Genomic DNA, 57,671 nt, shown 5'->3' with positions numbered 1-57,671 from the left:
GTGCTGTCCACCAATGGTGACACCTTCCTCGGTGGCGAGGACTTCGACAACCGCTTGATCGACTTCCTGGCTGACGAGTTCAAGAAGGAAAACGGCCTGGACCTGCGCAACGACCTGCTGGCCAAGCAGCGCCTGAAGGAAGCGGCAGAAAAAGCCAAGATCGAGTTGTCCTCCAGCCAGCAGACTGAAGTCAACCTGCCTTACATCACGGCAGATGCCAGCGGCCCTAAGCACCTGGTGGTAAAGATTACCCGTGCCAAGCTGGAGAGCCTGGTAGATGACCTGATTGAACGCACAATCACACCTTGCTCTACCGCATTAAAAGATGCTGGCGTGAAGGCTTCCGACATCAGCGATGTCATCTTGGTAGGCGGCCAGAGCCGTATGCCCAAGGTGCAGGAAAAAGTGAAGGAAATCTTTGGCCGTGAGCCGCGCAAGGACGTCAATCCTGATGAGGCAGTTGCTGTTGGCGCTTCCATCCAGGGCGGCGTGCTGAAGGGCGACGTCAAGGACGTGCTGTTGCTGGACGTGACTCCGTTGTCCCTGGGCATTGAAACCCTGGGCGGCGTGATGACCAAGCTGATCAAGAAAAACACCACGATCCCTACCAAGGCATCGCAAGTGTTCTCAACCGCTGAAGATAACCAGTCTGCCGTGACCATCCATGTCCTGCAAGGCGAGCGTGAAGTAGCCAGTGGCAACAAGAGCCTGGGCCAGTTCAACCTGTCCGACATTCCGCCAGCAGCACGCGGCCTGCCGCAGATTGAAGTGACTTTCGACATCGATGCCAACGGTATCCTGCACGTGTCTGCCAAGGACAAGGCCACCAACAAGGAAAACAAGATCACGATCAAGGCCAACTCCGGCTTGTCGGATGAAGAAATCCAGCGCATGGAAGAAGATGCAGCCAAGTATGCGGATGAAGACAAGAAAGTACGCGAACTGGTTGAAGCCCGCAACAGTGCCGATGGCGCCATCCACAGCGTGAAGAAATCCCTCTCTGAACATGGCGACAAGCTGGATGCAGGCGAGAAGGAAAGCATAGAAAACGCTGTCAAGGAGCTGGAGGACGTGATCAAGGGCGACGACAAGGAAGCCATTGAAAGCAAGACCAACGCCTTGATTGAAGCCTCGCAGAAACTGGGCGAGAAGGTCTATGCTGCAAGCCAGGCTGAAAACAGCGTTGAAACCAACCCGGACCAGCCACAGGAAAAAACCGTGGACGCCGAAGTGGTGGACGCCGAGTTTGAAGAAGTCAAAAGCGACAAGAAATAAGGCCTTCTCCATGTAACCAACATGAGGCGCACAGGGGATCCCTGCTGTGCCTCATGCACTTTTAGCAGAAGACTATGGCAAAAAGAGATTATTACGAGATACTTGGCGTCAACCGTGATGCTTCGGATGATGATATCAAGAAGGCTTACCGCAAGCTGGCAATGAAGTATCACCCTGACCGCAACCCGGACAACCCCAAGGCAGAGGAAAGCTTCAAGGAGGCCAAAGAGGCTTACGAGATCCTTTCTGACGACCAGAAGCGCGGCGCATACGACCAATACGGCCATGCCGGTGTTGACCCCAGTGCCGGTGCTGGCCCCGGAGGCGCTGGTTTTGGCAATTTCGCCGATGCGTTTGGCGACATTTTCGGCGACATTTTCGGCGGTGGAGGTGGCGGCGGTGGTCGCCGATCCAACGTTTACCGTGGTGCAGACCTGCGCTACAACATGGAAATATCGCTGGAAGATGCGGCACGCGGCACTGAGACCAAGATCCGCATCCCGGTCATGGATGAATGTGAAACCTGCCACGGCTCTGGAGCACGTCCAGGCACGCAGCCTGTCACCTGCACTACCTGTGGCGGCCATGGCCAAGTCCGCATGCAGCAGGGATTCTTCTCTGTACAGCAGACCTGCCCCAAATGCCACGGCTCAGGCAAGATGGTCAAGGACCCCTGCCCCACCTGCCACGGCGGCGGCCGCGTCAAGCAGCACAAGACGCTTTCGGTCAAGATTCCCGCAGGCGTGGATGAAGGCGATCGCATCCGCCTGTCCGGCGAGGGAGAAGCTGGAGTCAATGGCGGACCCTCAGGCGACTTGTATGTCGTCGTGCACCTTAAGCAGCACGACATTTTCCAGCGCGATGGGGCAAACCTCCACTGCGAGATGCCGATCAGCTTTACGGTGGCGGCACTGGGCGGCGAGATCGAGATTCCCACACTGGATGGCCATGCCAAGATGAAAATCCCGGCGGAAACCCAGACCGGCGCAGTATTCCGCCTGCGAGGCAAAGGCATCAAGCCCCTGCGCAGCAGCGATGTAGGCGACCTGATGTGCCATGTGGTGGTGGAGACCCCGGTCAAGCTGACTGACCGCCAAAAGGAACTGCTGCGAGAAATGGAGGACATCAACCAGCTGGACTCCGGCAAGCATAGTCCACGGGCAAAATCCTGGATGACCAAGGTCAAGGATTTCTTTCAGTAAATCCTGAGGCTTGCATGAAAAAAGGCACGGTTTTCGCCGTGCCTTTTTGTTTTATTCGTCAGAGATACGATGAAATTCCAGTTGGCTATTGCGCCGCCCTTACGCTTGCATTCCGCTATCATCCGTCGCATAAGCATGGAAACGGCAGCTTAATCGAGAGTCTACTTTTTACGGGCAAGATCACAGTCGAAACAAGGTTAGCTCACACTCTTACGCCAACAACTCACTTGGCAGCCAACACCCTTCAACCTCAATTCTGACCTCGCGAGATCTGAACTTTTTAAATGAGCCTAGGGCAAAGCTCAGAGCTCGACAGAGATTTTCCTAAAAGCTGAAGCAGTAGAGCTAGTGTTTGTAGATCTTGTTTGTTTGCAGATTTAGCCTCAGTGTGCCTTTTGTTTGCTCTCGGCCACGACATTAGCCTGTGTCTGACGCTTCCTGTCTTCCGCTGCCTGCGCGGCACGTATTTCGCGCACCACCGAGCCCACGTCGGCACTTTGCCGTGCAGCGCGGAATTTGCCACTTAAGTTGGATTCCGGGGTGAGCGAGCCGTGTTCGTATAAATCCCAGATCTCATCACCATACTGGCTTTGTAACAATTGCGGTGCGAACCGACCAAAATAAGTTGCCAGGTTGGTCACATCCCGCCCCAGCATGGCTTTGGCATTATTATTGGCCGCAGCATCCACTGCCTGCGGCAGGTCGATAATGACCGGGCCTTGCTCGCTCAACAGGATATTAAACTCGGAAAGGTCACCGTGTATCACGCCTGCGCACAGCATCTTCACCACTTCTGCAATCAGCTGAGCATGATATTCCAGCGCCTGTGCCTCGGAGAGCTCGACATCATTCAGGCGCGGTGCAGCGTTGCCATCGCTGCCGGTCACCAGCTCCATCAGCAGCACGCCTTCGTAAAAATTGTAGGGTTGCGGCACACGCACGCCGACAGCGGCCAGCTTGTGCAAGGTATCCACTTCATGGCTTTGCCAGGCCTGCTCCTGCTGCTGGCGCCCATACTTGCTGCCTTTGGCCATGGCACGTGCCTGGCGGCTATTCTTGGTGCGACGACCTTCCTGGTACAGGGCATTGTTCTGGAAGCTGCGCTGTTCAGCCTCTTTGTACACTTTGGCACAACGCACGTCGTCGCCGCAGCGCACCACGAACACCACGGCTTCCTTGCCGCTCATCAACTGGCGGATGACCTCGTCGACCAGTCCATCTTCAACCAGCGGCGCTAGCCGTTTCGGGATTTTCATGGCTTACAGCTTTAAAAAGGCCTTGGCCCTGCGCAGCATCTGGCCAAAGGCGGAGCCTTCCAGCTTATAGTGCTTGTGCAGTGGCTGCTTGACTTCCCAGCTGGCCTTGATGCCACTGGGAAATGTAACCAGGTCGCCCTTGCCGAACTTAACCGGGCTGCCGCCTTCAGGCGTGATGACACATTCACCCTCCAGGATGTAGGCAATTTCCTGCTCGTGAAAGGTCCACGGAAACACGGAAACTTCCTTGCGCCAAGTAGGCCATTTGCTAACGCCAAGTGCTTCCAGGTTGGAAGTGGAGGGTTTATGTTCAACAATAATCTTGCTCATGTGCTGTTTTTTCCGAAATTGTATGACGGCAGCTGTTGACAGCTACTGCATGGTTAACTGGGTGGGCTCAGATTCAATCTGGCCGGGCACGCTATGGTATCAGGTACGGATGCAGATTTATTACAGGTGACACTATTATGATCAATGTGCTGTTTACTATAGTGGTCGATATGGCGATCAACAGCATGTGCGCATCGCGTTGCTCGGGTGTATCACGTCACTGCCGGTGACTATTGCCCTTGATTGCAAGTTTCGCAGCACACGGCCTCCCTATTTACCGCTCCACCGCTCCGGTTTCTGAACAGCACGCGTCGGGCAAGTCGAAGCGTAATCTACCCAGCCCTCACCCACAATATGCGGCAGGGCCTAATCGCCTTACTCGCTCAGGTATGCTAAGACTTTCCCCGTGACAAAGCTCGATCCTATTAAGAGGGAAAATCAAACCCGAACTTGGCATCACTGTGCCCCACTCCTAGGATGGATTATCATAAATTCCCTAAATCAAGCATTCCAAAGATTTCCGCCGCATCAACTTTATTTATCTTCCTATCCTGTGCAACCTCAAGCCCACGCTGTAGTATGAAACCTTAACAGCTTCTCCATTTTCCATGTCAAATAACAACCAGCACTCCTCCTCCAGCATCTCACTCTTGAGCGGCTGGCTATTACTGCTAGGCGCCCTGACCGGGCTGGCGCCGCTGTCCATCGACATGTACCTGCCAGGCTTTCCTGCCATAGAAAAGAGTCTGCTTGCACGCGCAGGAAGTGCAGAACTGACACTGGCCAGCTACTTTATTGGCTTGGCATTGGGCCAGTTATTCTATGGTCCGTTCAGCGACCGGTTCGGGCGCCGCAGGCCATTGATGGTGGGCCTGGTGATTTATATTGCCGCTTCGGTTGGCTGTGCTTTCGCGGGAAGCATCCCCGAACTTATCTTCTGGCGCTTTCTGCAGGCACTTGGCGGATGTGCGGGCATGGTCGTCACCATGGCGATCATCCGTGACCGATGTAGTGCCAACGATGCAGCGCGGGCACTATCCATGCTGATACTGATTATGGGAATAGCGCCTATCCTTGCGCCGCTGGTCGGCGGCTGGATCGTGACCACTTTGGATTGGCGCGCCCTGTTTATCACCCTGGCGGTCGCCGGGACGCTAGGCCTGCTTGCCGTTTATTTCCGGCTGGAAGAAACGCATGACACAAGCAAAGAGCCACCGCTGGTGTTCTCCCAGGTATTGCTGAACTATGGCAGGCTGCTGGTGGACCGGAAATTCATCGGCTACACCTTGAGTGGAGGCCTTGCCCGCGCTGGCATGTTTGCCTATATCGCCGGTTCGCCATTTGTCTTTATCGAGTACTACCAGATTCCAGCCCAGCACTACGGCTGGATCTTCGGCAGCAACGCCGCCGGGCTTATCCTGTTCAGCCAGATCAATGCATGGCGCCTGAAAAACCATGATGTCACCGTGCTACTTTCACGTGCCTTATGGCTGCCCGCCGCCATAGGCGTGTTGTTATTGATATCCTCGCTCACAGGCCACATTACCCTGCCCTTGCTACTAGTGGGCATCTTCTGCTTTGTAGCCAGCATAGGATACATCGGCCCCAACTCCAGTGCAGCCACCCTGGCCACTCATGGACAAAATGCAGGCACCGCCTCTGCCTTGATGGGCTCATTGCAATTCTGCCTCGCAACTATCGCAGGCTTTATGGTCAACCTGCTGCATGATGGCACCACCTTTCCCATGGCCATGGTAATGGCTGGATGTGGTATAGGAGCATGGGGAATGCACAGATGGCTGATTGTGAAGAAGATTGCAACATCCAAGAGTTAATACCACTTCCAAACACGTCAAAGGAGCGGGCATAGCAATATCTCGTCCCAAACTCCCCCAACTGGGCCGGGGCACACAAACCAAAATTCTGAGGCTTTGTTGCGCTCACCTCACAACAAAAAGCCCATGACTATCGCCATGGGCTTTTTTAATACATCCTGCAGTTATTTGAAGAATGTCCTTTGTTGCTCGTTATCCAATCGAGCATACACACGATTGATGCCGCTGATCACGGCCAATAATGAAGCTGTCACCAGGTTAGGGTCAATCCCTGCTCCATAGACCGTTCCCGGCTCTCCCTCATAGCCCAGCTCGGCAAATGCTACCGCTTTCGCATTAGCCCCCGCGCCCATGGCACGCTCTTCATAATCATGAATGGATATCTTGCTGCCAAAGGCATTCACCAACGCGTCTATCGGGCCGTTGCCATAACCTTCCAGCGTCTTTTCAATGCCATGAATCCTCGCACTGAGCTTGATATGCTGTTGCTCGCCCTGTTCATCCAGCTCATGATCCACGTAGTGTAGCGGCTCAACCGCGTCTATGTATTCCCGGTTGAACAGGCCCCAGATGCCATCGGCAGACACCTCCTGGCCCGTGGTATCGGTCAGGCGCTGCACAGCTCCACTGAACTCCACCTGCATACGCCTGGGCATCGCAAGTCCGTAGCCGGTTTCCAGCAGATAGGCAATACCGCCTTTGCCGGACTGGCTGTTGACCCGGATGATGGAGTCGTAGGTACGGCCCACATCATGCGGATCTATTGGCAAATAAGGCACTTCCCACAGGCCGTTCGGATCCTGCACGGCAAAACCCTTCTTGATGGCGTCCTGGTGTGAACCGGAGAAGGCGGTGAATACAAGGTCGCCAGCATAGGGATGACGCGGATGTACAGGCAGTTGTGTACAGTCTTCCACAGTTCGGGCAATCGCATTGATATTGGAGAAATCCAGTCCAGGATCCACGCCCTGGGTATAAAGATTGAGCGCAAGGCTCACCAGATCAACGTTCCCGGTACGCTCGCCGTGGCCGAACAAACAACCCTCTATGCGGTCTGCGCCCGCCATCACTGCAAGCTCGGCGGCAGCCACGGCAGTTCCCCTGTCATTATGGGGGTGTACACTCAGGATAATGCTGTCGCGACGCGCGAGGTTGGTGTGCATCCATTCGATCTGGTCGGCATAGTAGTTGGGCGTACCGATTTCAACGGTGGCGGGCAGGTTGAGAATAATCTTGCGGTCGGGCGTGGCTTGCCATATGTCCGTCACGGCATCACAGATATCCTTGGCAAAATTCAACTCAGTCGCCGTAAAGGTTTCCGGGCTGTACTGGAATACCCATTCAGTTTCGGGGCGCTCATCCGTCAGCTGCTTGATGAGGCGTGCACTATCGGTTGCAATCCTCTTGACCCCGGCCTGGTCGGTCTTGAACACAATCTTGCGGAACTCCGGCGCTGTGGCATTGTAAACATGGACAATGGCACGGCGGGCGCCCTTCAAGGCTTCAAAAGTACGACGTATCAGGTCTTCTCGCGCCTGGGTCAACACTTCGATGGTTACATCTTCCGGAATGTGGCCGTTTTCTATCAGGTTGCGCACAAAATCAAAATCGGTCTGCGAAGCCGACGGAAATGCCACTTCGATTTCCTTGAAACCGATTTCAACCAACATCTTGAACATGCGCATCTTGCGCTCTGCATTCATGGGCTCAAACAAGGCCTGGTTGCCATCTCGCAGATCGGTGCTCATCCAGATCGGGGCCTTGTCTATGATCCTGGCTGGCCAGGCACGTTCAGGCAAGTTTATCGGGGTAAACGAGCGGTATTTATTGTGGGGTTGTTTTAACATTGGGCTCTCTCAGTTTAAGGACAGGATGACGGCAAGGTTAGGCTGGCAGGCTACCGCACACGCAAGGCCTGGCAACCGCAACGCAGTCGAAACTGGCTAAAAAAGGCATTCATCATTTGATACTCGCACACAAAACTACATACAGGGGAGTGTGTCCTTGAAGCTTCAAGGGCACAGAAAAACTAGCAGGAGGAAGATGGGATTAGATGCGCGCCAGGCGCAGCAGCAGACCTAGGCCGAGCAGGGCCTGAATGGTGGAAACAATAAATGTCTGCTGGATATTCATGAATGGCAATCATAAACAGAAGACCATACCCATGTCAATCTACAGCACAGCAGCGGTCTGGTCGGAGCGGTGCTGTAGATGAGGAGAAAAGTGGAAGTTATAAGCTTACATACTTCCTGATTTCGTTTGCCGCCTGCAAGATGGCGGCCTTTGCCTGGGGGGTACTTGCCAGAGGGTTCAGCAAGCCGAAATCATGAATCGCCCCCAGATACCGCGTACTGGTGACCTCGACTCCCGCGTCAATGAGCAAGTGGGCATAGGCTTCACCTTCATCGCGCAATACATCAAACTCAGCAGTCTGGATCAGCGCCGGCGGGAGATCGGATAACTGCTCTATGCTTGCATTGATGGGAGAAGCGTAGATATCGCGTCGACTTTCCTCATTTTCAAGGTAACTGTCCCAAAACCACTTCATCATGTTGCGCGTCAGGAAATATCCGGTTTCAAAATGCTGGTAGGACTCCGTATTGGATCGTGCATCAGTCACTGGCCAGAACAGGGTCTGATGGCGGATCAGCGGCGTATTCTTTTCCTTGGCCATCATGCAGACGACCGTGGCAATATTGCCGCCCGCGCTGTTGCCCGCCACCGTCAGGCGAGAACCATCGACCCCTATCTGGTCACCATTTTCAGTCACCCACTTGGTCGCAAGATAGCATTCAATAACCGCGGTAGGGTAAGCTGCCTCTGGAGAACGTGTGTAATCGACAAAAACCACAGCACAGTTGGAAGCGACACACAGATCATGCACCAAGCGCTGGTGTGTTTGAAAATCACCCAATACCCAGCCTCCGCCATGGAAAAACATGATGACGGGTGGATGCACGGCAATGTCGGGAGGACGGACAATGGTAAGACTGATGAAGTGGTTCTCGGCCTGTACTTCGCGTTGCTCGACTTCCAAATACCCTACATCTACATCCACGCTTTTTTGCAGATCAACCAGGACCTTCCGGGCTTCTTCCGGAGCAAGCTCTTCAATTGGCTTACTATCCTCCTCAGCCAGCTTTTCCAGGAAGGCACGAGTTGTCGGCTCAACTCCGCTATATTGATCGATAGGCTGAGAAAATGTATTCAGGATGGGGCTGAGAATATTCATGAGTGTCCTCCGGCTTGGCTGATTGGATTGATCCAGCTAGCGCTGGCTGGATGTCCAATTCTGTACCAGCATTCCTGAAAAGTATGTCAGCACTTCCCTGATAGCCTTGTAGGAATGTTTGCCTTATCTTCTATGCACGGACTCCTACTGGGGCAAGCCTTCCCATCCGCCCCCCAGTGCAGAGATCAACTGTACGCTACTGATCAAACGGCTTTGCTGCAAAGTCAGCAAGGTACGTTCATTGTTTAGGGCCGTTGTCTGTGCTGTCACCATCTCGAGGAAGCTGATCAAGCCCACGCGATACTGGTTGGTGTACTGCTTGAGAGACTGCCGGGCAGCCTGTGTCGCCTGCTCCCGCAATACCGACTCTTCACCTAAGGTATGCAGAGTCACTAGGTAATCCTCCACCTCGCGGAACGCATCCAGAACAATCTGGCGATAACCAGCTACAGACGCGTCATAACTCGCTTCAGCCTGAACCACGGCATATTTGTTCTGGCCGGCATTGAACAAGTTCATTGCAAACTGTGGCCCGATGGACCAGTAGCGGTTAGGCAATGTCAGCCAATCGGAAAAGGTGCTGCTTCTGTAACCACCCGTGGCAGATAATGTCAGGCTGGGGTAATAGGCAGATTTGGCTACGCCTATGCTGGCGTTGGCCGAAATCACAGAGCGTTCCGCTGCGGCCACATCAGGCCTGCGCTCCAGCAACTGGCTAGGCACACTGGCTGGGATGCCGGGCAACAACGGCACCTTGCCGCTATCTGCCAGGGAAAAATTGGCAGGAACTTCGCCAATCAGCACAGCAATGGCATTTTCCAGCTGTGCTCGCTGCCATACCAGGTCTACCAAGTCGGCCTCGGCACTTTTGAGCTGTGTCTGTGCAGCAGCCACATCAGCGCCGGAGACAATGCCGCGTTTGTGCTGGCTTTCCGTCATCTGCATTACGCGCTTATAGGTATCCACCGTCTCAGTCAGCAGGCGTTTCTGCTGATCCATCACACGTAATTGCAGGTAATTCTGTACCAGCTCCGATTGCATGCTGAGACGCATGGCAGCCAAGGTTGCCAGGCTGGCATCGGCGTTCGCGGTATTGGCCTCCAGCGTTCGGCGCAAGCGCCCCCAGATGTCGACCTCCCAACTGGCATTGAGGGCGGCGTTGTAGGTGGTGCGTATCCCAGTGACCTGTACTGTCTGGCTTGAGGTGGAGCTGCCTGTTCCCTGACCTGCGCGAGTCTTGCCTGCAGTGAGGTTGAGTTGCGGCCACAAGGCACCACGCGCACTCTGCGCCAGGGCAAACGCCTGGCGATACTGCGCCTCATATTGGGCCACGGTCTGGTTGCTGTTGTTGAGCCGCTCAATCAGTTGGTTCAGTTCTTCATCGCCATACCGTTTCCACCATTCTCCCTTGGGAGCTTCATCCGCCGGAGCGGCTTGGCTCCAGCCTTCCACATGCTTGAATTGTGCGGGCACCACGGTATCCGGCCGGTGATAATCCGGGCCTACCATGCACGCCGACAAGAAAACCGACAGGCCGACAATACTGGCCTTGGCAAATCTGCTCATTACTTATTCTCCAACATTGCGCGACTTTGCGTACCACGCTTGCGCATAGCCCAGTGCCGCAAACGATCCAGATAAAGATAGATGACTGGTGTGGTGTATAGGGTCAACAATTGGCTGACCAGCAAACCACCCACAATCGCCACGCCCAGAGGCCTGCGCAACGGCGCATCCCCATCAGTGCCGAATATCAGCGGCAAGGCTCCAAGCAATGCCGCCATGGTGGTCATCAGGATGGGGCGCAGCCTTTGCATGCATGCCTCCAGGATCGCCTCGCGTGGCGCCATGCCTTGCTCTCTCTCAGCTACCAGGGCAAAGTCGATCATTAGGATGGCATTCTTCTTCACGATGCCGATCAGCAGAATGATGCCGATCAAGGCAATCAGCGTCAGCGGAGTATCAAACAGGATCAATGCCAACAAGGCTCCTACCCCGGCAGACGGCAATGTGGAGAGAATGGTCAGGGGATGGATATAACTTTCATAAAGCATGCCCAACACGATATAGACTGAGATTAGCGCAGCCAGGATCAGCCACGGCATCTGTGCCAGCACTTTTTCCATGGCACCAGCCGTGCCGGAAAAAGTTGCCTGCACATTCAAGGGCATCTTGAGGTCGCTCAATGCACTGCGTATCTGTTGCTTGGCATGGTCTAGGTTACCGCCTTCAGGCAGGTTGAAAGAAAAAGTGACCGAGGCAAACTGCCCTTCGTGCTGTACCGAGGATGGAGATGTGTTGTATCCCAACGTCACCAGATTGGATAACGGGACACGTGCACCACTGCTGGTCACGACATAAAGGCTGGACAGGATGTCAGGGCTCTGCATGTATTTGTCTGCCACGCCCATCACCACTCGGTACTGATTCTGTTCCTGGTAGATAGTGGAAATCTGGCGCTGGGCGTAGGAGTTATTGAGCAGGGTAATGATCATCTGCACATCTACCCCCAGGCGCTGGGCTGCGGCACGGTCTATATGCAGGTAGACCTGCACGCTCTTGCTGCGCCCACCGCCACTGACATCTGTAATTTCCGGCACTGACTGCATGGCTTCCAGCACCTTGGGTTCCCAGGTCCTCAAGGCCTTGATGTCATCGCTTTTCAGGGTCATTTGATAGGACGAATCGCTGGAGCGTCCGCCTATGCGCAGATCCTGCATGTTCACCAGAAAAATGGATGCCCCCGGCACTTCGCCCAGCTTAGGCCTCAGTCTCGCGATAATCGACTCTACCGGCTCACGCTCCTTGATATTTTTCAGGATGATGATGAAGTTGCCAGAGTTGGTGGATGCGCCGGGGCCACGGCCACTGCCCGACATGCCCATTACCTGGTCAATGGCAGGGTCAGCCAGCAGAATATTGCGAAAAGCTTCCAGCTTGCGTTGCAGTTCATTGAAGGAAACGCCCTGGTCAGCCCTCGCATTGCCGAACATGCGGCCGTTATCCTGATCGGGGAACATGCCTTTGGGAATCACGACATAGAGATAGACATTCACCGCTATGGTGAACAACAGGATTACCAGCGTCATGGCGGAATGATCCAGCGTCCAGGACAAGCTCTTGCGATAGCCATTCAAAAGCCGCTGGAAGAAGCCTTGGCGTTGCTGATCTGGTGCAGTGTCTGGCTCAATTGCCTTGGCATCCTTGCGCCGCAATAGGTAGGCGCAGAGCATGGGGGTGAGTGTGAGGGAAACGAAAAGGGAAATCAGGATTGCCACCGACAAGGTAATGGCAAACTCGCGAAACAGGCGGCCGGTAATCTCACCCATGAATAGCAAGGGGATAAACACGGCCACCAATGACACGCTCATGGCCACCACGGTAAAACCCACCTCGCGTGCGCCCCGTAACGAGGCGCGCAGTGGCGGCTCCCCATGCTCTATGCGCTTGCTAATATGCTCGACTACGACAATCGCATCATCCACCACAAAACCAGTGGAAATAATCAACGCCATCAACGATAAGTTGTTCAGCGAGAAACCGCATAGATACATGGCGGCAAATGTGGCAATCAGCGATACCGGCACGGCCAGTGCCGGAATGAGTGTTGCCCTGCCATTCTTGAGGAATAGGTATACGACCAGGATCACCAGGGCCACAGAAATCATGAGGGTAAATTCAGCCTCATGCAGAGAGCCACGGATATTGGGACTCCTATCCTCCACCACGGTCAACTTGATATCGTCGCCCAGGCTGCCTTGTATGCTGGGCAGCTGAGTACGTATCTCGTCTATCATCTCAATGATATTGGCGCCGGATTCACGGCTCACCATCAGCAGGATGGCACGCTGGTTGTTATGGAAACCAACATTGCGGATATCCTCGACTGAGTCGTAGACACTGGCGACGTCACTCAGGCGGGTAACCGCCCCATTGCGGTTTGCAATGATGAGATTGCGATAATCCTTGGCACTCAACAACCGGTCATTGGCATCAATTTGCCAGCTATATTCAGCCCCCTGCAAAAACCCCTTCGGACCGCTGCCATTGGCTGCATTAATGACCGTACGCACATCATCCAGTGCCAATCCTTGCTGGCTCAGCGCATCCGGGTTGATATCCACGCGCACGGCAGGCAGTGAGCTGCCCGCCACATTGACTTGGCTGACCCCTTGCACCTGGGATATCTTGCGGCCAACCATATTGGTTGCAAGATCATAAAGCTCCCCCATGCTCCTGGTCTTGGATGTCATGGTCAGCACCATGCTGGGCATATCAGCCGGATTCATCTTGCGATAACTGGGGCGCGTGGGCATTCCACTCGGCAGCATGCTAGCTGCGGCATTGATTGCCGCCTGTACCTCGCGTGCGGCAACATTGATATCCTTATCCAACGCAAACTGCAACGTGACGGAAGTGCTGCCTTGTGAACTGGACGAGGTCATTTCCGTGATGCCGGAAATCCGCCCCAGACTGCGCTCCAGCGGCGTTGCCACGGAAGATGCCATGGTTTCCGGGCTGGCCCCGGCCAGCGAAGCTGTCACCGAAATAGTGGGGAAATCCACCTGCGGCAACGGCGCCACGGGCAGGAACCCAAAGGCCAGCCAGCCAGCCAGTAACAAACCGAGCGAAACCAGCAACGTCATCACCGGACGCAGGATGAAAAGTGCAGCCGGGCTACGCTCGGTTGATTTCAGCTCAGCCTGGGCCAGTACGCGCTTTACCATTTACCCATCCGTTTCATCAAGCCAACTCCTCATCGGCATCTGTAATGGAGGCGTGTACTGTTTTATGCCGGCGGCGTGCCAAGCGGTCGAACATGAGGTAGATCACCGGGGTTGTGAAGATGGTGAGCAACTGCGACAACAATAGGCCGCCTACCATGGTGATGCCCAGTGGCTGACGCAACTCCGCACCGGCACCAGTGGCAAACATCAGGGGCAAGGCGCCAAACAAGGCTGCCATGGTCGTCATGAGGATAGGCCGGAAACGCAGCAGGCAAGCCTGGTAAATGGCTTCCACCGGAGTCATCCCCTGCTCGCGCTCAGCCGCCAAGGCAAAATCTATCATCATGATGGCATTTTTCTTCACGATACCGATCAGCAGAATAATGCCGATAATGGCAACCATGCCTATCTCCTGGCCATATATCCATAGCGCCAGCAAGGCGCCCACTGCCGCGGAAGGCAGCGTGGAAAGAATGGTCACCGGATGGATAAAGCTTTCGTAGAGAATCCCCAATACGATATACATGCAAAACAAGGCTGCCAGTATCAACAGCAAGGTATTGGATAATGAGGCCTCAAATGCCATGGCCGCTCCCTGGAACCGTGTCTGGATGCTGCTTGGCAACTGTAGTTCCTCCACCGCCTGGCGGATGGCACTGACGGCGTCGCCCAGAGCAATACCGTTGGCGAGATTAAAGGAAACCGTCGCCGCCGGGAATTGACCGATATGATTGATCGTCAGTAGCGTATTGCGCTGATCCACCCGCACCAGCGAGTTGAGCGGCACCTGGGTGCTCACTACCGCACCGCTGCTGTCCGTGATGCTGCCGGGCACATAGAGATTGGATAGCGACTCCAGCCCGCTACGGTAATTGGGTGGCACATCAAGCACCACGCGATACTGACTGGCCTGGGTATAGATGGTCGAAACCAGGCGCTGGCCAAACGCATTGTAAAGCGCCGCATTGATGCTGCTCACCGTTACGCCCAATCTAGCCGCATTGTCCCGGTCGATTACCAGATACGCCTGCAGGCCCTGGTCCTGCAGGTCGCTGGCAACATCCGACAGTTGAGGCAGCTGCCGCAGCTTTTCCATGACCTTGGGCATGACCGACTGCAAGACATGGATATCCGGGTCTGTCAGCAGGAAGCGGTATTGCGTACGGCTGGATTTGTCTTCGATGGTCAAGTCCTGCACCGGCTGCAGGTAAAGCTTGATATCGCCGATATTCGCAGTTGCCTGTTTCAGGCGCTTGATCACATCGGTGGCAGAGTCACTCCGTTCGGCATGGGGCTTGAGGTTGATGAGCATACGCCCGGTATTCAATGCCTCATTGGTGCCATCAACGCCGATATAGGAAGACAATCCATCCACCGCCGGGTCCCGCTTGATGATGCGGGCCAATTCCTCCTGTTTCTTCGCCATGGCAGCAAACGAGACAGACTGCGGCGCTTCACTGATGCCTTGTATCAGGCCGGTATCCTGCGTCGGGAAAAACCCTTTGGGCAGATAGATATAAAGCATTGCCGTCACCAACAGGGTCAGCAAGGCAGTCATCAATGTCAGGCCCTGATGCGCCAGCACCCACTTCAGCGCCTTGCCATAATGACCTATCAGGCCTTGCATGATGCTGGCCCCCCGCCGGGCAAAACGGCTTTTCTTGGATTCTGGCACATGATGCAGCCACAGCGCGCACAGCATCGGCGTCAAGGTGAGGGAAATAAACATGGATACGAGGATGGCAATCGCCAACGTCAGCGCAAACTCACGGAACAGGCGTCCGGCAATATCGCTCATGAACAACAACGGGATCAGCACGGCGATGAGCGAAATAGTCAGGGAAATAATGGTGAAGCTGATCTGCTTGGAGCCTTTAAGCGCCGCCTGCAATGGGGAGTCGCCCTGCTCTATGTAGCGCTCTATGTTCTCCAGCATGACGATTGCATCGTCGATCACGAATCCGGTAGCAATCGTCAACGCCATCAAGGTCAGGTTGTTAATGGAGAAACCGGCGATGTACATGACACCGAACGTGCCTATGAGCGACAGTGGCACGGCTACGGAAGGAATCAATGTTGCACGCCCATCCTGCAGAAACAGGAAGGTCACCAGCACCACCAGGCCAACCGCCAGCATAAGCTCGAACTGGGTATCCTTGACCGACGCCTGGATCGTGTTACTGCGATCGCTGAGGACTGCGACTTCAACGTTTTCCGGCAGGCTTTCCTCGAGGTCTGGCAGCATTTCGCGTATGCGCTTGACCACCTCAATCACGTTGGCTCCTGGCTGGCGCTGGATGTTCATGATCACGGCAGGCTTGTCATTGGCCCATGCCGCCAGGTATTCGTTTTCTGCGCCATCATAGGCTTGTGCCACATCACGCAAGCGCACCGGCGCGCCATTGCGGTAACTCAGTATCAGGTCGCGGTACTCGTCCGCACTGCGCATTTGGTCATTGGCATCAATAGTGGTAGAACGTGTCGACCCGTTGAAACTGCCCTTGGAACCATTCAGGTTGTTGGAGGCAATGGCGGTGCGCACGCTTTCCAGGCTCAGCCCATAAGACGCCAATGCCGTTGAATTGGCGCTGATACGCACCGCCGGCTTTTGCCCGCCGCTGATGCTGACCAGGCCCACCCCGGAAATCTGCGCTATTTTCTGCGCCAGGCGCGTATCCACCAGGTCCTGCACCTTGGGCAAGGCCAGGCCATCGGACGTCACCGCCAGCGTGAGAATCGCGACATCGGCAGGATTCACCTTGCTATATACCGGCTGGCTCGGCAGGTCCGAAGGCAGCAAGTTTGAAGCGGTGTTGATGGCCGCCTGCACGCCTTGCTCCGCAATTCCCAAATCCGACGCAAGATTGAAACGCAGCGTAATGACGGAAGCGCCGCCCGCACTGCTGGAAGACATTTCATCCAGGCCGGCAATCTTGCCCAGCTGGCTTTCAAGCGGGGCCGTGATCATCGAGTTGATCACCTCGGGACTAGCGCCCGGATACAGGGTTTTAACCTGGATGGTGGGATACTCGACTTCCGGCAATGAAGCCACCGGCAAGATGCGGTAGGCCAGAATGCCAGAAATCAGCAGCGCCAGCATCAGTAACGTAGTGGCAACTGGCCGCTCGATGAATATCCTTGAAGGATTCATGAACCCTGGCCTCTGCCTTGCGCTGGTTGCTTGCCTGTGGCTGGTTGGCCCTCGCCCTGCTGGCGCCATTGCCCGTGCCGCCCCTCTCCCGCACCCGGCGTGCGGCGTGGGCGGCTATCCTCCGGATCTCCAGCCACTCTCACGGTCATACCCTCAGCCAGCCTGTCCACGCCCTCGGTGACAATGCGCTGGCCTTCGACCAGGCCCTGGCGTACCTCCACCTGCTCAGCCTGGCTCACACCCACCACTACGCGCAGCTTTGACACCTTCTTCTCAGCATCTATACCGTAAACATAGGTGCCTTCATCATCCCGCTGCAATGCCCCGCTTGGAATCATCAAGGCATTTTCCACTTCAGAAGCATTCAGGCGCACATTCACAAACTGGTTGGGATACAGGCTATCGTCGGCATTGGCAAAGCTGGCGCGCAACTTGAAGGTGCCTGTCGTCGTATCGATCTGGTTGTCCAGGCTGATGACCTTGCCGCGGGCAATACGGCTTGCCCGTTGGCGGTCAAGCGCATCGACTATCAGTTTGTCAGGATTGCGCTTGAACTGCTGGCGCACGGTATTGAGCTGCTGCTCGGGCAGGCTGAACACCACGCTGATCGGCCGAGTCTGCGTCAGTACCGTGATCGGTGTGGTTGCATTGGCCGTCACCTGGTTGCCGACATCGATCTGGCGCAAACCTATGCGGCCGCTGATCGGCGCACGCACCTTAGTGAAATCCAGGTTGAGCCTGGCGGCCTCCAGCTGGCCTTCGGCATTTTCCAGGTTGCCCCTATATTGGCGCACCAGTGCGTTCTGGGTATCAATGGTCTGGATTGCAATCGAGTCCTCTTCCCGCAGTTCCTGGTAGCGTGCCAGGTCGATCTCGGCATTTCTCAGTTGCGCCGTGTATTGGCTGACTATGCCTTCCGCCTGCTTCAGTGCTGCCAGGTAAGGCCGGGGATCTATCTCGGCCAGCACATCACCCTGTTTCACTTCCTGGCCTTCAACAAACAGGATCTTGCTCAATTGGCCGTCCACGCGCGCGTTAACATTTACGGTATTGAGGGACGTCACTGTGCCTACTGCTTCCAGCTGCACTGAGAGCGGTGCTTTTTTCACGGTGTCGACACTCACCAGCATGCTATCGCCAAACATGCCGCGGCGGCCTCCCCCGGGAAAGCCAGCACCTGGACCGCCGCCCCTGCCAGCGCCTGGTCCTCCCGCACCAGGAGGGCCAGCCATCCCGGGAGGGCCCTGGCGCCCCTGGCTGGAGGAATCAGGCAGGAACTTCCATAATGAATATCCCACGGCACCCAGGATAAGTAGCAGGATCAGCCAAGGACGTAGTGTTTTTAAAATTGGGCTAGGCATAATGATAGGGTCAATGCATAAACTGGAACATGAAAATTGCGGTACCGCATTGGCACATTGCCAACTGGATCCGACTCTTGATGCGACCAATATTAATTGGCACACACAAACTGCGGCAAACTAATTTACACAACCCTACATCTGTCTGGTTTTGCTCACATTGAATGGTCGCAATTTAAGGCTGTGAAAAAAATCCGAACCTTTTAACCGCCTGAATGAAATATATTCAAAATTAATTGGTTATAAAACAAAAATGCCATCATATCAGCCTTGTTTTGCAGAAACATGGTAAGAAACAACCTTTCTTGCCTTACAAAGCCTTACATTGCAATTCTGGCAAGATGATAATTCAGGCGTCGCTAATCTTCCCCAGCCGTATTTCTGGAAAACCGCATAAAAAAAGCAAACCCCGTTTCACTGAGGTTTGCTCAAGATAGTGCATGTTGGCTGTCAGCACATCAAGCACTCAAGCGGCATGGTGCGCCGCTGTTATTATCGCTCAACTGATTTTGAGCCGACCCCCTGTGCGCCAAAAATTGGGCAGGTATATCCCGAGTATGCACAGGAATGCCAGGCCGTAATAAATCCAGGTCAGTGAATAAATGGACAGTATCCTGGCCGCAGGTTTCTGCTTCTGTACAAACGCCAGGAACTCGTCGCTGTCACTGCCTTCGATATACTGGCCGTCAATTTCCCTGGCAACTTCCTGCAAATGCTCAGCATCCAGGCTGGACAAATAACGGTCATATTCAGCAGAAGCGACAACGGGGTCCGGGTCATCCTTGCTGGCATCTGCATAGTTGCCACCGCCGCCGCCTTCCTCCTTGGAGTCTATCCCCCAATAACCTACCCACTTGTTGTTGGCGTTGTAGCGAGGAATGGGCACAGCTTCTTTACCGCCAATGCCGACAAACATTACGCGCTTTCCAATGCGCACATCACTCAAATCAAGCTTGTTGATGCCATTGGCTTTCGGCGCCTCGTCCCCATCGGTAAAAAACAGCATCTTGGCGGGGGTGTCCAGATAGTCCAATACTTCTTCTGCCGCCTTGACGCCGAAGGTAATGCGGCTGTTCCCGCTCCACGCCATTCTCCACTCCAGCTGGGAAATAGAGTCCATGATCTCGTCATAATTGGCACAGACCTCCAGCGGCATGAACAGCAAGGCCACATTTTCAGCGGAATACGCCCCCAGGCTGATATAAGTACCGCACGAGGATGTTTCCACGATGCGTTTCATCAGGTGCTGGGTATACTCCATGCGGCTGACCGTCTTGTTTTTCAGTTTCAGGTCCTGGGCATTCATGCTCTGGGATACGTCCGCCAGCAACAGGAAGTTATGCACCTCCTGCTTGAGCATTACTTGAGGCTTCACCAATGAGGCAGCCAGCAGCAACATTGCCAGCCCAATCAGCAAGGTTTCATAGTGGCTTCTGGCCCAGTCCAAGGCCTTGTGAACAGGGTACTTCATGGCAACCCGATCGGCAGGTTACTCAACTCCATCCCGGACTGCTCACGCTTGCTGATTTGCATATTGTGCGGAATGACTGCATGCAACAGGCTCAGGTTGAATTTGGCATGGGACAGGCCCGGCGCCAACCTGAGTGCCTGTTCATATGCCACCATGGCCTGGGCATAGGCGTACTTGGCATCATCCTGCAAGGATCCATCAGGGTTCACCATGCGTATCAGGCCTGAACGGAACAGATTGTTGCCGATGTTGAAGTAAATCCTGGAGCGTACCTCACTGCTGACGTTGCCTTTCTTCTCCGCAGCCTCAAGCAACTGGCTGTAGTTCTGTACCGCATGTTTATAGTTTTTTGAAACGCCCTGGAAATAAGCCTCGGCAAATTTCCGCTGAAAGGCATAATTCTCATCAGTAATCTCCTCGCCGGTCAGCAGGGCCTGGTTCACTTTCTCGGCAATCTTGATTTTATAGGCCATGACTGATGCCCCCACCAAACCTATGAGCAGGATCAATCCAGCCACTGCATTCTTGATCGTTACGTGTTTTTCCATGAATAAATCCTCAGGTTTTTGAACATCAGCACCAATGCCCCCAATATCAACGCTAAAAAAGCAAAGTCTTTTGAAAAGTTCCGGCCAGGGATGGTGATGGGATACTGGATAGTCTTGTTTTCGCGGCTGCCTATATCCTGGATGGCAGACTGCAGGGTGGCAGGGTTATCCGCCTCGTACGCATGGTATTTGATGTTCAGGGACTGGAAGTACCGGTCCAGTGCCACGGCGGTCGGCACCCTGTCCTCCTCGTAGACATTCTTTGAGAAAATACTCACATCATCAGGCTGCCTTAAGACAATCCAGTACAACGCCAGGTTGTTTTTCTTCAAGGTGGCTTGCAAGGTAGCCTTCACCCTGGGGCTCAATTTTCCTGCGCCATCAGACAACAGGATGATGGCGCGCGAGCCAGTACTTTCAATGCTGTCAAACAGGGTCACTGCCTTGGTCAGGCCAGAACCTATATTGGTCTGGTTGATGGAGGGACTGGTGGCCGCATTGATCGCCGCATGAATGGCATCCCTGTTGTTGGTGATCTTGATGCCATACAGTGCAGAATTGGAGAATCCCACCACCCCCATCATGTCATCAGGCCTGGAGTCAATGAACTTGGTGATCAGCCGGCGTGCAGCAGTGGACTTGATTTCCGCAGCGCTGCCAGAAGTCACATCGCCCGCAAACGGATGATCCATGCTGACACTGCGGTCAATCACCATAACCGTCTGCGCACCCTTGCCAATCCGCTGCACGACCTTCTCCGGGCCATACGGGTGCGCAAGTGCCAGCAATACCGCCAGCAGCAACAGGGTCATCAAGCCTTTCAGCCCGTTATCCATCAGCCTGGACAACCTGTCCTCAGGCAGAATCGTCACCCATGAGTACAACCGCCCCTGGCGGCTTTTTAGCCAGAACGGCATGAAACAGACCGGCAACAGTATCAATAGCCAAGGATATTGAAAACTCACGCCACACCTCGCTCACAATTGCGGAATTTCTTGCTGAGCAGTTTCAGCTCCCTGATGATTTCGGATGCATCCTTGATATGTCCAAAGAACAGGTGATCATTCGAGCTTTCAAAAAACCGGGCGATATCCTCCCTGGATTTACCAAAGCGTGGATTCTGCTGCACAAAGGTATCGATATCCTGGGCGAAGCAATTGCCGCCGTACCAGTGATTGAAGGCGGCATGCATATGATAAAAAGCTTCTTTGGTCGATCCTGGAGTTGCCTTCAGGCGCTTGATTTTTCTGTGGGCATCCGCAAATGCGCCGCCCATGAACGGCAACCATTTCTTGTCGGCGTTGATGTAAAGCAAGCCCAATGATCCAACCGCGATCAAGAATGCAAATGCACCCAGCCAGAAATGCAGCCTCCCCAGTTCAATTGCCGGTGGTCTGAACTGGGCCTGCATGTTGATACCTGCCTTGCCGGAACTGCTGACCACCATGGGAGAAAACCAGAATGGCCACTGAGGGATGGCCAGCACCGTCTCCTGTCCATCCTTGGCTGCCACCTTGATGCCGGATTGTGGCAGGAGCATCACCACTGGCTTGGCACTGCTTGCAAACACCTGATAATCAAGCCGCACGCTATAGTGCCGCCCGTCTCCGTTGGTGCTTTCGCTGATCGCGACATCCACCAGCTCAATGCCATCAGCCTTGCTGCCTTTTAGCGGCAGGCCGCCTTTAGGAATGGTGCTGCCAGCCGGCAAGTCCAGCTCTATCTTGCGCGACAGCACATCGCCAATCTGTACGCCATAGCTCTTGGAAGGGTTGGTGATGATCAGGCCAGGTTGCGTACCTGCAGCCGATGCTGCAGGAAGGTAGCCCAACATAGCCATCAAACAGCCAATCAATCGAATCATGTTTTTCATAGGGTAAGGTATTGCTCAAAGTAATGGGTCATCAGGTCAGGGTGGTAATCGTCGGAAATATAGAGTGCCGGACTATCAAACTTGAGAAACAGCTGTTGCAGCACTTGCCGGCGATCTGCATAAATACCTTCAATCCGCCGCCTCAGCGAGGAGGTAAAAAACATCATGCGGCTCACGCCGGACTCAGGGTCGATCATGTTGCTGAACCCCAGCCTGGGTAACTTCCTGACTTCATGATCATCCCAGATCACCACTGGAACCACCTGGTGGGCAGACATGGCCGTCAGGGCAAGTTCTATGTGCTTGAACGGCATATGAAAATCCGACAGCCAGAACACCAGGCTTTTTTTCTGTCCAAGGTATTGAGGCACTTGCAATATTCCATTGCCATTACGTCCCATATCCCGATATTCAGAAATCAGGCATAACCGCGCCAGCAGTTCATTGACGCGATTGCCCAGCGGCAGCAGGGTGTCTTCAAGCACCTCTTCGTGATAGCCAATCAAGCTGAATACGTCTCCGGCATGGGCCACGGCACTGCCGATTGACGCGGCGATACTGACTGCCTGGTCCAGCTTGCGGACTTGTCCCTTGAACTGCATGGAACTGGACATATCGCACAGGATATAAACCGGGGTCGGGCTCTCCTGGTTGAACAGCCTGACCTGGATCTGCTCAAAGGGGTCGCGCAGGCTCCGGCTAAGATCCATACGCCTGGCATCAGGATGGTCTATCAGCGACACATTTCCGCGGTACTCAAATCCCAGGCCGCGTTGTGCGCCGGGATGATCGCCCAGATGCATGTTGTCCGACTTCCACGGAATACTGTAGATGAATGATTTTTCCGGTATCGCAATCATGGTGTTGCTCAGTGCTTGCCAGGAACCACAACCGTGTTGATGATCTGTGCCGTCAACTCACGCGCCAGCGCGGTACGCTTGGAGTCGTACATGGGATTGAATACCAGTCGATGGGCAATGATCTCGTGGAATACGGCATGTATATCTTCCGGCAGCAAATTGTCACGTCCATTCAGCCACGCATTCACCCGCGCCGCCTTCATCAGCATGCCCATGCCACGTGGACTCGCCCCGCTCTGGACCAGCCGCCCGATTTCCACACCCTCAAGGCTGACACCGAACTTGGCCGGATCCTGCGTGGCTTCCCACAGATCCAGCGCATACTCTTCCATCACCGGACTGGACTGGATATGGCGTTGTATCGTATCGGAGAACTGGTTCAACTGGTCAAACTGCAAAATATGGTCTTCAACCTGCTGTGTCAGGGCTTCCGCATGCTGGAACCTGGTGTCGAAAATCAGCGATTTCCTGTGCTCGCGGCTGGCCGGGATATTGATCGGGATTTCCATCATGAACCTGTCCCGTGCTGCGGATGGAATTTCAAATGTTTCGTTTTTCTCAACCTGGTTGCGGTCGGCAAACACCACCATATGCGGCAATCGGTAATCCTTCTTGAAAGCCTGCACATGCTTTTCCGCCATCACGCGCAACATCAGGGCATGGACCTGGGGCCGTGCACGATTGATTTCGTTGAAGAAAAATACGGACAGGTTTTCACCGGCTCTCAGCAAGGGACCCTCATCAATTTGCGGACGCCCTTCGGAGTTGAGGTACGTGTGGTAAACAATATCATTGGGCATCAGATCCACGGTGCCCTCAATACGCTCGTAAGCGCCGCCAATGCCGCGTGCAATCGATTGCAGTAATGTGGTTTTACCCACGCCCACCCCGCCTTCAAGCAGCACATGGCCACGAGCAAAAATCGCCGTGGTCATCAAGCGGATGGCCCTTGTCTGCCCGACGATCACCTTTTCAATTTCAGCTTCTAGTTTCAGGGCCTTGGTGCGCCAGTCGGCCAGTTCTATGTCATTGGAAACCGTGTTCATACTTCTCCTCACTCGCCTTCATTGCGGCATGATTTAAATTAACTTCATGTTTTTAAAATGATTTTCAAATTATTATATTAAGTGTTACCAATTGTAATAATTTGTTACTGGTATACATAAGTGCCAGAAAATTTATAATGCATGGTCCAGAATGAACTTTTCATGGGTTAAGTCATTAACATTTCCAATGACCCTCCTTGGAAAACCGCGCATACCGTATTGAGGAAAACATGATGAAACGTGCCAGGCTGTGGGACTTCAAGTTTGAACTGGCCCCAGGGTCCAGGCTGCCAGTATTCATGCAGATCGTTCAGAAGATTATTGAGGAAATCCAGGCGGGCAGGCTGGCACCGTCGTCGCCCATGCCCAGTACCCGTCAGTTGGCCGCTGATCTGGCGGTTAACCGGAAAACTGTCATCATGGCTTATGAAGAACTGATTGCGCAGGGCTGGCTGTCATCTGCAATGCGGAGCCAGACCTTTGTTTCCCCCAACCTGCCTTCCTCCTCCATCAGTCACCATATCTCCGCGTCCAGAAAAGCATTGGCTGGATCATCAGCGCTGGATGCGCCCAGGTTCGCGACACAAAAGGAAGATGTCATTTATTTCAGCGACGGCATGCCTGATACGCGATTGATTCCAGGCAATATTATCGCGCGTGCTTTTCGCCACAGCCTGCTCCACTCAGCCAAGAACAACTGCCTGGCTTACGGCGACCCAAAAGGGATTTATGCCTTGAGAAACTCCATCTCGGAAATGCTCAATATGGAACGGGGGCTATATGTGACGACGGACAATATCTGTATCGTCAGGGGCAGCCAGATGGGAATATTCCTTGCTGCCAAGGTATTGGTGAAGCCTGGGGATAATGTAGTAGTGGAGAAGCTGACTTACCCGCCAGCACGCGATGCCTTCAAGTCCTGCGGCGCCAATATCCTGACCGTTGGCCTGGATGAGTCTGGCCTGCGGGTCGATGAGCTCGAGGAGATATGCAAGAAGACTGCCGTTCGTGCTATTTATGTGACCCCCCACCACCAGTTCCCAACCACGGTCACCATGACTGCGGAACGCCGGCTGACGCTTCTGATGCTGGCTGAAAAATATGATTTCCATATCATTGAGGATGACTACGACCATGAGTTTCACTTCACCAACCACCCAATCCTCCCGCTCGCCAGCAATGACAAACAACATCGCGTGATCTACGTCGGCTCCCTTTCGAAGGTCCTGGCGCCTGCTTTAAGGGTAGGCTACCTCGTGGCATCAAGTGCCTTTATAGAACGCTGCAGCCAGGAAATCCTCCTGATAGACAGGCAAGGCAACTCCGTCACTGAACAAACGGTTTCCGAACTGATCAATACCGGGGAGCTCAGGCACCATATCCGCAAAACATTCAAAATCTACTCCGAACGCCGGGCCAGCCTGGAGGGTTTGATCAATCAACACCTTGCCGGGCATGTCGATTTCAAGATGCCGGTTGGCGGATTGGCGTTCTGGGTATTGCTGAAAGACGGAACCAGGATGGAGAGCCTGCTCGATCACGCCGCCATGGAAAGGATTGACTTGCTGCCAGCGGACAACTTTGCCTCAACAAAACAAAACCTGGCAGCTTTCAGGCTGGGCTTTGGCAATTTAAACCTTGATGAAATTTCAGAAGGGGTAATCCGCCTGAAAAAAGCTTTCAAGGCTGCGGCCCACACCACGCCTTGATATGACAATCGCCATCGGTCACCAGCGATGTCATCACGGAACCCCATCCCAAAGGCAGCTCATTAATGATCAGATATAACACAGCGGGATTTAGGCGCCCAAAGCTCTTTAGTGAAAACTGAATCCCGGTAGCGGCATCCGCAAAGCGTAATATCCAAAAAAAACCGGTTACATATGACTCACCGGGAATCATGGGCATTAATGACCGCCTGCGCATGCCGTGCCGCCATCCACTCCTCATTGGTCAGTACAACGACAACGGTTACGCAGCTTTCCGCGGCTGATATCACCATGGCGTCCCCTCGATTGGCGGCCATATCCACCTGCAGGCCGAGGAAGGCCAAATCCCGGCAGATGCGCTCCCGTATGTCAGCATTATGCTCGCCTATGCCGGCAGTAAATACCAGCATATCCAGCCCGCCCAGGGCGGCAACCATGGCCCCTATCTCACGGACTATGCGGCGTATATAAAGCGCGAGGGCCAGCCTGGCACGCGGCTCTTTTTCCTCTTGCTGCAACAAGATACGTGGATCGGAAGCTATTCCTGAAACGCCGAGCAAGCCGGATTCGTGATAGAGCATCCGGCCCACCTGGGCAGGCGTCAGGTGTTCCACTTCCATCATATGCAGCAATACGCCCGGATCCAGCGCCCCACAGCGCGTGCCCATCATCAGCCCATCCAGCGCGGAAAACCCCATTGTTGTGGCAACGCTCCGCAAATCCTGCATACCACAGAGGCTGGCACCGCTGCCAAGGTGGGCAACGATGATGCGCCCGCGCGCAAGCTCGCCAAAGCACTCCTGCAGCGCCACCGTCATATACTCATAGGACAACCCATGGAAACCGTAACGGCGTATGCCGCGTTCAAAAACGCTGTAAGGCAAGGGCAACACCTGCTCCACCTCAGGCAGCGTGTGGTGAAATGCGGTATCGACGCAAGCCACCTGCGGCAGATGCGGATGGGAATCCAGGAGCCGCTCGACCGCCTCCAATGCAAACGGCTGGTGCAATGGTGCCAGAGGGATATAACTACGCAGGTCACGCAAGACTTCAGCATCTACCAGCACCGGATGAAAATACTTGCTGCCGCCATGCACGACGCGATGGGCGACCGCCAGCAGTTGATGGCCCTGTACTTCCTGACTGGTCCTGCTGGCAATATGGTCCAGTGCCGTGGCATAAGGATGCTCCCGTCCCAGATCAATTGCGGCAGGTGGAGTGTGGCTATCGCCATAGGTCGGGCTGGGGCCGAGTATACTGTCGACCTTGCCGTTCCATAGCGGCTTGCGAGGCACTGGCTCAATGCTGACATCGAACAAGCCGAACTTGATGCTGGAGGAGCCGCAGTTAAGCACCAGTATCAGCTTGCTCACGGCGGACTTTCTCGGTAATGGTCGGCCAGGATCACGGCCACAGCACAAGAGGCCAGGCGGCTGGCCTGGGGATCGGCGCGGCTGGTGAGCACCACCGGCACCTTGGCGCCCAGCACGATGCCCGCACTGCTGGCATTGCCCAGGTATTCGAGCTGCTTGGCCAGCATATTGGCGCTCTCCAGGTCAGGCGCCACCAGAATATCAGCCAGCCCCGCCACCGCAGACTTGATGCCCTTGATATTGGCGGCCTCCGCTGAAATCGCGTTATCAAATGCCAGCGGACCATCCAGCAAGCCGCCCTCGATCTGGCCTCGGTCCGCCATTTTGCAGAGTACTGCCGCGTCCAGCGTGGCCTGCATATGCGGTGAGACTGTCTCCACGGCTGCCAGCAACGCCACCTTGGGCTGCACCACGCCCAGCACCTGTGCCAGCTCTATGGCATTGCGCACGATATCAGCCTTGGCCATCAAGTCCGGGGCAATATTGATGGCAGCATCGGTGATAATGAAAGGGCGCGGGTAGGTAGGGACCTGCATCAGGAAGCAGTGGCTGACCCGACGCTTGGTACGCAGGTTGGCGCTGGAAGGCAATATGGCAGACATCAGTTCATCGGTATGCAGGCTGCCCTTCATGATTGCCTGGACTTCGCCCTGTGCCGCCAGTTCCGCGGCCCGTGCGGCAGCGGCATGGCTGTGAGGCACATCAATGATAGGTATGCCGCTGATGTCGAGCTTTTCTGTTGCCGCCACTGACTCAATCCGGCCGCGCGGCGCCACTAGCACAGGCTTGATCAACCCGAGCCTGGCCGCTTCCAGCGCAGATGAGAGGCTGACCGCATCGCACGGGTGCACCACCGCAATGGTAACTGGCGCCAAGGATTGCGCGCAAGCAATCAGGTTCTGCAACAAGTCAGAGGATGCTTGCAGCTCTCCCAGGGGTAATGCCTTGCTCATGCTTTGCTCCTTTGCTTGCGGAATGCTACCACTTTGAAAATAAGCAGGCGGCAGGTTTCATGATAATGACAAGGGCGACCAGCGTCGAGGCTAATACGGCCTATGCCTTTCACTTCAGCCATTGCCGGGGCGTAAAGCCCAGATGCTTCTTGAACATGGCGTTGAAGGCACTCTGGCTTTCATAGCCATGTTCCAGCGCCACCGTCAGGATCTTTTCCCCCTGGGCAATTTTCTCCAGGGCCAACAGCAAGCGCATCTGCTGGCGCCAGCGGCCGAAAGTGGTCGCTGTTTCACGCAGGAAAAGCCTGTGCAGCGTCTTTTCCGCAATATGCAGTTGTCCAGCCCACTGTTTCAATGTCCTGTCATCGGCAGGATGCCTTGATATCCAATCGCATACTTCACGCAATCTTTCATCCTGGGGCCAGGGCAAGTGCATGGGCAGGATGGAAAGCTCCTTGAGCTCATCCACCAGCAGGGACATCAGCTTGCCATCCCTGGATTCCAAGGTGTATTCCAGTGGAATATCGGTAGCTGCCAGGATGAGCTCCCGCAACAAGGGAGAAACCCTGATCACGCAATTCTGTGGCGGCAGCTTGTCAAAAGAGGCTTCTCGTACGAAAACGGTGCGCATTTTCACGTCACCGCTCATGCGCACAGCATGTTCCAACCCCGCCTGCAGCCATACCCCGTGTGAAGGCGGTACCACCCATCTATGCTGCCTGGCTTCTATGATCATGACGCCTTGAATGGCATACAGCAGCTGCGCGCAGGCATGGGCATGCGGAGCCACCACATAGCCTGCCGGATAATCCGCCATGAATGCCGTGACCGGCATGGAGGACAGCTCGGAAGGCAGGTGGGCATCCGCAGCAACGGCTGTGACCTTTTTTCGATACATTCTGCCATTTTAGCGCAATACGTCCAAAAATTGCCTTTGCATAATTTCACTTCCCTATCCATGGATAAGATGATGAACTTCCGGACTGCAATGTTGTTTCCGTTTTGTGCGATTGTGCTTTGGGCCGGCAACGTGATTGTCTCCAAACTTTCCGCAAGCAGCATAGACCCATCGGCGATCACCTTTTATCGCCTGGTGTTGGCGCTGTGCCTGATGAGCCCGTTTATGCTCCGCCCGGTTTGGCATAACCGAAGCGTAATCAGGCGCTGCCTGCCGCAACTGGCATTTCTCGGCTTCTTGAGCATGGCGTTGTTCCAGAGCCTGTCCTACCTGGCGGCGCACAGCACCAGCGCCACCAATATGGCAATAGTCACGGCATTGACGCCATTGATCACCATGCTGCTCAGCATATTACTGATAAGGGAAACTCCGACCTTGGGCATGATAGCGGGAGGTGCGCTGGCATTAGCCGGGCTGACTTACCTATTGAGCCAGGGGCAGCCGGGAAGCATTTGGAGAAACGGGGTGCACGCAGGGGATTTACTGATGTTGCTGGCTGCATCAAGCTATGCGCTCTATAGCGTATTGCTGAAGCGCTGGAACCTACCAGTCAGGGGCTGGCAATCCACCTATATCCAAGCCTGGGCGGCATTGCTGGCAATGATTCCATTAATGCTGCAAGTCCCTCCGGGAAAGGCAGCCCTTAATCCCGAAACCATCCCGCTGATCCTCTATGCAGGCAGCCTGGCTTCCATCCTATTGCCGTTTTTATGGATGGAAGGCATCAAGGCGATAAGCCCCAATCGGTGCAGCCTCTTTATGAACCTGCTGCCGGTACTAACCGCAGCCATCGCCATCAGCATACTCGGTGAAACCCTGCATGCCTATCACCTGATTGGCGGGTTGGCGGCACTTGGCGGCGTTCTGATCGCACAACTGTCATCAGCCGGAAAACATTGATCCTGGCTCCTGAAGTAGGCCGGGCCAGGTTCAGGCTGGTGTCCAGGTGCCTTTCTGGATGAACTCTACCTTGTAGCCGTCCGGATCTTCGATAAAGGCAATGACGGTAGTGCCGTGCATCATGGGGCCGGCTTCACGCACCACCTTGCCACCGGCCTTCTTCACCTGCTCGCAGGCGGCATAGGCATCGTCGACCTCGATGGCGATATGGCCGTAGGCGTTGCCCTTGTCATAGGACTCCGTGCCCCAGTTATAGGTCAGCTCAATCACGGCACTGTCTTTCTCGCTGCCGTAGCCGACAAAGGCCAGGGTGAACTTGCCGTCCGGATACTCATGGCGGCGCAAAAGGCGCATCCCCAGCACTTCCGTATAGAAAGCGATAGATCGCTCTATATCGCCAACTCTCAACATGGTATGCAATATGCGCATGGCTGTTCTCCTAGGCAACTTGGGTAATACGGATATACTTGGCCATCAATTGCTCCTGAGTCTCGCATACATCCGGGTTAAAAGGGATACAACTAACGGGACACACATCCTGGCATTGCGGGTTGTTGAAGTGACCCACGCATTCAGTACACAGGCCGGGATCTATTTCATAGATTTCTTCGCCCTGGTATATCGCGCCATTCGGGCATTCCGGTTCGCACACGTCACAATTGATGCATTCATCGGTGATCATCAGGGCCATTGCTTGCTCCCGCCCTATGCAATCTTCTGCGCAATGCGCTGCTGCACCAATGGTGATACGAATTGACTGACATCGCCATGCAACTGGGCAATTTCACGCACCAGGCTGGCAGAAACAAACATATATTGTTCAGCAGGCGTAAGGAAAATGGTCTCCATTTCAGGAAATAACTGACGGTTCATGCCTGCCAGCTGGAATTCATATTCAAAGTCGGAAACCGCGCGCAAGCCACGCACCACAGCACGTGCACCTTGTTCACGTACAAACTGCATCAATAGGCCTGAAAACCCGAGCACGCGCACATTCTGGCAATCAGCCAGCACGGCCGAGGCCATTTCCACCCGCTCATCCAGCCCGAACATGGGCTTTTTGCCAGGGCTCTGTGCCACTGCCACAATGACCTCAGAAAAAAGGCCTGCCGCACGGCGCACAATATCTTCATGGCCGCGGGTAATCGGGTCAAAGGTGCCTGGGTAAACTACTTTCAACTGGCTCAATCTCTATCCTCACTTCATGCAGGCCTGATTCCAAAAACTCAATCAACAGCCACCATGAAACCTGTTCAGTTCGCTGATTCGTCTGTCAATTTTAACAGGTGATAGAAAACATTGCCTGCTTTGCCGTGTTTATGCACCTGCCAAACGAGGCCAGACTCCAGGGCATATTCCGCCTCCGCATAGACATAACCCTGGCTGGCAAGATGAGGGGCAAGGATGGGCAGCAGCTTGGGCAGCCAGCCTTGCTGGTAAGGCGGATCAACAAAGATGATGTTGAACAGCTCACGATTCTGCGCCAGGAACTGCAAGGCATCCTGCTGCAAGATACGGGCCTTGTCGGCTTTGAGCAGGCTCTTGTTCTCCTGCAGGGATTTCACGGCTGGCAGCGACTTTTCAACCATTACTGCCTGGGCCGCCCCGCGCGATAAGGCTTCAAAACCCATCACGCCAGTGCCAGAAAACAAATCCAGGCAACTCAACCCATGCAAGTCCTGCCCCAACCAGTTGAACAGGGTTTGCCTGACACGGTCAGGGGTTGGCCTCAGGCCTGGAATATCCGGGAAGGACAAGAGCCGGCTGCGCCATTCGCCGCCGCCTATGCGTACACGATTACTTGCTGCCACCCACTACCACCGTCACCATCTTGTTGGAATCGATACGCCGACTGAATGCGTCCTTGATCTGGGCAGCAGTCACCTGCTCCACCTTGCCGTTGAATTCGTCCAGGTAGGTCAGTGGCAGATGGTAAAAACCAATCACTGCCAGGTAATCCAGGATTTTGCTGTTGCTGTCTATACGCATGGGAAAGCCGCCAATGATATTCTGCTTGGCAGCCTTGAGCTCAGCATCTGTCACGCCCTTTCTGATAAAGGCTGCCAGGGTCTCCCGCACCAGCTTGAGGGCATCCTCTGCCTGATCACGCTTGGTCTGCAAACCAATCTGGAACTGGCCCAGCTCCTGCATGGGAATAAAATAGCTATAGACGCTGTACACCAAGCCACGCTTCTCGCGGACTTCCTCAGTCAGGCGCGACACAAAGCCACCGCCACCCAGAATGTAATTGCCGACATAGAGCGCAAAGTAATCATCATCCCCGCGCTTTACGCCAGGGTATCCAAGCAGGATATGTGACTGGCTGGCCGGATGTGGAATACGCTTTTCCACGGCAGCAGTAGGATAGCTGACTGCAGGCAGAGCAGCGGCGGCCGGCGAATCAGGCAACCCGGCAGAAATCCGCTCGGCAATCTGCTTGGCCTGCTCCGGTGTCATGTCGCCCATTAGCGCAATCACTGCGTTCCTGGCGCCATAATACTGCTGGTAGAACTGCTGCAGGTCTGCACGCGCAATCGCATTAACGGCTTCAGGCTCGCCCTCGTCATCCACCGCATAAGGATGGGTGCCATACAGGGCCTTGAGGAAAGCCTTGTTGGAAATGCTTGCAGGCTGGGTAGCGGCTTCCTTGAGGCCGGCAATGATGCGGGCTTTCTCGCGCTTCAATGTCGCTTCAGGAAAGTCTGGCTGATGCAGTATCTTGGTATAGACATCCAGGGCAGCGGCCTGCTCACGCGGGCTGCTCAGGGTGCGCAGCTTGAGCGCGGCTCGGTCTGCATCCAGCTCGCCACCAAGGATGGCTCCCACATCGGCAAAGGCATTGGAAATCTGCTCATCGGTCATTCCCGCAGCGCCTAGCGTCAGCATGTAGCGGGTAATGCCTGACAAGCCGGGCTTGCCAGAATCACGTGCACTACCGGCAGCAAAATTAGTACTGATATCAATGATAGGCAGATCGTGGTTTTCCACGAAATAGACTTCAGTGCCCTTGCTGGTTTGCCATTTCTGGATATTGAGCGCGGCATGGGCCTGCATGCTCAGCATGACACTCGCTGCCAACAGCAGCAGTTTCTTGAGTGGGGAATTAATGATCATGAGGCTTGCCTTTTGGTTTTGCATTTGGGTCCATGGGTTGCGGATCGAGTGTTGCCACGCTCAATGTATCCCTGACCAGGTATTTCCTGGCGACTTCCTGCACTTGCTGCGGCGTAACTGCCTGCAACTTGGCGGGATAGTCCTTGAGCGTACGCCACGAGAAACCCGTAGTTTCAAGGCGGCCTATCTTCATGGCCTGGTAGAACACGGAATCACGCTGATAGACATCAGTCGCGATCACCTGTGCCTTCACGCGCTGCAGCTCTTCGTTGGTGACACCCTTTTCCTTGATTTCTTCCACCTGCGCCAGCAATGCAGTTTCAAGGTCTGCGACAGACTTGCCTTCACTCGGCGTGCCCTCCAGCTCGAACAACCCAACCTTGCCGCGCTGCACCATGTCGTAGCTGGCACCTACATCCACGGCCAGCTGCTGCTCCCGCACCAGCCTCTGGTTAAGACGGGCTGAAGCGTTGCCATCCAGTACACCCGCCAAGATTTCCAGCGCATAGGGCTCCCAATCCTTGTCCGGGTCCTGCAGCACTGGCACATGGAAGCCCATCAGGATATAAGGCAACTCTGCCGGCACCTTGACCACCGTGCGGCGTTCTCCTATCTGTTGCGGTTCGAGCTGTGGCTTGCGCACAGGCAAGGCATGCGACTTGATCACGCCAAAATGCTGCTTGGCCAGCTTCAGCACATCGTCAGCCTTCACATCGCCCGCCACCACCAGGATGGCGTTGTTGGGTGTATACCAGTTGTGGTACCACTCCCTTGCATCCTCCACCGTCATGCTCTCGAGGTCGTTCATCCAGCCCACGATAGGACGACTGTAAGGATGTGCTTGATAGGCAATGGCATTGAACTGTTCATTGAGCATGCCCTGCGGCTTGTCATCCGTGCGCCAGCGCCGCTCTTCCATCACCACGCGGATTTCCTTGGAGAACTCATCCTTGGTCAATTCAAGGTTGGCCATCCGGTCCGCCTCCAGCTTGATGGCCAGTGGCAACTGGGATTTTTCCAGCTGTTGGTAGTAAGCGGTATAGTCCGGCCCGGTAAAGGCATTCTCACGCCCGCCTGCCGCGGCTATCAGCCGGGAGAACTGCCCGGGGGGTACAGTCTTGGTGCCCTTGAACATCATGTGTTCCAGCACATGGGCCACCCCAGTCTTGCCATTGACTTCGTCCACACTGCCGGCGCGGTACCATACTTGCGATACCACTACCGGTGCCCGGTGATCCTCCTGCACGATCACGCGCATGCCATTGTCCAGCTTGAACTCATGCGTATCTGCTGCCTGGGCCACCATCGGCATCAATGCCAGGGCAAGCCACATTCCTCGAATAAACACCTTGCGATTCTCCTTTTGCCGCATTATTCATGCATTATAGCGGTAGTACTCAAAATGCCTGTGCAACGATGCTGTCGTAAGGTTGCACCTAGATGACACACATCAATACAACCATGCTCTGACAGAGCCATGACAAAGTTAGTTCTTATAAAGCAGCTATATATATGCATGAGATATATAGCCGTCATTAGCCTGCATGGCAAAAATACGTGAAGATATGCGCAGATATTCGGTTTCAGCCACTGCAAGTGCTTTGTTTTGCTTTAAAATATCCACTTATCGGTAAATACGCATCCCATGTTCGATTTTTTCAAAAAAGATAAAACCCCGCCCGCTCCTGCAGTGGAACTGGAAAAAGCGGCGCCTGTACAGCCACAGGTTCCCACCCAGGATAAACCCACACTGAGCTGGACTGAGCGGCTCAAGCGCGGCCTGGCCAAGACCCGCAGCCAGTTGGGCAACCAGCTGGCCAGCCTGTTTGGCGGTGGCAAGATTGATGAAGATGTTTACGAAGAGCTTGAGACCATCCTGCTGACTTCGGATGTAGGCATTGCCGCCACCCTGGCCTTGCTTGAACAGATCCGCACCCGCGTCAGGCGGCAAAACCTGAACGACACAACCCAATTGCGTGAAGCACTCAAGCAATCCCTGCTGGAACTATTGGCGCCATTGGAAAAGCCGCTGGATACATCCACGGGTCAACCTTTTGTCATCATGCTGGCGGGCGTCAATGGCGCAGGCAAGACCACGACCATAGGCAAGCTGGCAAACCTGTTCCAGGCACAGGGCAAGTCGGTGCTGATCGCAGCCGGCGATACCTTCCGTGCTGCCGCGCGTGAGCAATTGCAGGCCTGGGGAGAACGCAACAATGTGCACGTGGTAGCTCAGGAAAGCGGTGATCCTGCTGCAGTGATCTTTGATGCCGTGAATTCGGCCAGGGCCCGTGGCATAGACATAGTGTTGGCAGATACTGCCGGGCGCTTGCCGACCCAACTCAATTTGATGGAGGAAATCCGCAAGGTACAGCGCGTGATCGACAAGGCCCTGCCTGGCGCACCACATGAAGTTTTGCTGGTACTGGATGCCAACACCGGCCAGAACGCCGTGACGCAAGTGAAGGCATTCGACGATGCGCTCAAGGTCACAGGCCTGGTGCTGAGCAAGCTGGACGGCACCGCCAAGGGGGGCGTGATTGCCGCCATTGCCCAGTCACGCCCCATCCCCATCCGTTACATTGGCGTGGGCGAATCCATAGATGACTTGCGCCAGTTCAAGGCCAGCGAGTTTATTGATGCTCTGTTTGAATAGGAAAGTACTGAGCGCATGATACGTTTTGACCAGGTCAGCAAACGTTATCCCGGCAGCGATGAAGCGTTGCGTAACGTTTCCTTTGAAATCGCCCAGGGAGAACTGGCGTTTGTCACCGGTCATTCAGGAGCCGGCAAGAGCACCCTGCTCAAACTGATGGCGGCTATTGAACGCCCGAGTGCCGGCACAGTGCTCATAGGCAACCAGAATGTCAGCAAGCTGCGTCCGCGTATCGTGCCCTATATGCGCCGCAAGTTCGGCCTGGTATTCCAGGATCACAAGCTGCTATATGACCGCAATTGCTTTGAAAACGTGGCATTACCCTTGTACATCAACGGCGTCACTGGCCAGGAAGCCGCCAAGCGCATACGCGCAGCGCTGGACAAGGTAGGCCTGCTTGGCAAGGAAAAAGCCATGCCGATCACATTGTCAGGCGGAGAGCAACAACGCCTGGCCATCGCCCGTGCAGTGGTCAGCCGCCCGGCCATCCTGATTGCAGATGAACCGACAGGCAACCTGGATGAAACCTATGCGGCTGAAATCATGGCACTGTTCCACGCCTTCCGCCAAGTTGGCGTGACCGTCATTATTGCCACCCATGATGCGCACGGCATCAGCAACATCCCGGGCAAGATGCTGCATCTGGATCATGGAAGGCTCACGGTATCATGAAGCATTGGATCAATCAGCACACCCTGGTCTGGCGACTGGTTCTCGCCCGCACATGCCGCAACAAGCTGGCCACCCTTTTAATATGGACCGTAATCGGCATTGCACTGTGCCTGCCTGCCCTCCTCTACGTCATCATAGACAACCTGAACCAACTTGCAGGAGAAGTAAAACATGAGCCGCAGATCAGTATCTTCATGAAACTGGATGCAGACAAAACCATAGTAGACACCACCAAATCCAGGCTGGAAAAACATGCCGGTATCGGTAGCCTCCAGTTTGTGAGCAAGGACAGTGCATGGAAGCAGATGCAGGACGACGCCCTGACTGACAACATTGCCACCAACCTCAAGCAGAACCCACTACCTGATGCCTTCTTCATCCAACCCAAGGATCACGCACCTACCGCGATCGAGCAACTGCAACATGAGTTACAGAACTGGGAAGGCATAGAGCATGTGCTGGCCGATGCTGATTGGGCAAAGCGTCTTTATTCCATTCTGGAATTGGGCAAGAAAGCTGTTTGGGTACTGTCTGGACTGCTTGGCTTTGCTCTTGTGACTATCATAGGCAACACCATACGCTTGCAGATATTGACACAGCGAGAGGAAATCGAGGTTAGCAAGCTGATTGGGGCAACAGACGGCTTCATTCGCCGTCCATTCCTTTACGCAGGGGCACTCTATGGTTTTGGGGGCAGCCTGGTGGCATTGGCATTGATCAATGGCATCATTACAATCTTTAACCTATCCGTGGCGGATTTAGCCGAACTTTATGGCAGCAGTTTCATCTTAGCTTTACCGGGCTGGCAGATCAGCCTGGGGATTACTGCCTGTGCAGTGACGTTAGGCTGGCTTGGTTCCTATATTGCCGTCAATCGCTCCCTGGCACGCCTCAATCCACACTAACCCAACCCGCTTACAAAAGAAACTGACTCCGGACTTATAACCGTGGCTGCACCGCGCCTGTTACAGCAGATCATCGCCATCATTCATGGCACCAAGGACAAGGCGCGCCCTGTCGGCTCACCCGGTCAGCCAGCACCATCATTACCCTGGCAGGAAGCACAAAAAGGCGACCGCTACATAGAGTTCCGCATACGCCGCAACACTTTCTATGCCCTGATCGCTTCCCTCATCCTGCATTTGATCCTGTTCTTTGGCTTTATCATGCCAACGCTGGACCAAGGGGAAGATTCTGAAAAAGAAGGGGAAAAGCAACTACTGGTCAACCTGGCACCACCTACCAAAGACAAACCGCAACAGGAAATGGCACCTCCGCCAGCGTCCTCACCTCCGCCGCCTCCGCCTTCCACAAGCAAACCCAGCAAGGCCACCAAGCAGCCGAGGAAGCAAACCACACCGACACCACCCGTGGTCACGGGCAAGGATAAGCCTTTGCCTCAGCCCGAAGAAAAACCTGCTCCAAGGCCAACACCGCAACCGCCCGTTCCGCCCCGGCCTCAGGAACCTGATCCCTCCCAGTTTGCCGACATGTCGTCTTATATGAACGCCATGCGTGAATACCGCAAATCCACAGACAACAACTATGCAGCAATGATGGAAAACGAGCGGGCCCAACGTGAATCCGGCAGCAAGACACTTTCAGACGATGAACGCCGCAACGAAGCCATCAAGAAAAACCTGTCATCAGGGGCCAGCGGGGTATTCCGCATCATGAGCATGAGTTCCTACACCTCCACCTTCGAGTTCCGCGGCTGGGTCAACGATTTCAGCACCGCCAAGCGCGAGGTGTTCCAGATCGAGGCCAAGGCAGGTGAGGATATACAGCGTGCCACCGTGCGCAAAATGATAGAACTGATTCGCCGCCACTACAGCGGCGACTTCAACTGGGAATCACACCAACTGGGCCGTGTTGTCGTACTTTCAGCCCGTATGGAAGACAGTGCCGGCCTGGAGGATTTCCTGATCAAGGAATTCTTCGGTGACGGCGACATGCGCTACCTGGACATGCAGCGCCGCAGACCCCCGCCGGGACCGCCAAGGTATCCAGTACCGTAATCCAGGGCGAGCGCAGCAAAGCCAAGTTGCTGCTGACGTTGGGTTCCCCGTCTGACTGCTCCGAGTAGCGGAAATCCGGCCGGACAAGGGCTTGCAGCATGTCTGAGCGAAGCGAGTTCTGCAAGACCCCGGACAGATTGAGCAACGCAGGGGACCGGGAGCTTGCTCCCGGCGCAGTCTCCGGGGTTGCCTTTTGTTTGGTTCCTTTATTTTGGCGATACAAAATAAAGGGACTCGCTGGCAAGCGAAAGGCAACGGTTCAATGCCTTGCGATAGTAGTCAAGGCCATTTTTGCCTTAACTACCCAACCCCATCAAGCTGAGTAATTTTCTGTCTTATCAATATTGCAATTGGCGGGAGAATGGGTTTCGCTCCGCCGGGCGAGTCCATTTCTTTTGTCTCGCCAAACGAAACAGGACCAAAGAAAAGGCGACCCGATTGTCTGCGTCCCAGAACTTCGTTCCGGGCAACCTGCGTTGCTCGCTTTTAATGGGGACTGGCTGAACTCGCTATCGCTCAAACAGACGCCAGTCCTTTTTCCATTAAAAGCTGTGCTACTCGGCACAGCCAGACGGGGAACCCAACGTCAACAGCAACTTGGCTTCGCTACGCTCGCCCTTGAAGTACTACCGCCCTAAAAGCAAAAAAGCTTGATGCATCTAGCATCAAGCTTTTTATTAAATATCGAGAAAAGCGTATTTACTTCTCGGCGAACGCCCGCTCGATCACGTAATCCCCGACATCGCCAATACGCTCCGACACCTTGAGCCCTGCGGCATCAAGAATCTTGCAGGTGTCGATCAGCATCTGCGGGCTACCGCACAGCATGGCACGGTCAGTTTCAGGGTTGAGTGGGGGCAAGCCAATATCCTCATAGATCTTGCCACTTTCCATCAGGTCCGTCAGGCGGCCCTGGTAGCGGAATTCTTCACGTGTCACGGTAGGGTAGTAAATCAGCTGGTTCTTCACCTGCTCACCGAAGAATTCGTTCTCGGGCAATTCCTTGGTGATGAAATCCTCATAAGCCAGATCGTTCACTCGGCGTACACCATGAACCAGAATCACCTTCTCGAAACGCTCATAGGTTTCAGGATCCTGGATCAGGCTGATGAACGGCGCAAGACCGGTACCGGTGGACAAGAGATAGAGGTTCTTGCCTGGCTTGAGGTCGGACAGCAGAAGTGTACCGGTAGGCTTGCGGCTCACCAGCAAATCATCGCCAACCTTCAAGTGCTGCAGGCGAGAGGTCAACGGGCCATTGGGTACCTTGATGCTGAAGAACTCCAGGTTTTCGGCATAGTTTGCACTGGCGATGCTGTAAGCACGCATTAGCGGCTTGCCATCAACCTGCAGGCCTATCATGACGAACTGGCCGTTTTCAAAGCGCAATGCTTCATTACGGGTAGTGGTGAAGCTGAAAAGACTGTCATTCCAGTGTCTGACGCTCAGCACTTTTTCGGTGTTAAATGCACTCATGGATACTTTTTTCTCTATAAGTTGATTAGTTATTCAGCGCGGCAGTAAGTTCAGGCACCGCGTCAAACAAGTTGGCTACCAGGCCATAGTCTGCGTGCTGGAAAATAGGCGCGTCAGGATCGTGATTGATCGCCACGATGATCTTGCTGTCCTTCATCCCTGCCAAATGCTGCATGGCCCCAGAGATGCCGATGGCGAAATAAAGCTCAGGTGCCACAATGGTGCCGGTCTGGCCGACCTGGATGTCGTTTGGGGCAAAGCCTGCGTCAACACACGCACGAGTGGCTCCCAGCGCACCGCCGAACTTGTGGGCCAATGGCGCCAGCAACTCGTCAAAGCGCTCGGCCAGGCTGCGGCCGCCCGATACCACGACACGGGCGGATGAAAGTTCAGGGCGATCAGAAACGTTCCTGTCTTCCTTGATCCAGCGGCTCAAGCCGCTAGTGGCTGGAGCCGTCACAGTTACCACCTCTGCATTGCCTCCAGCAGCTGGCACCGCAAAGGAGGTAGCGCGGATAGTCACTACCTGGATAGTATCGCTGCTTTCGACAGTAGACAGTACATTACCTGCATAAATCGGGCGCACATAAGTTGATGGAGCAGTGATACTGATCACATCGGATACCATGGCGACATCCAGCACTGCTGCTACACGCGGCAATACGCTCTTGCTGAAGGCGGTGTGTGCGGACAGGATGACTTTGTAATCACGACCCAATTGCGCAAGCAGTACAGATACGTCTTCTGCCAATGGGTGCTCAAACTGGGCAGCATCCGCATGCAGCACCTTGGCAACACCTGCGATTTCCGCAGCCTGTTGAGCAATGGCGGCACTTTGCGCGCCAGCTACCAGTACGTGAATAGGAAGTTGCCACGCGTTAGCCGCGGTAACAGCTTGGCGGGTAGATTGCTTGATATGTTTGCCGTCGTGTTCGGCCAGAATCAGGATACTCATTACAGGACTTCCGCTAGACGTAGTTTTTCAACAAGTTCGGCCACATTGGCCACCTTGATACCTGGCTTGCGTGGCTCAGGATCGGCCGCCTTCAATTGCTTCAGGCGTGGACTGATGTCCAGGCCCAGGTCTGCAGCATTAATTGTCTCAATCGGCTTTTTCTTGGCCATCATCAGGTTAGGCAGCTTGATGAAACGCGGCTCATTGAGGCGCAGATCAGTGGTCACGACTGCGGGCAGCTTGAGTGCCACCACATCAGTACCTCCGTCAATTTCACGGGTCACTTCAATCTCGCCAGCCTTCACATCAATAACGGAAGCGAATGTGCCTTGACCTGCATTGATCAAGGCTGCGAGCATCTGGCCAGTTTGTCCTAGGTCATCATCAATGGCCTGTTTGCCCAGAATAATGAGTTGAGGCTGTTCGCGCTCCACTAAAGATTTCAGCAGCTTGGCAACCGCCAGCGGCTGTACCTCAACGTCAGTCTGGATCAGCACAGCCTTATCCACACCCATTGCCAACGCATGACGCAAGGTATCCTGGCTGTTGGCCTTGCCAATGGTCACGGCAACCACTTCAGTGGCTACACCGCGCTCCTTGAGACGGATAGCTTCTTCCACTGCAATTTCGTCAAATGGATTGATGCCCATCTTGACGCCGGCGATATCGACATCGGAACCATCCGGCTTGACACGGGGCTTGATGTTGTAATCAACCACATGTTTGACAGCAACTAGAACTTTCATATTTGCGATCCCACTCCATAATTTGCCGCGTATTTTAATCGGCGGTAAAATATCTGTTAAATCAATTATTACTATATCACATATCTACCACATCGATATGAGAATCATTCTCAGGTGAAGCATACCCTACGACAACTGGAAGTTTTTGTTGCCATTGCACGCCTGGAGAATGTGTCACGCGCGGCCGAAGCATTGTCGTTATCGCAATCCGCAGCGAGTACCGCACTTGCCGAACTGGAACGACAGTTTGATTGCAAACTGTTTGACCGCATGGGTAAAGTGCTGAAACTCAACGAGCTAGGAAGAAGCCTGCTGCCCATGGCAGCCGCCCTGCTTGACCGGGCCGCTGAAATCGAGAGTATTTTACAGGGAAAAGCCGCATTTGGCTTGCTAAAAGTAGGCGCCACGCTGACTATTGGCAATTACCTTGCCACCCTGTTGATTGGTTCATTCATGAAGCAGCATATAGAGTGCCAGGTACAACTATATGTACAGAACACTAATTCGGTGATGAACCAGGTTGCCATGTATGATCTTGACCTAGGATTGATAGAAGGCGATTGCCATCACCCGGATCTGGAAGTAGAGCCCTGGATTGAAGACGAATTGACCGTATTTTGTTCGCCACAGCATCCGCTGGCCTTGCACAAGCAGGCATCCCTGGATGAGTTGCTACAAGAAAGCTGGGTCTTGCGCGAGCGAGGTTCAGGCACACGTGAAACCTTTGACCATGCCCTGCGCCATTACCACACCAGGCTTAACGTCAAACTGGTGCTGGAACATACGGAGGCCATCAAGCGTGCAGTGGAATCTGGATTGGGACTTGGTTGCGTTTCACACCTGGCGCTGAAAGATGATATTGCCCGGGGCAATCTGGTAGCCATACAAACGCCCGAACTGGATTTAAGACGCCAGTTCATGTTCGTCTGGCATAAAAAGAAATATCAGACGACCGCAGTACGCGAGTTCCTTAATCATTGTCGACTGCTGACACGCGATGCGCGGCGCAGCGACGAAATCAACATACCGTATATTCCATGAAAGTTTTAGCATGCAACGCGATGTAATGAATTATGACGTACTGATCGTAGGCGCAGGCCCTTCCGGCTTGGCAGCAGCGATCCGTATCAAACAACTGGCACTGGAAGCTGGTCGCGAAATCGGTGTGTGTATCCTGGAAAAAGGCGCTGAAGTCGGTGCCCATATTCTATCTGGCGCAGTCATAGACCCGATCGCGCTCAATGAACTGATCCCGGATTGGAAGGAAAAAGGGGCGCCCCTGCACACCGAGGTCAGCGATGACCAGTTCCTCATGCTGGGCAAGCAGGCAAGCTGGAAAATCCCCAACAAGCTGTTGCCACCGCTCATGAACAATCATGGCAACTACATCGTTAGCCTGGGGGATGTATGCCGCTGGCTTGGAGAACAGGCAGAAGCACTGGGCGTGGAAATCTATCCTGGTTTCAGTGCCGCAGAAGTTATCTATGATGAAGCCGGGGTTGTCCAGGGCGTGATCACTGGCGACATGGGTCGCGACAAGGCTGGCAATGAAAAGCCTAGTTTTGCACCGGGCATGGAGTTACGCGCGCACTACACCCTGTTTGCCGAGGGTGCACGCGGATCCTTGACCAAGGACCTGACAGAGAAATTCAACCTGCGCAGCAATGCCGAACCGCAGAAATACGGCATAGGCTTCAAGGAAATCTGGCAAATCGCCCCAGAGCAATCAAAACCTGGCTTGGTCATGCATTCACAAGGCTGGCCACTGGATAACAGCACCGGCGGTGGCGCATTCATATACCACCTCAAGGAAAACACGGTCGCCATTGGCTTTGTCGTCCACCTCAACTACAGCAATCCGCACCTGAGCCCATTTGACGAGTTTCAGCGTTACAAAACGCACCCAGCCATCCGCCCTCTGCTGGAAAATGGCAAGCGGCTAAGCTATGGCGCACGCGCCATTACTGAGGGTGGACTGCAATCCCTGCCTACCCTGGTATTCCCCGGCGGCCTCATCATTGGTTGTTCTGCCGGGTTTGTGAATGTGCCACGCATCAAGGGCACACATAACGCCATGAAGTCCGGCATGCTGGCGGCAGAAGCCGTGATGGAAGCATTGGCCACAGATAAGATAGGCGCAACACTGGATGCGTACCCTCGAAAAGTCCGCGACTCCTGGATCTGGAAGGATTTGCATGCAGTACGCAATATCAAACCGGCCATTTCCCGCTTTGGCAACATTCTCGGCAGCCTATATAGCGGAGTGGAAATGTGGCTGGAGTCCTTTGGCATCAGTTTGCCCTGGACCCTGAAGCACGGCAAAGCCGACCACGAAACGCTGAAGAAAGTTAGTGAAGCCCGCAAGATCGAGTATCCGAAACCGGATGGCGTGGTCAGCTTCGACAAGCTTTCCTCAGTCTACCTGACTAATGTATTTCATGAGGAAGACCAACCCTGCCACCTTGTGCTGAAGAACCCCAGCATCCCGATCGATATTAACCTGCCACAGTACGATGCACCTGAGCAGCGCTATTGCCCTGCAGGGGTGTATGAGATTGTGCAGCAGGAAGGCAACCCGCGCCTGCAGATCAATGCATCCAACTGCATTCACTGCAAAACCTGCGATATCAAGGATCCGCTGCAGAATATCAACTGGCGTACGCCTGAAGGGGGCGGTGGCCCCAATTACATAGGAATGTAACTAAAGGCCCCCAGCAAATGCATGATGGAGCTGATTTGGTGTTGATCTTAATCTTCCCATCTGACCGCGCCGAGCAGCGCAGCCAGACGAGGACCAAAAACACCAACCCAAGGTCAAAAGCACAGGTCTCGGAGCATTGCTATGCTCGCTCCATCACTCACTACCGACAGGATGTCTAAACTGTACATCCTCCAAATAAAAAAGGGCACATCAATGTGCCCTTTTTATTTTCACCGTAGACTTAACTCAACAGCTACATTTTGCCATGGCTTAGTAAAGAACACGTGTACGTAGAGTACCCTCTACCGTCTGCAATGCCTCAATCGCCGCATCAGAAGCGGAAGCTTCCACATCCATGATCATGTAGCCGATATCGCCCTTGGTCATCATGCTCTGCGCGGAGATGTTGATATTGCTGCGCGCGAACAGGCTGTTGACCGCAGACAATACGCCAGGAACATTGCGGTGGATATGCAGCAGGCGGTGGGTACCGGGTTGTTGCGGGATGGATACTTCAGGGAAGTTGACCGCAGTGACGGTGGAACCGGCATCGGAATACCGTACAAATTTTTCACCAACTTCAATCCCGATATTAGCCTGCGCCTCCTGGGTTGATCCGCCAATATGTGGCGTGAGGATCACGTTCTCGTAAGGGCGCAATGCAGACACAAACTCTTCGTCGTTGCCTTTAGGCTCAACCGGGAACACGTCAATCGCAGCACCGCCAATTTGCTTGGAGGCGATAGCCGCTGCCAGTGCATCGATATCTACACAAGTACCGCGCGCGGCATTGATGAAGATGCCGCCCTTCTTCATTTTGGCAAATTCCTCGGCGCGCATCATGTTCTTGGTCGATGGCAGTTCCGGCACATGCAGTGAAACCACGTCCGCCTCGGCCAGCAGTTCGTCCATGCTTGCAACCTGACGGGCGTTGCCTAGCGGTAGTTTGGCGATCACATCAAAATAAATCACCTTCATGCCCAGGCTTTCTGCCAGGACGGATAACTGGGAGCCAATTGACCCATAACCCACGATACCCAGCGTCTTGCCGCGGGCTTCATAAGACCCTTCGGCCGACTTGGTCCAACCACCCCGGTGCACCAATGCATTTTTCTCGGGAATACCACGCAACAGCAGGATGGTTTGTGCCAGCACCAACTCAGCAACAGAACGGGTATTGGAATATGGCGCGTTGAATACCGGGATACCGCGCTCCAGCGCTCCTTCAAGGTCTACCTGGTTGGTACCTATGCAGAAGCAGCCAATGGCGGTGAGCTTGTTGGCTGCATCCAGTACCTTGGTGGTGATCTGGGTACGGGAACGGATACCGATAAAATGCACATCCTTGATCGCTTCAATCAGCGCATCTTCATCCAGCGCGGTCTTGCGGTAATCAATATTGTTGTAACCGGCAGCATGGAGTACATCGACGGCATTCTGGTGCACGCCCTCCAGCAACAGGAAACGAATCTTATCTTTTTGCAAAGAAAGTTGTTGGGTCATTACTGCTCCGAGAAAAGGCCAAAAATCAGTCATCCTAGCACACTGCCATACATATTAAACCCCTACCAAATCAGGGATACGAGCCAGATTGCAGTCAACTTGGCCATAAGCCAGGCAAATCCTGAATCAGGAATCAATCTCAATAAAAACTGTTAAAATGGGCAATTACCTCATCCGCTGCAAACCAGCTTTTTAACAGGCCTTAATTTGATGAATGCACCCGCCCTACCTGCTGACGTACTGGAACAACTGAAAACCATTGTTGGAGAACAACGGGTCAAGACTGATCATGACAGCCTGGTGACATGGGGTGTGGACTGGACAAAACATTACGAGCCTAGACCATCCGTTATCGTTTTCCCCGCAAGCACCGAGGAAGTACAGGCCATCGTAAAACTGGCCAATACTTGCCAGATCCCGGTCATACCCAGTGGTGGCCGCACTGGTCTCTCCGCCGGTGCAGTGGCCGCCAATGGTGAAATTGTCATCAGTATGGACCGCATGAACAAGGTACTGTCTTTCCTGCATGCAGATCGCCTGGTCAGGGTGCAGGCAGGTGTTATCACTGAACAGTTGCAACAATATGCAGAACAGCAGGGCCTTTACTATCCAGTGGATTTTGCCGCTGCCGGCTCAAGCCAGATTGGCGGCAATATAGGCACCAACGCTGGCGGCATCAAGGTCATCCACTATGGCATGACGCGCGAGTGGGTGCTGGGATTGACTGTTGTCACCGGCAAGGGCGACATCCTGCACCTGAACAAGGGCATGATCAAGAATGCCACCGGCTATGCCCTGCATCAACTGTTCATCGGCTCGGAAGGCACGCTGGGCATTGTCACCGAAGCCGAGATCAAGCTCACGCGCCAGCCGCAGGACCTCAAGGTGCTTGTATTGAGTGTGCCTGATTTTGCCGCCGTCATGCCGATACTGCATGCTTTCCAGCAGCGCATAGACCTGACCGCTTTCGAGTTTTTCAACGATACCGCGCTGCAGAAGATCATGGCAGCCGGTCATGCGGCACGCCCATTCGAAACCGAGTCTCCGCTTTATGTACTGCTTGAGTTCGAAGGCCGTTTTGAGGCGGTGGTGGATGATGCCATGAGCATTTTTGAACACTGCATGGAACAAGGCTGGATCCTGGATGGGGTCATGAGCCAGTCACAGTCACAGGCACAGGCGCTCTGGCATTTACGTGAAGGCATTTCCGAAACCATTGCCCCATTTACACCCTACAAGAACGACATCTCCGTTCTGATCACGCATGTCCCGGCATTTATCGCAGATATCAATGCCATAGTGGCTGCCAACTACCCAGACTTTGAAGTCTGCTGGTTCGGCCATATCGGCGATGGAAATCTGCACCTCAACATCCTGAAGCCCGCCAACCTGAGCAAGGATGAGTTCTTTGAGAAATGCAAAGTAGTCAACCAGCACGTATTTGAAACCGTGCAGAAATACAACGGCTCCATTTCAGCGGAACACGGCGTAGGCATGACCAAGAAAGATTATCTGGGCTACACGCGCGATGCAGTGGAAATCAGCTATATGCGCGAGCTGAAGAAAGTCTTTGACCCCCAAGGCATCATGAATCCCGGCAAGGTCTTCGACCTGTAAAAACCAGGTGAGCAAAAGCCGCATCCTCTCGGCTATTGCTCACTCGGATCCACGCGTCAGCTTAAGTTCCAGCACTAGGCCATAAACGTACAAACCATCTGTTCTTTGAAAAAGCTGACTATACGGATGTCCTGTACCGGTCCTCCTCAACCGTTTCCTCCTACATATTGATTTGGGCAATACTAGCTACCCTATCAAGGGCCTCTACAGCCCTATCACCAGCTTTCAATTCGGTTCATTTAAATCAACAGCCATCACATCCCCTTAACTTAATAGTACTAATAATCATTTTCAATACATTGACTTAGTTAACCCGTTATTCTTCATGGGTATGTACAAACCTGTATATGAGTCGTACCATGCAGATATAAAACTATAATGTAATCTGTATTTGTATGGATTCGAGGAGAGAGTGATGCATGACCAGCAGGCGCGCATTAAATCGCATATCGAATCTCATCAACATATGGCTGGTGCGTTGCTGCCTTTGTTGCATGCGATTCAGGACGATTTAGGCTATATCCCGGAAGAGTGTTACGGCAATATTGCCAAGGCGCTCAATCTTTCCGTTGCAGAAATACATGGCGTAGTCACGTTTTACCACCATTTCCGCATCCACCCGCCGGGCAAGCATGTCCTTCAAGTCTGCCGCGCCGAATCATGCCAGGCCATGGGCAGCCAGGCGCTTGAAACACACGTCAAATCCTCTCTTGGCATAGATTTCCACCAGACCACCAGTGACGGTGCAATTACGCTGGAACCGGTTTACTGTCTTGGCAACTGTGCCTGTTCTCCTGCCATTATGCTGGATGACCAGGTCTATGGCCGCGTCAGCAGCAAGCAGGTAGATCGTCTGGTAGCGGAAGCCAAGGAGGCCGTATGACTACCACCCTCTATATTCCACGAGATTCCAGTGCCCTCTCACTGGGGGCCAATCAGGTTGCCCATGCCATCATGCAAAAGGCCGCTGCGCTAAACATCCCTGTCAACATCGTACGCAATGGCTCACGTGGCATGTTCTGGCTGGAACCATTGGTTGAAGTGGTCACTGACGCGGGGCGCATGGCATACGGTCAAGTCACGGAAGACGACGTCAATTCCCTGTTCAATGCCGGCTTCCTGGCGGGCCACGATCACCCACTACGTCTGGGCCTGACCGATGAGCTTTCCTGGCTTAAAAACCAGGAGCGCCTGACCTTTGCCCGAGTGGGGATCACAGACCCCGTCTCATTGCAGGACTATCTGGACCATGATGGCTACAAGGGCCTGCATAATGCGCTCAAGCTATCAGGTGCCAAAATCGTGCAACAAGTCACGGACTCGGGCCTGCGGGGCCGTGGCGGGGCCGCCTTCCCTACCGGGATCAAGTGGAAAACCGTATTGGAAGCAAAAGCCGAGCAGAAATACATTGTTTGCAACGCCGACGAAGGTGACTCAGGCACTTACTCTGATCGCATGATCATGGAAGGCGATCCCTTTGTGCTGATTGAAGGGATGACCATTGCCGGCATCGCAGTGGGAGCCACCCAAGGGTATATCTATGTCCGCTCCGAGTATCCCCACTCCATAGAAACACTCAATCTGGCAATCAAGACTGCTTACGCTTCTGGTTACCTGGGCCGGGGCATATTGGGTAGTCAGCACGACTTCTACCTGGAGGTCCGCCGCGCCGCGGGTGCCTATGTATGCGGTGAGGAAACCGCCCTGCTTGAAAGTCTGGAAGGCAAGCGCGGCCTGGTACGCTTCAAACCACCGCTGCCTGCCATTTCCGGTCTTTTTGGCAAACCAACCGTGATCAACAATGTGATCTCCCTCGCCACTGTTCCCATTGTCATGGACAAGGGCAGTGTGTATTACCGTGATTACGGCATGGGCCGTTCACGCGGCACCCTGCCGATCCAGCTGGCAGGCAACATCAAGCATGGCGGCCTGGTTGAAAAGGCATTTGGCGTAACCCTGCGCGAACTGTTGTACGACTATGGCGGCGGTTCAGCATCAGGCCGTCCTATCAAGGCAGTGCAGGTCGGAGGCCCACTGGGCGCATACCTGCCTGAATCACAATTTGATACGCCTCTGGATTATGAAGAATTCAGCAAATTATGGGCTGTGCTTGGTCACGGCGGCATTGTCGCCTTTGATGACACCGTCGATATGGCGCACATGGCACGTTATGCCTTTGAGTTCTGTGCGATTGAGTCCTGCGGCAAATGCACGCCCTGCCGCATAGGCTCCACCCGCGGCGTGGAAGTGATGGACAATATCATCGCCGGAACAGAACACGCGCAAAGTGTGGCGCTGGTACGAGACCTCAGCGACACCATGCTGAACGGCTCGCTCTGCGCGCTAGGCGGCATGACACCTTATCCGGTATTGAGTGCACTCAACCATTTTCCCGAAGATTTCGGCTTGGTAAAGAAGGAACAGGCAGCATGAGTTAGCAGTGATTGAAACCGCGGGACACCTTCAAAGGCTTGACATAAAAATGCAGGGTCCTGCTTCAAGGAGCAAGAGGAGAAAGTGATGGACAAGCAAACAGACTACGGCACTCCAGCAAGCCGCGTAACTGATAGGCAAGTCACGCTGGAAATTGACGGTAGGAATATCACCGTTGCCGCAGGCACATCAATCATGCATGCCGCCGTAGAGGCGGGCATCAGCATACCCAAGCTATGTGCCACCGACAGCCTGGAAGCCTTTGGCTCATGTCGACTATGCCTGGTGGAAATCGAAGGCAGGCGCGGCTACCCTGCTTCCTGCACCACTCCGGTGGACGAAGGCCTCAAGGTGCATACGCAAAGCCCCAAGCTGGCAGATATCCGCCGTGGCGTCATGGAACTGTATATCTCAGACCATCCACTGGATTGCCTCACCTGTTCCGCCAATGGCGATTGCGAACTGCAGGATATGGCTGGTGCCGTAGGCCTGCGCGAGGTAAGGTACGGTTATGACGGCAGCAACCACCTCGATGCAGAAAAAGACATTTCCAACCCCTATTTCCAGTTTGATGCCTCCAAGTGCATTGTCTGCTCGCGTTGCGTACGCGCCTGCGAGGAAACCCAGGGTACGTTTGCGCTCACCATCTCCGGACGTGGCTTTGATTCCAAGGTGGCTGCCGGCAACTTCGACAACTTCCTGGACTCCGAATGTGTGTCCTGCGGCGCCTGCGTAGCAGCCTGCCCGACCGCCACCCTGATGGAGAAGACCGTGATAGAACACGGTCAACCTGAGCACAGCGTGATCACCACCTGCGCTTACTGCGGTGTTGGCTGCTCATTCCGTGCCGAGATGAAAGGTGAGCAGGTAGTCCGCATGGTGCCGGACAAAAACGGTGGTGCCAATCACGGCCATTCTTGCGTCAAGGGACGGTTTGCCTGGGGCTATGCCACCCACAGGGACCGCATCACCACCCCCATGATCCGCAAAAGCATCAAGGACCCATGGCAGGAAGTCACCTGGGAAGAAGCTATCGGCTATGCCGCCAGCGAACTGAAGCGCATCCAGGCCAAATATGGCCGCAATTCGATAGGCGCCATCACCTCCTCACGCTGCACGAACGAGGAAACCTACCTGGTACAAAAACTGGTACGTGCCGCCTTTGGCAACAACAATGTGGATACCTGCGCGCGCGTCTGCCATTCTCCTACCGGCTATGGCCTCAAGCAGACCCTGGGCGAGTCAGCAGGCACCCAGACCTTTGACTCTGTCATGCAGTCAGATGTCATCATGGTCATTGGCGCCAATCCCACTGACGGCCATCCTGTCTTCGGATCACAGATGAAGCGTCGCCTGCGCCAGGGGGCAAAGCTCATCGTGGTCGATCCCAGGGCCATAGACCTGGTATCCAGCCCGCACGTCAAGGCGCACTATCACCTCAAGCTGCGCCCTGGCACCAATGTAGCCCTGATTACGGCCATGGCCCATGTGGTGGTAACAGAAGGATTGGTGGACGAGGAGTTTGTACGCAGCCGTTGCGAGTGGGACTCCTTTGAATACTGGAGTGAATTTGTTGCGCGGCCTGAAAACTCTCCTGAAGCCATGCAGCAAGCGACTGGCGTTCCTGCCGCCGATGTGCGTGCGGCGGCCCGCCTGTTTGCCACCGGCGGCAATGCAGCCATTTACTATGGCCTGGGCGTCACTGAGCACAGCCAGGGTTCCACCACGGTCATGGGCATTGCCAATCTTGCCATGGCCACCGGCAACATAGGCCGTGAAGGTGTAGGAGTCAACCCGCTGCGTGGTCAGAACAATGTGCAGGGCTCCTGCGACATGGGTTCATTCCCGCACGAGTTTCCAGGCTACCGCCATGTGTCCGATGATGCCACCCGCGCCCTGTTTGAAGGCGCCTGGGGCAGGCCGCTGGATAGCGAGCCAGGCTTGCGTATCCCCAACATGCTGGACTTTGCCATTGATGGCAGCTTCAAGGCACTCTACTGTGAAGGCGAAGATATCGCCCAGTCAGATCCCAATACCCAGCATGTTACCCATGCACTGTCTTCCATGGAGTGCGTGATTGTGCAGGATCTTTTCCTCAATGAAACGGCAATGTACGCGCATGTTTTCCTGCCTGGTTGCTCATTCCTGGAGAAAAGCGGCACCTTTACCAATGCAGAACGCCGCATCTCGCCGGTCAGACGCGTCATGACGCCCAAGAATGGCTATGAAGACTGGGAAGTGACCGTCATGCTCTCCGAGGCGCTAGGTTATCCCATGCCTTACAAGCATGCATCCGAGATACTGGATGAGATCGCCAGGCTCACCCCCACATTCCATGGCGTCAGCTTCAAGCGCCTGGAAGAACTGGGTAGCATACAGTGGCCCTGCAACGAGCAGCATCCCACCGGCACACCTATCATGCACGTGGATGAGTTTGTACGGGGCAAGGGACGTTTCATGGTCACCGAGTACGTACCGACCACAGAGAAAGTCAACAGCAAGTACCCGCTCATCCTGACTACCGGGCGTATACTGTCGCATTACAATGTTGGCGCCCAGACCAGGCGTACTGACAATGTGGCATGGCACCCTGAAGACCGGGTGGAAATCCACCCGCACGATGCTGAGGACAGGGGCATTGCAGATGGCGACTGGGTAGGTATTACCAGCCGGGCCGGCAATACGGTGCAACGCGCTCAAATCTCCGAGCGGGTGCAGCCGGGGGTGATCTACACCACCTTCCACCATCCCGAGTCAGGTGCCAATGTCATTACCACCGACAACTCGGACTGGGCAACCAATTGTCCTGAATTCAAGGTGACTGCGGTTCAAGTCACCAGGGTCACGCAGCTTTCCGAATGGCAGCGTCACTACCAGGAGTTCAGCGACGAACAGATTGCTCTAGCCAAACAGCGGGATGAAGCCCGCGTGGAATAGTGATGAAGCAGACGGAATTCTTGATAGAAAGTGAATCCACTGACAGTGCAATCACCGCCCTCAAATTCGAGGACGGTCAGTTGCGCGAGGTTGAGGACAGAGTGGCAGAAGAAGTCCCGGTTGCCATGATCTACAATGGCATTTCACATGCCGTGATGCTGGCAACCCCGGATGACTTGGCCGATTTCGCACTGGGATTCTCACTCTGCGAAGGCATACTCTCCAGCGCCAAAGACCTGTATGGCATCGAAGTCGTGCAACGGGTCAATGGCATAGAGCTGCAGATGGAGATTGCCTCGGAGAATTTTCAACATCTCAAACAGCGCCGCCGCAGCATGACTGGCCGTACAGGCTGCGGCCTTTGCGGATCGGAAAGCCTGGACCAGGCGATCCGCGTCCCCAACCCGATACAGGCCCAAGACATCCACTTTGACGCAGAAGCCATCTATCTGGCACAGCGCAACATGCAGGCAATGCAGGCCTTGCAGGGCCGCACTGGGGCCACCCATGCCTGTGCCTGGGTCAGCCCAGAGGGCAAGGTGCTCATGGTGCGTGAAGATGTGGGGCGGCACAATGCACTGGACAAATTGATAGGTGCCCGCGCGCGACAAGCCCAGCCAGCTCCGGGCTTTGTACTGACATCCAGCCGCGCCAGCTATGAAATGGTACAGAAAGCAGCCAGTGCCAATATCCCCATGTTGGTGGCGATCTCAGCCCCCACCGGGCTTGCCATCCGCATGGCACAAGGTTGTGGTGTGACGCTGGTAGGATTTGCACGCAAGCAGCAGCATGTGGTTTACAGCTGCCCTGAACGGCTTTTGCATAAGGAACTGGCATGAACATAGAACACCTGGTCAAAATGGCCAATCAAATCGGCGACTTCTTCCGCTCCTACCCAGACCAAGAGCAGGCAAAAAAGGATATCGCCAGCCACCTCACCCGCTTCTGGGCGCCTCAGATGCGCCAGCAAATCCTCGACCATATTGCCCAAACTGCTGATTCAGGACTGCAACCGTTGGTATTGAGCGCCATCCGGGAACATCTACATATCAAGAATCCGGTACAGCAAACCTGATTCCCATAAGCAATAACCGCTTGCAGACATTACGACGCCATCGCTGCGGAAGGACTTAATACCAGGCTTTTTTCATATCCCTCAATAAAAAAACCCGGGATTCAGTCCCGGGTTTTACTTGTCAAGGAGGCTGTTTAAGCCTTGTCAGCACGCCTCGCTTTCACCTTGGACTGATACTCTGCCCATTTCTGTTGCTGCTCTGGTGTCAGCACTTTGTACACTTCATGTATCGTATTGGTACGCAACACGATCAAATCAGCCTGTATCTTGGCTTGCTGGCCTGCGAGCTGCTGTACATTCTTTTCATCATAACTCTCGCTGCGGGAAGCAGCAGCCAGCGCTTTATAAGAGTCATGGACCGCCTGCCTCTTCTCAGCAAAAACCGGCTTCTGCTTTTCCACAATCTGTTTGACCTGTGCCTGCTGCTCAGCGCTCAAGTTGAGAGGGCGCAGCTTATGCTCAAGAAAGCGACCTTCGGAAAAACCATGACGGCCATCAAAGGATGCATGCTTTTTACTCTTGTCGCATTTCTGGTCGCCTGAGTCGGCATGGCTGGCCGCAATATTCAGTGCCAGCAGGGCAGATGCCAGAATGGCGGAAGATACCAATAACTTACGTGTCCTGATCATTTTGATGCTCCTTCTAGAGTAACCTTGAAATGACAAACCGCTTGATTGCGTTGCCTGACTATTACGAGTCCTATTCTCGTCAAATGTTTGTATGCTTGCGTCTTGTCGGTGTAATACTTGGTAAAAGTTTGTAATATGGGACTTTTGCAGTACTCTCATGCGGCAAAATTAACACATGTTATCTTTTTAAAAGGGGCACATACTGTGCTACGTGTACTGCTCATCGACGATGACGTCGAGCTTTGTCAGATGATGGAAGAGTATCTGGGTGCCGAGGATTTCACGCTCGAAATCGCCCATGATGGCGAACAGGGTGCACGGATGGCATTGTCAGGTGATTTTGACCTGGTGGTGCTGGATGTCATGATGCCGCGATTCAATGGGTTTGACACCTTGAGACTGATACGCGCCAGCAGCCAGATACCCGTCATCATGCTCACCGCCAAAGGCGATGAAATAGACCGGATTGTAGGCCTGGAACTCGGTGCCGATGATTACCTCTCCAAACCATTCAACCCGCGTGAACTGGTGGCAAGGCTACGTGCAATCCAGCGCCGGGTAGCCGTGCGTGATGAAGTTCTGCAATCCCAGCAGAACATCAATATCACCCGGGTCGGCAAGATCGCCATCTACCCCTCGGAGCGCATCATTGAGTGGAAAGGTGAACCACTGGACATTACCACTAGCGAATATGCATTGCTTGAAGTGCTCGCTCGCCATGCTGGCCATGTCGTCAGCAAGGCGGACTTGTTCAGTCAGGCATTGGGGCGTGCGGAAAGCCGTTATGACCGAAGCATAGATGTACACGTGAGCAACCTGCGGCAAAAGCTCGGCCTGCTGGAAGATGGCCGCTCCCCCATACAAACTGTGCGCGGCGTCGGCTACCAGTTTATTGCCGGCTAACCGCCAGAGGCCAACACATGGGACGCCTGTTCTGGAAAATCTTTATCGGTTTCTCTTTCACCCTACTGATTACAGTTGGCGGGGTAGGGGGAGCAATTTACCTCAACGACAAATCGCCATCCACTGAAGAAGGCTTTTTAAGTGACCGGCGTGCCGACTTCGTAGTCGGCATTACTGCCAACGCCTTGAAATACGGCAGCGAAGACGGGGCCAAGGCTTTATTCGACACATGGCCTGGTCACAAGCGCCCCACTGTACTCATCATCAATGACCATGACCAGGACATACTGGGGCGCGAGGTCGAACCAGAGACCTTGCGTCGGGCCATCAATGCGCTGACACTTGATCCGCCTCCCACTAGCGTCCGCAAGGTCAAGACAGAAACTGGCAACGAATACATCCTGTTTATCCCGGCAGGCAGTGCTGACTCGGCAGGCCCCCTGAAATACAGCCTCGAACTGCAAATCTTCATCGCCCTGCTCGCCAGCCTGCTCTTCAGTGCCGGTTTTGCAGTTTACCTGAGCCGCCCAATCAAGCTGTTGCGCAAAGCCAGCCGAAAATTGGCAGAAGGCGACCTTACCACCCGCGTCAGCCCTGAACTTGAAAACCGCAACGATGAGCTGACCGAGTTGGGCCAGGACTTTGACTACATGGCCACACGCCTGCAAACCCTGCTGGATGCACAACGCCTGCTGCTGCACGACGTGTCACATGAGCTTCGTTCGCCCGTTGCCCGTATGCGCCTGGCAGTAGGCTTGGCACAGCAACAGCCGGACAAGCTGGCATCGGCCTTAAGCCGCATTGAACGCGAAACCGAGCGGCTGGATGAACTCTTGGGGCAAATGCTTACCCTATCGCGCCTGGAGGCAGGGATCGGTAGTGAATCCAGCGACAATATCAGCCTTACCGACCTATTGGCGGAAATTGTGCAAGATGCCAACTTCGAGGCTCAAGCCGTTGGCAGCAGTATTAATTTCCAGGCATCTAATGAAGTATTGATGCAGGGACATTATGAATTACTCCGGCGCGCTTTCGAAAACATCATTCGTAATGCATTGAAATATAATCACCCAGGGGAATCCGTGGAGGTGTCGATCAGCAAGAATGACCAACATGAGATTTTAGTGGAGGTGCGTGACCACGGGCCAGGACTGCCAGAGGATGAAATCCGCAACGTATTCCAGCCCTTTTACCGGGTACCGGGCGCAGACAAGCCTGGCAATGTCGGTTACGGGCTAGGCCTCGCCATAGCGCAACGTGCAATTGAGCGCCACCACGGCAATATTGTCTTGAAAAACTGCCAAGATGGAGGGTTGTGCGTATGCACGACATTCCCCTCGGATATTGAGGCCGCCACGACCGCCTGATCGCCCAGCCTCTGGACTAACCAGCCAATGCCATGGTCAATGCAGGCTTGCAAAAGTGATATCCGGCCTGAATTGGATAAAATAACCTTCCGGCACTTCGGAAGCACTTTCCGCTGTTTTTAAAGTGGAGGGTAAAGAACGCGGTAACAGATATTCGTAATGCAAAGAGTCTGTGGTAGGTTTCAAGTGATCTTTTGGCAAGCCCACAATCCGTTCTGGTCTCTTGCGTGTCCCGGCAGCGTCATTCTCCCAGTTGATGGCAAGCCAGATCAGATCTTCATGCTCAAATGCATCGCTGAAATAAATATCGCCGCTGTCATCAAATGAAATGCATACCTTAAACAATTGCATAGCGCTCATATCCTCTCGTTGTTATTCATGCGAGCGGCATCATGACAGCAAGGCGGCACGATGGCAGTAGGACACCCCTGAAGTTGCTGTAGGACCAGGCTGATGGCCGTCCTGAAACCTACCTCCATTCGCCTGCGACACCATGGCAGGCATCAGGTAAACCTAGGCCATGTGCAAATGTATGAATCCCAGCAGCCCCGCCACCATTAAAAACAAGAGCAGGCTGATGCAGCGCCAGAAGAGTAGCGGATCGCGCTCAAGCCAGGGAATATAGGTACGTGTCTCGCGGCGTGGATGACGCAAGGCGTGGATGAACTCGGACAATGCTTCATAGCGTTTGTCCGGCAAGGGATGCACCGCTTTTTGTAAGACGCCATCTAACCAGCCTGGCACTAGGCCATCCTCGTTATTCAGGGAGCGATAGCGCAGTTGCTGTAGGGCTGATCGGCTCCTGGCCC

Annotated in this window: 50 protein-coding genes (2 of these 50 only partly in view); 20 read left to right on the top strand and 30 right to left on the bottom strand. The window is 54.3% G+C overall.

The features are described from left to right. The 3 genes from dnaK to LG200_RS02505 all read left to right on the top strand — a co-directional run. Positions 1–1,275 carry the 3' portion of a molecular chaperone DnaK gene (gene dnaK / locus LG200_RS02515; protein ID WP_226756023.1) on the top strand. It extends 651 nt beyond the left edge of the window, so 1,275 of the gene's 1,926 nt are visible here — the last part of the coding sequence; its start codon lies off the left edge, out of view; its stop codon occupies positions 1,273–1,275. Between the two features lie 74 nt (positions 1,276–1,349). Then, a complete protein-coding gene (dnaJ, locus tag LG200_RS02510; protein WP_226756022.1) occupies positions 1,350–2,477 on the top strand; it encodes a molecular chaperone DnaJ in 1,128 nt (375 codons plus the stop codon). A 14-nt stretch (positions 2,478–2,491) separates the two neighbouring features. Beyond that, a complete protein-coding gene (locus LG200_RS02505; RefSeq protein ID WP_226756021.1) occupies positions 2,492–2,737 on the top strand; it encodes a hypothetical protein in 246 nt (81 codons plus the stop codon). Between the two features lie 123 nt (positions 2,738–2,860). Here the strand turns inward: LG200_RS02505 and LG200_RS02500 are convergent, their stop codons facing one another. Further along, positions 2,861–3,733 (bottom strand): PA4780 family RIO1-like protein kinase, encoded by an 873-nt coding sequence (locus LG200_RS02500; protein ID WP_226756020.1) that lies wholly within the window; start codon positions 3,731–3,733, stop codon positions 2,861–2,863. Positions 3,734–3,736: 3 nt separating this feature from the next. Then, positions 3,737–4,063, bottom strand: coding sequence for a cupin domain-containing protein (locus LG200_RS02495; protein ID WP_226756019.1), 327 nt, complete (start codon positions 4,061–4,063; stop codon positions 3,737–3,739). A 608-nt stretch (positions 4,064–4,671) separates the two neighbouring features. On the opposite strand from LG200_RS02495, the gene LG200_RS02490 reads away from it, so the two are divergent. Further along, positions 4,672–5,898, top strand: a complete 1,227-nt coding sequence (locus LG200_RS02490) for a Bcr/CflA family multidrug efflux MFS transporter (RefSeq protein WP_226756018.1) — start codon at positions 4,672–4,674, stop codon at positions 5,896–5,898. 164 nt (positions 5,899–6,062) lie between these two features. Here LG200_RS02490 and leuA read toward each other — a convergent pair whose 3' ends face one another. From leuA to LG200_RS02430, 12 genes are all read right to left on the bottom strand, one after another. After that, entirely contained in the window at positions 6,063–7,745 is a 1,683-nt protein-coding gene (gene leuA / locus LG200_RS02485) for a 2-isopropylmalate synthase (RefSeq protein ID WP_226756017.1), read from the bottom strand. 383 nt (positions 7,746–8,128) lie between these two features. Then, a complete protein-coding gene (locus tag LG200_RS02480) occupies positions 8,129–9,130 on the bottom strand; it encodes an alpha/beta hydrolase (protein WP_226756016.1) in 1,002 nt (333 codons plus the stop codon). A 144-nt stretch (positions 9,131–9,274) separates the two neighbouring features. Further along, positions 9,275–10,696 (bottom strand): efflux transporter outer membrane subunit, encoded by a 1,422-nt coding sequence (locus LG200_RS02475; protein ID WP_226756015.1) that lies wholly within the window; start codon positions 10,694–10,696, stop codon positions 9,275–9,277. Continuing rightward, entirely contained in the window at positions 10,696–13,857 is a 3,162-nt protein-coding gene (locus tag LG200_RS02470) for a multidrug efflux RND transporter permease subunit (protein ID WP_226756014.1), read from the bottom strand. The genes LG200_RS02475 and LG200_RS02470 overlap by 1 nt, the downstream gene beginning before the upstream one ends. A gap of 16 nt (positions 13,858–13,873) precedes the next feature. Beyond that, a complete protein-coding gene (locus LG200_RS02465; RefSeq protein ID WP_226756013.1) occupies positions 13,874–17,008 on the bottom strand; it encodes an MdtB/MuxB family multidrug efflux RND transporter permease subunit in 3,135 nt (1,044 codons plus the stop codon). Next, complete coding sequence (locus LG200_RS02460; RefSeq protein ID WP_226756012.1) at positions 17,005–18,369, bottom strand: MdtA/MuxA family multidrug efflux RND transporter periplasmic adaptor subunit; 1,365 nt, start codon at positions 18,367–18,369, stop codon at positions 17,005–17,007. The genes LG200_RS02465 and LG200_RS02460 overlap by 4 nt, the downstream gene beginning before the upstream one ends. Before the next feature lie 499 nt (positions 18,370–18,868). Continuing rightward, entirely contained in the window at positions 18,869–19,840 is a 972-nt protein-coding gene (locus LG200_RS02455) for a vWA domain-containing protein (RefSeq protein WP_226756011.1), read from the bottom strand. Continuing rightward, positions 19,837–20,388: a hypothetical protein gene (locus LG200_RS02450; protein WP_226756010.1), complete on the bottom strand. Its 552-nt coding sequence runs from the start codon at positions 20,386–20,388 to the stop codon at positions 19,837–19,839. The genes LG200_RS02455 and LG200_RS02450 overlap by 4 nt, the downstream gene beginning before the upstream one ends. Further along, positions 20,373–21,353, bottom strand: a complete 981-nt coding sequence (locus LG200_RS02445) for a vWA domain-containing protein (RefSeq protein WP_226756009.1) — start codon at positions 21,351–21,353, stop codon at positions 20,373–20,375. Before LG200_RS02445 ends, LG200_RS02450 begins: the two co-directional genes overlap by 16 nt. Then, positions 21,350–22,252 carry a nonribosomal peptide synthetase MxaA gene (locus tag LG200_RS02440; RefSeq protein ID WP_226756008.1) on the bottom strand — a complete coding sequence of 301 codons (903 nt, stop codon included), beginning with the start codon at positions 22,250–22,252 and terminating at the stop codon, positions 21,350–21,352. Before LG200_RS02440 ends, LG200_RS02445 begins: the two co-directional genes overlap by 4 nt. 5 nt (positions 22,253–22,257) lie before the next feature. Continuing rightward, complete coding sequence (locus LG200_RS02435; RefSeq protein ID WP_226756007.1) at positions 22,258–23,121, bottom strand: DUF58 domain-containing protein; 864 nt, start codon at positions 23,119–23,121, stop codon at positions 22,258–22,260. An 8-nt stretch (positions 23,122–23,129) separates the two neighbouring features. Further along, positions 23,130–24,167: an AAA family ATPase gene (locus LG200_RS02430; RefSeq protein WP_226756006.1), complete on the bottom strand. Its 1,038-nt coding sequence runs from the start codon at positions 24,165–24,167 to the stop codon at positions 23,130–23,132. Between the two features lie 230 nt (positions 24,168–24,397). Between LG200_RS02430 and pdxR the strand changes: the two genes are divergently transcribed. Then, the gene (gene pdxR / locus LG200_RS02425; protein ID WP_226756005.1) at positions 24,398–25,876 is read left to right on the top strand and encodes a MocR-like pyridoxine biosynthesis transcription factor PdxR; all 1,479 of its coding nucleotides are present in this window, start codon (positions 24,398–24,400) and stop codon (positions 25,874–25,876) included. A 179-nt stretch (positions 25,877–26,055) separates the two neighbouring features. Here pdxR and LG200_RS02420 read toward each other — a convergent pair whose 3' ends face one another. The 3 genes from LG200_RS02420 to LG200_RS02410 all read right to left on the bottom strand — a co-directional run bounded on the left by LG200_RS02420 (position 26,056) and on the right by LG200_RS02410 (position 29,100). Next, positions 26,056–27,249, bottom strand: a complete 1,194-nt coding sequence (locus LG200_RS02420) for an acetate/propionate family kinase (RefSeq protein ID WP_226756004.1) — start codon at positions 27,247–27,249, stop codon at positions 26,056–26,058. Further along, complete coding sequence (locus LG200_RS02415) at positions 27,246–28,226, bottom strand: bifunctional enoyl-CoA hydratase/phosphate acetyltransferase (protein WP_226757281.1); 981 nt, start codon at positions 28,224–28,226, stop codon at positions 27,246–27,248. The genes LG200_RS02420 and LG200_RS02415 overlap by 4 nt, the downstream gene beginning before the upstream one ends. Positions 28,227–28,311: 85 nt before the next feature. Beyond that, on the bottom strand, positions 28,312–29,100 hold the full coding sequence (locus tag LG200_RS02410) for an AraC family transcriptional regulator (RefSeq protein ID WP_226756003.1): 789 nt from the start codon (positions 29,098–29,100) through the stop codon (positions 28,312–28,314). Positions 29,101–29,169: 69 nt separating this feature from the next. Between LG200_RS02410 and LG200_RS02405 the strand changes: the two genes are divergently transcribed. Next, positions 29,170–30,060 carry a DMT family transporter gene (locus tag LG200_RS02405; RefSeq protein ID WP_226756002.1) on the top strand — a complete coding sequence of 297 codons (891 nt, stop codon included), beginning with the start codon at positions 29,170–29,172 and terminating at the stop codon, positions 30,058–30,060. A 30-nt stretch (positions 30,061–30,090) separates the two neighbouring features. Here the strand turns inward: LG200_RS02405 and gloA are convergent, their stop codons facing one another. The 6 genes from gloA to LG200_RS02375 all read right to left on the bottom strand — a co-directional run bounded on the left by gloA (position 30,091) and on the right by LG200_RS02375 (position 34,507). Beyond that, positions 30,091–30,489, bottom strand: coding sequence for a lactoylglutathione lyase (gene gloA, locus LG200_RS02400; RefSeq protein ID WP_226756001.1), 399 nt, complete (start codon positions 30,487–30,489; stop codon positions 30,091–30,093). Positions 30,490–30,499: 10 nt separating this feature from the next. Beyond that, positions 30,500–30,751 carry a YfhL family 4Fe-4S dicluster ferredoxin gene (locus LG200_RS02395; RefSeq protein ID WP_226756000.1) on the bottom strand — a complete coding sequence of 84 codons (252 nt, stop codon included), beginning with the start codon at positions 30,749–30,751 and terminating at the stop codon, positions 30,500–30,502. A gap of 14 nt (positions 30,752–30,765) precedes the next feature. Next, entirely contained in the window at positions 30,766–31,248 is a 483-nt protein-coding gene (gene coaD / locus LG200_RS02390; RefSeq protein ID WP_226755999.1) for a pantetheine-phosphate adenylyltransferase, read from the bottom strand. Between the two features lie 65 nt (positions 31,249–31,313). Continuing rightward, the gene (gene rsmD, locus LG200_RS02385; protein WP_226755998.1) at positions 31,314–31,871 is read right to left on the bottom strand and encodes a 16S rRNA (guanine(966)-N(2))-methyltransferase RsmD; all 558 of its coding nucleotides are present in this window, start codon (positions 31,869–31,871) and stop codon (positions 31,314–31,316) included. Beyond that, complete coding sequence (locus LG200_RS02380; protein WP_226755997.1) at positions 31,858–33,174, bottom strand: M16 family metallopeptidase; 1,317 nt, start codon at positions 33,172–33,174, stop codon at positions 31,858–31,860. Before LG200_RS02380 ends, rsmD begins: the two co-directional genes overlap by 14 nt. Further along, positions 33,164–34,507, bottom strand: coding sequence for a M16 family metallopeptidase (locus LG200_RS02375; protein ID WP_404809794.1), 1,344 nt, complete (start codon positions 34,505–34,507; stop codon positions 33,164–33,166). Before LG200_RS02375 ends, LG200_RS02380 begins: the two co-directional genes overlap by 11 nt. A 312-nt stretch (positions 34,508–34,819) precedes the next feature. On the opposite strand from LG200_RS02375, the gene ftsY reads away from it, so the two are divergent. Genes ftsY through LG200_RS02355 form a run of 4 tightly spaced genes read left to right on the top strand, consistent with a single transcriptional unit; the run spans position 34,820 to position 38,520 of the window. Then, a complete protein-coding gene (gene ftsY, locus LG200_RS02370; RefSeq protein WP_226755996.1) occupies positions 34,820–35,830 on the top strand; it encodes a signal recognition particle-docking protein FtsY in 1,011 nt (336 codons plus the stop codon). Positions 35,831–35,845: 15 nt separating this feature from the next. Then, positions 35,846–36,502 (top strand): cell division ATP-binding protein FtsE, encoded by a 657-nt coding sequence (gene ftsE, locus LG200_RS02365; protein WP_226755995.1) that lies wholly within the window; start codon positions 35,846–35,848, stop codon positions 36,500–36,502. Beyond that, complete coding sequence (gene ftsX, locus LG200_RS02360; protein WP_226755994.1) at positions 36,499–37,407, top strand: permease-like cell division protein FtsX; 909 nt, start codon at positions 36,499–36,501, stop codon at positions 37,405–37,407. The genes ftsE and ftsX overlap by 4 nt, the downstream gene beginning before the upstream one ends. A 42-nt stretch (positions 37,408–37,449) precedes the next feature. After that, positions 37,450–38,520, top strand: a complete 1,071-nt coding sequence (locus LG200_RS02355) for a hypothetical protein (RefSeq protein ID WP_226755993.1) — start codon at positions 37,450–37,452, stop codon at positions 38,518–38,520. 699 nt (positions 38,521–39,219) lie between these two features. On the opposite strand, the gene LG200_RS02350 is transcribed toward LG200_RS02355, so the two are convergent. From LG200_RS02350 to LG200_RS02340, 3 genes are read right to left on the bottom strand one after another with little or no spacing between them, the layout of a single operon-like run. After that, positions 39,220–39,996, bottom strand: coding sequence for a ferredoxin--NADP reductase (locus LG200_RS02350; protein ID WP_226755992.1), 777 nt, complete (start codon positions 39,994–39,996; stop codon positions 39,220–39,222). Positions 39,997–40,021: 25 nt separating this feature from the next. Next, positions 40,022–40,951, bottom strand: coding sequence for an electron transfer flavoprotein subunit alpha/FixB family protein (locus LG200_RS02345; RefSeq protein ID WP_226755991.1), 930 nt, complete (start codon positions 40,949–40,951; stop codon positions 40,022–40,024). Further along, positions 40,951–41,697, bottom strand: coding sequence for an electron transfer flavoprotein subunit beta/FixA family protein (locus LG200_RS02340; RefSeq protein ID WP_226755990.1), 747 nt, complete (start codon positions 41,695–41,697; stop codon positions 40,951–40,953). The genes LG200_RS02345 and LG200_RS02340 overlap by 1 nt, the downstream gene beginning before the upstream one ends. A gap of 114 nt (positions 41,698–41,811) precedes the next feature. On the opposite strand from LG200_RS02340, the gene LG200_RS02335 reads away from it, so the two are divergent. Together LG200_RS02335 and LG200_RS02330 are read left to right on the top strand one after the other, a co-directional pair. Next, positions 41,812–42,738, top strand: a complete 927-nt coding sequence (locus LG200_RS02335) for a LysR family transcriptional regulator (RefSeq protein WP_226755989.1) — start codon at positions 41,812–41,814, stop codon at positions 42,736–42,738. Between the two features lie 10 nt (positions 42,739–42,748). Then, entirely contained in the window at positions 42,749–44,398 is a 1,650-nt protein-coding gene (locus LG200_RS02330) for an electron transfer flavoprotein-ubiquinone oxidoreductase (protein ID WP_226755988.1), read from the top strand. A gap of 270 nt (positions 44,399–44,668) precedes the next feature. Here the strand turns inward: LG200_RS02330 and serA are convergent, their stop codons facing one another. Continuing rightward, positions 44,669–45,901, bottom strand: coding sequence for a phosphoglycerate dehydrogenase (gene serA / locus LG200_RS02325; protein ID WP_226755987.1), 1,233 nt, complete (start codon positions 45,899–45,901; stop codon positions 44,669–44,671). Positions 45,902–46,111: 210 nt separating this feature from the next. On the opposite strand from serA, the gene LG200_RS02320 reads away from it, so the two are divergent. The 6 genes from LG200_RS02320 (at position 46,112) to LG200_RS02295 (ending at position 53,963) form a co-directional block, all read left to right on the top strand. Continuing rightward, complete coding sequence (locus tag LG200_RS02320; protein ID WP_226755986.1) at positions 46,112–47,518, top strand: FAD-binding oxidoreductase; 1,407 nt, start codon at positions 46,112–46,114, stop codon at positions 47,516–47,518. A gap of 415 nt (positions 47,519–47,933) precedes the next feature. Continuing rightward, positions 47,934–48,401, top strand: coding sequence for a formate dehydrogenase subunit gamma (locus LG200_RS02315; RefSeq protein WP_226755985.1), 468 nt, complete (start codon positions 47,934–47,936; stop codon positions 48,399–48,401). Further along, positions 48,398–49,951, top strand: coding sequence for a formate dehydrogenase beta subunit (locus tag LG200_RS02310; protein WP_226755984.1), 1,554 nt, complete (start codon positions 48,398–48,400; stop codon positions 49,949–49,951). Before LG200_RS02315 ends, LG200_RS02310 begins: the two co-directional genes overlap by 4 nt. 87 nt (positions 49,952–50,038) lie before the next feature. Next, positions 50,039–52,888, top strand: a complete 2,850-nt coding sequence (fdhF, locus tag LG200_RS02305; protein WP_226755983.1) for a formate dehydrogenase subunit alpha — start codon at positions 50,039–50,041, stop codon at positions 52,886–52,888. Between the two features lie 2 nt (positions 52,889–52,890). Beyond that, positions 52,891–53,727, top strand: a complete 837-nt coding sequence (fdhD, locus tag LG200_RS02300) for a formate dehydrogenase accessory sulfurtransferase FdhD (protein ID WP_226755982.1) — start codon at positions 52,891–52,893, stop codon at positions 53,725–53,727. After that, entirely contained in the window at positions 53,724–53,963 is a 240-nt protein-coding gene (locus LG200_RS02295; protein WP_226755981.1) for a formate dehydrogenase subunit delta, read from the top strand. The genes fdhD and LG200_RS02295 overlap by 4 nt, the downstream gene beginning before the upstream one ends. Positions 53,964–54,097: 134 nt before the next feature. On the opposite strand, the gene LG200_RS02290 is transcribed toward LG200_RS02295, so the two are convergent. Then, positions 54,098–54,592: a Spy/CpxP family protein refolding chaperone gene (locus LG200_RS02290; RefSeq protein ID WP_226755980.1), complete on the bottom strand. Its 495-nt coding sequence runs from the start codon at positions 54,590–54,592 to the stop codon at positions 54,098–54,100. Between the two features lie 204 nt (positions 54,593–54,796). Here LG200_RS02290 and LG200_RS02285 point away from each other — a divergent pair, with 204 nt between their 5' ends. Both LG200_RS02285 and LG200_RS02280 read left to right on the top strand, forming a co-directional pair. Next, positions 54,797–55,495 (top strand): response regulator, encoded by a 699-nt coding sequence (locus LG200_RS02285; protein ID WP_226755979.1) that lies wholly within the window; start codon positions 54,797–54,799, stop codon positions 55,493–55,495. 17 nt (positions 55,496–55,512) lie between these two features. Beyond that, complete coding sequence (locus tag LG200_RS02280; protein WP_226755978.1) at positions 55,513–56,862, top strand: ATP-binding protein; 1,350 nt, start codon at positions 55,513–55,515, stop codon at positions 56,860–56,862. A 36-nt stretch (positions 56,863–56,898) separates the two neighbouring features. Here LG200_RS02280 and LG200_RS02275 read toward each other — a convergent pair whose 3' ends face one another. Continuing rightward, positions 56,899–57,213, bottom strand: coding sequence for a hypothetical protein (locus tag LG200_RS02275; protein ID WP_226755977.1), 315 nt, complete (start codon positions 57,211–57,213; stop codon positions 56,899–56,901). Between the two features lie 162 nt (positions 57,214–57,375). Continuing rightward, positions 57,376–57,671 carry the end of a bifunctional protein-serine/threonine kinase/phosphatase gene (locus LG200_RS02270; protein WP_226755976.1) on the bottom strand. 1,420 nt of this gene lie beyond the right edge of the window, so 296 of the gene's 1,716 nt are visible here — the last part of the coding sequence; the start codon falls outside the window, past its right edge; the stop codon is at positions 57,376–57,378.

The sequence above is a fragment of the Methylobacillus caricis genome (genome assembly GCF_020532705.1).
GTDB classification, from domain to species: Bacteria; Pseudomonadota; Gammaproteobacteria; order Burkholderiales; family Methylophilaceae; genus Methylobacillus; species Methylobacillus caricis.
This window is presented reverse-complemented; position numbering and strand designations above follow the sequence as displayed.

Coding starts and splice junctions, on each gene's coding strand:
- LG200_RS02490 (WP_226756018.1), top strand. CDS start 4,672: ATGTCAAATAACAACCAGCACTCCTCCTCCAGCATCTCACTCTTGAGC.
- fdhF (WP_226755983.1), top strand. CDS start 50,039: ATGGACAAGCAAACAGACTACGGCACTCCAGCAAGCCGCGTAACTGAT.
- ftsX (WP_226755994.1), top strand. CDS start 36,499: ATGAAGCATTGGATCAATCAGCACACCCTGGTCTGGCGACTGGTTCTC.
- LG200_RS02465 (WP_226756013.1), bottom strand. CDS start 17,008: ATGAATCCTTCAAGGATATTCATCGAGCGGCCAGTTGCCACTACGTTA.
- LG200_RS02475 (WP_226756015.1), bottom strand. CDS start 10,696: ATGAGCAGATTTGCCAAGGCCAGTATTGTCGGCCTGTCGGTTTTCTTG.
- ftsY (WP_226755996.1), top strand. CDS start 34,820: ATGTTCGATTTTTTCAAAAAAGATAAAACCCCGCCCGCTCCTGCAGTG.
- LG200_RS02440 (WP_226756008.1), bottom strand. CDS start 22,252: ATGATTCGATTGATTGGCTGTTTGATGGCTATGTTGGGCTACCTTCCT.
- dnaJ (WP_226756022.1), top strand. CDS start 1,350: ATGGCAAAAAGAGATTATTACGAGATACTTGGCGTCAACCGTGATGCT.
- leuA (WP_226756017.1), bottom strand. CDS start 7,745: ATGTTAAAACAACCCCACAATAAATACCGCTCGTTTACCCCGATAAAC.
- LG200_RS02380 (WP_226755997.1), bottom strand. CDS start 33,174: ATGATCATTAATTCCCCACTCAAGAAACTGCTGCTGTTGGCAGCGAGT.
- LG200_RS02395 (WP_226756000.1), bottom strand. CDS start 30,751: ATGGCCCTGATGATCACCGATGAATGCATCAATTGTGACGTGTGCGAA.
- LG200_RS02410 (WP_226756003.1), bottom strand. CDS start 29,100: ATGTATCGAAAAAAGGTCACAGCCGTTGCTGCGGATGCCCACCTGCCT.
- LG200_RS02345 (WP_226755991.1), bottom strand. CDS start 40,951: ATGAGTATCCTGATTCTGGCCGAACACGACGGCAAACATATCAAGCAA.
- LG200_RS02330 (WP_226755988.1), top strand. CDS start 42,749: ATGCAACGCGATGTAATGAATTATGACGTACTGATCGTAGGCGCAGGC.
- pdxR (WP_226756005.1), top strand. CDS start 24,398: ATGATGAAACGTGCCAGGCTGTGGGACTTCAAGTTTGAACTGGCCCCA.
- LG200_RS02450 (WP_226756010.1), bottom strand. CDS start 20,388: ATGGAAAAACACGTAACGATCAAGAATGCAGTGGCTGGATTGATCCTG.
- LG200_RS02480 (WP_226756016.1), bottom strand. CDS start 9,130: ATGAATATTCTCAGCCCCATCCTGAATACATTTTCTCAGCCTATCGAT.
- LG200_RS02435 (WP_226756007.1), bottom strand. CDS start 23,121: ATGATTGCGATACCGGAAAAATCATTCATCTACAGTATTCCGTGGAAG.
- LG200_RS02340 (WP_226755990.1), bottom strand. CDS start 41,697: ATGAAAGTTCTAGTTGCTGTCAAACATGTGGTTGATTACAACATCAAG.
- LG200_RS02430 (WP_226756006.1), bottom strand. CDS start 24,167: ATGAACACGGTTTCCAATGACATAGAACTGGCCGACTGGCGCACCAAG.
- ftsE (WP_226755995.1), top strand. CDS start 35,846: ATGATACGTTTTGACCAGGTCAGCAAACGTTATCCCGGCAGCGATGAA.
- LG200_RS02320 (WP_226755986.1), top strand. CDS start 46,112: ATGAATGCACCCGCCCTACCTGCTGACGTACTGGAACAACTGAAAACC.
- LG200_RS02460 (WP_226756012.1), bottom strand. CDS start 18,369: ATGCCTAGCCCAATTTTAAAAACACTACGTCCTTGGCTGATCCTGCTA.
- LG200_RS02280 (WP_226755978.1), top strand. CDS start 55,513: ATGGGACGCCTGTTCTGGAAAATCTTTATCGGTTTCTCTTTCACCCTA.
- LG200_RS02350 (WP_226755992.1), bottom strand. CDS start 39,996: ATGAGTGCATTTAACACCGAAAAAGTGCTGAGCGTCAGACACTGGAAT.
- LG200_RS02495 (WP_226756019.1), bottom strand. CDS start 4,063: ATGAGCAAGATTATTGTTGAACATAAACCCTCCACTTCCAACCTGGAA.
- LG200_RS02295 (WP_226755981.1), top strand. CDS start 53,724: ATGAACATAGAACACCTGGTCAAAATGGCCAATCAAATCGGCGACTTC.
- LG200_RS02290 (WP_226755980.1), bottom strand. CDS start 54,592: ATGATCAGGACACGTAAGTTATTGGTATCTTCCGCCATTCTGGCATCT.
- LG200_RS02470 (WP_226756014.1), bottom strand. CDS start 13,857: ATGGTAAAGCGCGTACTGGCCCAGGCTGAGCTGAAATCAACCGAGCGT.
- LG200_RS02315 (WP_226755985.1), top strand. CDS start 47,934: ATGCATGACCAGCAGGCGCGCATTAAATCGCATATCGAATCTCATCAA.
- LG200_RS02455 (WP_226756011.1), bottom strand. CDS start 19,840: ATGAAGTACCCTGTTCACAAGGCCTTGGACTGGGCCAGAAGCCACTAT.
- LG200_RS02500 (WP_226756020.1), bottom strand. CDS start 3,733: ATGAAAATCCCGAAACGGCTAGCGCCGCTGGTTGAAGATGGACTGGTC.
- gloA (WP_226756001.1), bottom strand. CDS start 30,489: ATGCGCATATTGCATACCATGTTGAGAGTTGGCGATATAGAGCGATCT.
- serA (WP_226755987.1), bottom strand. CDS start 45,901: ATGACCCAACAACTTTCTTTGCAAAAAGATAAGATTCGTTTCCTGTTG.
- LG200_RS02405 (WP_226756002.1), top strand. CDS start 29,170: ATGATGAACTTCCGGACTGCAATGTTGTTTCCGTTTTGTGCGATTGTG.
- LG200_RS02275 (WP_226755977.1), bottom strand. CDS start 57,213: ATGCAATTGTTTAAGGTATGCATTTCATTTGATGACAGCGGCGATATT.
- LG200_RS02310 (WP_226755984.1), top strand. CDS start 48,398: ATGACTACCACCCTCTATATTCCACGAGATTCCAGTGCCCTCTCACTG.
- LG200_RS02505 (WP_226756021.1), top strand. CDS start 2,492: ATGAAAAAAGGCACGGTTTTCGCCGTGCCTTTTTGTTTTATTCGTCAG.
- fdhD (WP_226755982.1), top strand. CDS start 52,891: ATGAAGCAGACGGAATTCTTGATAGAAAGTGAATCCACTGACAGTGCA.
- LG200_RS02375 (WP_404809794.1), bottom strand. CDS start 34,507: ATGTGGCTTGCCCTGGCATTGATGCCGATGGTGGCCCAGGCAGCAGAT.